Source organism: Cohnella boryungensis (assembly GCF_042651945.1).
GTDB lineage: Bacteria > Bacillota > Bacilli > Paenibacillales > Paenibacillaceae > Cohnella > Cohnella boryungensis.
This window is the reverse complement of record NZ_JBHSED010000003.1, coordinates 230,687-288,357: the sequence shown is the minus strand read 5'-3', so window position 1 is coordinate 288,357 and position 57,671 is coordinate 230,687. Positions and strand designations below refer to the sequence as shown.

Below are 57,671 nucleotides of genomic sequence, written 5' to 3'. Positions count from 1 at the left end.
TCGGCTACAGCCAACGGCAACCTGATCGGCATCCCAATGCTCACGGAGCAACAGATTCTCTACTACCGCAAGGATCTGCTGAAGGAAGCCGGAATCGAGGTTCCCAAGACGCTTGAAGAGCTGAAAGCCGCAGCCGAGAAGCTGAACAATCCGGACAAAGGCATCTATGGCTTCGTCGCTCGCGGACAGAAGGGCGCGCTGGTTACCCAGCTTTCCTCCTTCGTATTCTCCGAGGGCGGGGACTTCCAGAACGGCGACAAGGCGACCTTGAATACGCCTGAATTCATTAAAGCCTCGACACTGTACGTAGACTTGCTGAAAAACTACGGGCCTCCGGGCGTGCTCAACATGGGCTGGCCGCAAGCGATGGGCGTGTTCGCTCAAGGCAAGGCGGCGCTCTTCACGGATACGAGCACGGTTTATCCGAACGCGACCGATCCGGACAAGTCCACAATAGCCGATCAAGTCGGCTTCGCTCCATTCCCTGCCGGAACCGCAGGAGCCAAGCCTTACAACATTACGGCTTGGGCGCTCTCCATGAATTCGCAATCTCAGAACAAAGACGCGGCTTGGGCGTTCATCCAGTGGGTAACAGGCAAGGACATGGTCAAGAAGCTGCAGCTGCACGGCACGCCGGGCGCCCGCACCTCCGTATGGAACGATCCGGAAGGCGAAGCCGGCTTCCCTGAAGGCTACATTCCGGTCATTCAGGAATCCGTAAAAACCGCTATCGGCCATGACCGTCCGCAAGTCATTAAAGTCGGCGAAGCTCGCGATGTCATCAGCGAAATCATCATCAAGGGCCTCGTAGGCGAAGACATCGCCGCCGCTGCCGAGAAAGCAAACGCCGAGTTCCAAAAAATTATCGACAACGAAAAAGCGCAATAAGCACGTATGAAAGCACGGCAGCTCTCCTCTGTCGGCGCGGAAGGGCGGCAATTCGCCGCTCCTCTCCGCACCGGGGAGGAACGCTCGCCGGGATGAGCAGGAAAGGGTGACGTTGATGCGCACAGCTTGGCTAGACAAGAATATTAAATGGGTATTTACGTTGCCGGCCGTTTTATTCGTCGTCTTGATGATGGCGTTCCCCATTTTTTACACGGTGAGAATCAGCTTTTTCGAATGGAGCATGTCTGCGGTAACGCCTCCCAAGTGGGTAGGCTTGGACAATTACATTGAATTGCTTACAAGCGATCGATTCTGGCAATCCGTCAAAGCGACCATGTACTTCACCGTGCTGGCGCTCGTAGTGGAAACCGTACTGGGCGTCGCAATCGCCCTCGTCTTATTCCGGGATTACAAAGGCAAGAACGTCGCAAAAACGCTGTTCCTGCTGCCAATGGTATCTACGCCGGTCGCTATGGGTCTCGTCTGGCTGCTCATCTACGAGCCGACCATCGGCGCGGCGAACATGATGCTGAAGTGGTTCGGATTCAAGCCGCTGGAATGGCTTGGCAATGTCAATCAGGCGATTCCGTCTTTGGCCATTATCGATATTTGGCAGTGGACTCCCATGGTGTGCCTCATCGTCATGGCGGGACTGTCCACCTTGCCGAAAGACCCGTATGAATCCGCCGAGGTGGACGGAGCATCGGCCTGGCAGAAGCTGATCTACATTACGCTTCCGCTCGTGCGCCCGACCATTATCGTTGCCATGATGCTGCGGCTGATCGATGTGCTCAAGACGTTCGATATTATTTATGCAACGACGCAAGGCGGTCCGGGAAGCGCGTCCGAGACGCTCAACATCTACACGTACATGCTTGGCTTCCAGTTCTTCAAGCTGGGCTCGGCTTCCTCGCTGCTCGTTATCTTTTTCACCATTATCCTGATTTTCACTTTGCTGATGATCTGGGTTCGCAAGAGATTGGGGGCGTAAACCGTGACAACGCAAAAATCGAAAGCAGCGCTCCTGTCCGCTTCGGCATGGCTTATTATTCTTATTTTTTCCTTCCCGCTGCTGTGGATGGTGCTCGCATCCTTCAAGACGCAAGCCCAGATCATGTCCACGGACAATTTGCTCGTCTTCAAACCGACGCTCAAAAATTACAATGCGGTATTCGAGCAATACAACTTTATGAAATACATCGGCAACAGCGCAATTGTGGCGATCGGCTCCACGGTAGGCTCTCTGCTGCTCGGACTCCCCGCCGCCTATGCCATTGCCCGCTTCAGGCTGCAAGGCCTGGCCCTGACGATTCTTGTCGCGCGAATTATCCCGGCAATCACGTTCCTGATCCCTTGGTTCATTCTGTTCAGCGGGCTTAAGCTGGTCGATACGTTCACTGCGCTCATTCTGACGCACATGCTGGTCGGCCTGCCCTTTATCATCTGGATCATGATTCCGTTCTTCGAGTCCCTTCCGCATGAGATCGAAGAGGCGGCGCTGATCGACGGCTGCAGCAAGTTCAAGGTGTTCCTGCGCATCGTGCTTCCGATCTCGGGACCGGGCGTCATCACCTCCTCGCTCATGTCGATTATTTTCTCGTGGAACAACTTTCTGTTCTCGATCATCTTGTCCGGGGAAAAAACAAAAACGCTGCCCGTCGCGATCTTCAACTTTATCTCCTATTCCGAGGTAAACTGGGGCGGCATCATGGCGGCGGCGTGCATCATTACGCTTCCGATCATCCTGATCGCGCTCGTCGCCCAGCGCTACGTCGTCAGCGGCCTGGCAGCCGGCGCTCTGAAAGGTTAACGCTCACCCTATCATCCATGGAGAGGAACGATGGCATTGTCGAATCGGCCTAAAATTCTCGTTACATCCACGAATTATTCCATCTATTGCAGCGAAGCGAAGCAGTTGCTGGAGAGCAGCGGCTGCGAGATTATCGAAAACATGCGCGGACGCCCGCTCACCTTCGAGGAGTTGTCCGAGGTCGCTCACGATGTGAGCGGCGTCGTCGCAGGCGTAGATACCTGGAACGAAGAGGTGTTCAAGCTCGCGCCCAAGCTTAAGGTCATCGGCCGCTTCGGCGTAGGCGTGGACAATATCGACCTGGACAAAGCCCGCGAGTACGGCGTTCAGGTAACGAACGTGCCCGGCGGCAATGCCAACGCGGTAGCTGAATTCGCCGTCGGCTTGATTCTGAGCGCCCTGCGCAACATTCCGAACCTGTATCAATCCGCCCGCAGAGCTTATTGGGACCGCCACGTCGGGGAAGAGCTGCAAGGCAAGCGCGTCGGGCTGCTCGGCTTCGGCAACATCTCCAGGAAGCTGGCGCGCAAGCTCCAAGGCTTCGACGTCGAGCTCGTGGCCTTCGACAAATATCCGAACGAAGCGGCCGCCAAGGAATTAAACGTCAAGCTGGCCTCCTTCGAGGAAGTGCTTAGCACCAGCGACATTGTAAGCATGCATCTGCCGGCGCTTCCGGAGACCTACCATATCATGGGCGATAAGCAATTCGGAATGATGAAGCCCGGCAGCTATTTCATCAATACCGCTCGCGGCACGGTCGTCAACGAAGAAGCGCTGCGCAAGGCATTGACGGACGGACCGCTCGGCGGAGCCGCGATCGATGTATACGAGCACGAACCCGTCACGGCCGACAACCCGCTGCTGACTACGGATCGCATCGTTACGACGCCGCACACGGCGGCGGAGACGCTCGAGACTTATCGCCTGGTCGGATTAACGACGGCAAGAGCGATACTGGACGTGCTGGAAGGCCGCACGCCCAACAATCTGTTATAATTGCGACTGGATAGATTATCGGCATAAGCGACACGGAGGAGATCGACATGCAAATCATCGGGAGGATGAACACCTTCGGCAAGGTGATTACGCTCGTCATCGTGTTGCTTGTGCCGATTATTATTTTGTACGGGTATTCCCATCAGGTCAGCGTCAAGGTCGTCAGAGAAAACATCGAGAGCGAGAAGGCGCATCGCCTGTCCTTCTTCAACAGCCAGATCCAGTCGGCCGTGGATCAATTGACGAAGTTTTCCGTTATTGTCAGCCGCGATCCCGAGGTGAAGGAATACTTGGCCGAGTACGATACGCTTCCTCCGCTGGCCAAGCTGCAGAAGCAGCAGCGAATCGTCGACATGCTGAACCTCCAGGTGCTGACGAGCGTATGGAACAGCCAGATCATCCTGCATTTGCCCAAGCAGAAGGAAGTCATTACGACCGATTATTTCGTCCAATACGATGAGCGTTATCTGGAACGGGCGGTTCCGGGGCGATGGAGTTACTACACCAACGTCGTCAATGGCGCCAACGAAGCCTACTATTCCTTAATTCGAAGCTCCAGCAACCCCGATCTGTGGATCGAGGTTCGCTTTATCGACGCCAATATCCGAAATATGCTGAAGCATTTTAACCAAGGAGGGGACGGGGAACCGATCTTCTACTCGCCGGGCAAGCAAGCTATCGCGAATGAAACGTCCGACCCCGTTCTGATCGCCGCCCTGGTCCAGCAGCTCGACACGAGCGAGCTGGGAACGTCCGGTCATCTGGATATGACGGCCGGCGAGCGCAAATACACGATCAATTACGTCAAGTCCGATGCGCTAGGCTGGTATCTGGTCGACTACGTGCCGCTTCAGCAGATTCTTATGCCGATTACGACCAGCCGGAACCTGTTCTACATTTCCATCACGCTGCTGCTCGGCGTGAGCATTCTGGCCACGACGCTGCTGTACCGCAATGTCCAGCGGCCGATTCACATGTTGATCCGCAGCGTCAAAAAAATTCGCATGGGGCAGTACTCTACTCGGCTTCGCAAGCAGCCGAACAATGAATTCGATTTTCTGTTCGAGAGCTTCAACAAAATGGCTGAGCAAATTCAGGAACTGATCGAGAAGGTGCATGTCGAAAATCTGCGTTCGCGAGAGGCGACTCTTAAGCAGCTGCAATCGCAGATTAATCCGCACTTCTTGTACAATTGCCTATTCTATATTAAAAATATGGCCAATCTGGACGATAAGGAAGCCGTCGTCGCTATGGCGCTGAATCTCGGGGAATATTATCGTTACACGACACGGGTGAACAACGAGATCGCGACTGTGGAGGAAGAAATTCGGCTTGTCGTCAACTACCTGACGATTCAGAACTTGCGCATTCAACGCTTCCACTGCGACATCGAGATTCCCGACCGGATGAACGAACTTGCCATCCCGCGTCTCCTGCTTCAGCCCATTGTGGAAAATGCGATCATCCACGGAATCGAGAAGCAGGCCGGCTTTGGCCTGATACGGATCACCGGGGAGCAGGAAGGCTGTTTATGCAAAATCACCGTCGAGGACAACGGAGCCGGCATGAACCCGGAGGAGATCGCGGCGCTGCAGAAAAAGCTTGCGCTGCCGATGGAGGACGATATGGGCTGCGGCATGTGGAACGTCAATCAACGGCTTATCCATCTGTACAAGGGAAGATCCGGCTTGCGGCTATCCCGCTCCGAGCTGGGCGGGATGCGCATCGAGCTTGTCTGGGAGGAAGAGCCGCGGCCAATCGAATAACGAAGGAGGCGTTCCCATGTTCCAACTGCTTATCGTGGACGACGAAGCCAGCGTTGTCGACAGCTTGGCGGATACGCTGCCATGGTCGGATATCGGCATCACCGGCGTGTTCAAGGCTTATTCGGGCGCCGAAGCGCTGGGCATGATGCGGATGAACAGCATCGATATCGTCATCTCGGATATTCAGATGCCGGGAATGAGCGGAATCGAGCTGCTGGAGCGCATTCGCAAAAGCTGGCGCAAGACCAAATGCATCGTTCTCTCCGGCTTCGCCGAATTTTCCTATGCGCAGCAAGCCATTCGGCACAACTCCTACGATTATTTGCTGAAGCCGATCGGCGACAGCGAAATACTGGACAAGGTTCAGGCGGTCGTTCGCCTGCTGCAGGAGGAACGTCAGGAGGACCGCTCCTACCAGCAGGCGATGAAGGCCTTCCGGGAAAACCTGCCGAAAATTCGCGGCGAGCTGCTGAACGGACTCCTGCAAGGCAAGCGGTATTCCGAGCAGCGGCTGGCCGAGGAGCTGGAGATGGTCAGCGTGAACGTCCGCAAGGACGATTGCTTTGCGTTGATGCTGATGCGGCTTGAGCAAGGCTTCGCCGACATGGGGTTTCTAAGCCTCTCGCTAATGGAATACGCGATCGGCAACATCGCTGAGGAACTGTTCGAGGATAGGTTCCGTTTATGGATGTGCAAGGATGTGCACGGCTACTTGCTGTTTCTGGTCACCTTGAACGGCGAACGCTTCCCGGAGGAGAAAGATGTCCCTCCGTTGCGTTCGCCGGCGAAGGAAGACGCCGAGCTGTTTCAGCTTGCGGCATCGCAGCTGCAAAATAGCGTGAAGCAATATTTGAAGGGCTCCGTATCCGTCATTGTCAGCGGCTGGGGGCTCTTTCCGCAGGATGCGAACGGACTGTATCAGAGCTTGCTTGCCTCCCTTCGCACCATGCTTGGCGATCAGGACGATCTGTTCATCTCGGTGCCCGACGAGCAGGAGCCCTTGGTCGTCCCTTCGCTTCAGGCGCTGTATGAGCCGCCGATGCTCGTACATCTGCTGGAATCGGGGGACTGGCAAGCGATCGGAGTGAAGCTGGAGCATATTTTCGGAGAATTGCATGCCAAAGGAGCCGAATCGTCCGAGCATCTCGTAGAGGTCTTCTTCTTCATCTACTCGGCATTCAGTTCCTTCGCGCACAAGAACGGCCGGAGGGTGGAGGAAATGCTGGGCCCCGGGCTTTCAGACCTTCGCGAGCTGTCGGCTTGCCGCTCGGCGGACGCTTTGCGCAGCTGGGCTTCCCAGGCTCTCGACCACATGCAGCGGGATATGGAACGCGAGACGAGGAGCACGCGCGAAACGGTCGTCCGGAAAATCCAGGATTTCGTGCGGAAGCATCTCGGAGATGACGTCTCCCTCCTCGCGATCGCCGATTACATGTACATGCACCCGGTGCACGTATCGCGGATATACAAGCTTGTGGCGGGCGAGAATCTGAGCGATTACGTCTTGCGGCTGAAGATGGAGAAAGCTGTAGAGCTTCTTACGGGCAGCACGCTCAAAAATTATGAAATCGCCCTCCGGCTCGGCTATCAGAATCCGAATTATTTCATCAAGGTGTTCAAGAAGTATTACTCCGTCACGCCTCAGGAATACCGCCTTAAGCTGCCGGATTAGCCGATGGACGACAAGAACCGTTGAGGAAACAATCCCCTAACACTTTGTAACATGAACGTAATGTTTCTTTCATGTTCTCTTCATGTTCGCGGGTTAAGATAAATACAAGACCCCCCTTTGAAATATAAACTTTAGGCTTGCGGCCCGTTGCCGCAAGCCTCCTTTTTTTATCCTCGCTTGAATTCGGCCAATGAAGCCGCCGCGGCTCCGCAGCCCCAATCGAAAATCGTAAATTCGCCGAGACCGTCGACCGGCGTGCCGTCGTGATGATTGAAGTTTTCCATATGGAACCCGTAATCCAGCTCGTCGAAGTGCGGGTGAACGCGCTCGTAGATCGCCTTCACGCCAGCATTTTCCGGGCAGTACATCATGTAGAACGAGGCCTTCATCGCCCAGACGGCGCGGGCGCGGTAGCTCTCGTTGCCCGTCAGCCGATAGTATTCCAGATACGTCAAGGCAAACAGACTCTGGCGGGCATCGTTCCATTCGTCGTCGCTGCTCATGACGCCGAAGCCTCCGACCGTCGGCACCGGGAAGAAGGACGGCTGCCAGATTTGCTGATATAACGACGCTTCCGCCAGCACCTGCTCTCCCCGATCCAGCCAGTCCGCGTCGCCGCTAAGCGCATAGGCTTCCTTCATCGCTTCGGCCGTCCAATACATGCCGAAGTTGCATTGATTGTACAAGCCGCTGCGGGCATCCTTCTCGCCGAATTGCTTGCCTTCCCACTGGCGGGAGCAGGACCAGTACGTCTCGAAATCCTCCCAACGGCCCTCCGGCACGATTCGTTCCGTGACGTAGCAGGCCGCCCGGATCGCCGCCGAAGCGAATCTTTCATCCGGACGCAGCCGATGCAGCAACCCGAGCAGCATGACATGAATAGAGGTTTCGGGACTTTCCGTCAGGAACGGTGACGTCCCGGTGCCGTCCGCCCTGACCCAGGCCGGAAAAGCTCCGTCGTCTCTCTGAAGCGTCAGCAGCCTTTCTGCATAACGGGTGACATAAGGAAGAATGCGCTCGTCCGCCTTGATATCCCGATACCACTTCAGCAGCCACCAGCAAGTCCAGGAGGCATCGAGCAAATGAACGTGCTCGTCATGTCCGGCGGGACGACGCGGCCCCGACATGTACCATCTGCCCGACTCCCAACGATTGTCCTCGCCGGCCTGGTAGTAGCCGGGGAACAGCCCCCCCGTCTGCGGAGCGGACAACGCGAAGTTAAGCGCGAGCTCCGCTTTATGCTGCCAATCCGCATTTCCCTTTTCCTTTCCCCACAACGCATAGCCGTAAGCCGAGCGAAGTCCGCAGAACCAGGCCTGGTTCCATAGGCTTTTCGGTTCGCGCCACTCGTTCTCCCTCCCGAAGCCGGGCTTCTGTCTCGCGCAGACCAGGAAGACGACGCCTCCTGCCTCCGTACCGTCCTCCATCCGGAATTGCTGCCAGGAAACGTCGCTCCATCTGTCCAGCGCCCACTCGTAAGCGTAATCGGCGTAAGGCTCCAGCTTACCGGCAATATCCGCCTCCGACTCCTCGGACGATACCGGCATGCTGTCCCTGCCGAACCTCTCCCACAGGAAGCGTTCGACGGCTCTGAAATCGCGCTCCCGCTGCTTCTTCTCCTTGGCCCACTCTACGAGATACAGCCGGAAGGACAGCGTCTCCGTTACCTCCCTCTCTACAGGAGTCAATTCATGATAGACATGCCCGGTCTCCTCGTATTCGCACAGTCCGTAGGCGAGGATGCCGTCCTGAATCGTGTAATCCATCACATGCGGCACGATCCGGTCGCCGGCAAGCCGCGCCAGATCGGGCACGAGCGCCGTCATGACCGCGTTGTTCTCGAAGATGATCGCGGGAGAGCGGAAGGCCTTGTCTCCGACGGTCATTCCTTCTTGAGGCGCCAGATGCGGCTTCCACACGCATTCAAGCCCGACATCGTTCACGAAATACACTTGCAAGCCCGAGAACGTCATCGCATCGCCGTGCGCCGACGAAGCCGCGCCCACCTCAATTACGGCGACCGAAGCTTCGCCCGGCTTAATCGCTTTCGTTTCCCAGCTCAGCCTGATTTCGATTTTCGCGAATCCGGCGTTGGCCCTCCAGACCGCTTCGTTCTCCTCATACCGGGCGACATTCGGCGTAATCTCGCGCCACTGCCCGCCTTCGTGCCAGCGTATGCCGACCTTCTCGTTCAGCCATATCGGAAGCAATGCGCTCACCCTTTCACTCCGGACATTGTAATGCCTTGCACGTAATACCGTTGCAGGAACAGAAAGACAATCAAGATGGGAACCGAGCTAATCGAGGTCGCGGCCATAATTTTGCCCCACGAAATATTGCGCAGCGACTGGAACGAAGAAATCGCCACCTGAATGACCTGCTTCTTCTCCTCGTTAATGACGACCAGCGGCCAGAGAAACGAATCCCACTGATTCAGGAAGGTCATAATGCCGAGCGTAATGATCGCCGGAACGGCCGTAGGCAGCACGACCTTCCCGAAGATGCGCAGCCAGCTCGCTCCGTCCATCCTTGCGGCATCCAGAATGTCCCGCGGAATATCCGAGAAAAACTGGATGAGCATGAATATCCCGAACACCCACACGATCTGCGGCACGATCAGCGCCATGAACGAGTTGACCCAGTCCAGGTCGCGCATGAGCAAATATTGGGGAATCATGATCACCTCGTACGGAATGACCAGCGAGGACATGAACAGCGTCAGCAGCAGCTTCTTGAACGGGAATCTCAGCTTCGCAAAAGCAAAAGCGGCCATCGCGTTCACGATCAAGCCGAGCGAGGTCACCAGCACGGCCACGAACAATGTGTTCATCATATATCTCCCGAACGGCTTGCTCGGATCGAGGAAAATGTCCTTGTAGTTCTTCAGCGTCCACTCTACGGGCAGGAACAATTCGGGACTGAGCGTCGTATATTTGAAAATTTCCTCGTGCGAACGAAACGAGCTCATCACCATCCAATAGATGGGGAAGAGCGCGATGACCGCTACGGCGATCATGATCGCGATGCGCACGATGGCGATTAATGTTCGATTCATAGGTCCGTCTCCTTGCTTCTGAAGTTTCGTTCCATTCTTGCCTAATACTCGACGTCCGTACGGAAAATACGCAGCTGAACGATAGAGATCATCAGCACAAGGAAGAAGAACAGGAATGCGGCCGCGGCGGCATAGCCCATATTCATCTGCTTAAACGCCGTCTCGTAAATGAAATGAACGACGGTGCTGGTCGAGCCTGCGGGTCCCCCGCTCGTCGTGATATAGATCGGAATGAATATCTTCAAGGCATCCATCGTCGTGATGATGACCACGAAAGCCATTGTCCGCTTCAGCAGCGGCAGCGTGATGAGGAAGAAGCGTTGAGCGGGGCTGGCCCCGTCCACCTGCGCCGCCTCGTACAAGGAATCGGGGATATTGTTGAGCCCCGCCAGAAAGATCACCATGACGAAGCCCATGGCCTTCCAGATGCACAGCGCGATAATCCCCAGCATGGAGATGTCCGGGTTGGAGAGAAAATCCACTCCGGGAAGGCCGATGCCTTTCAATAGAACGTTCAGCATGCCGTAATCCTTGTTGTAGATCAGCTTGAATATCGTCGACGCGATGGCGAAGGACACGACAACGGGGATAAAATACACCGTTCGGAAAAACCCGACGCCGCGAAACTTCTTCTGCACAAGCAGAGCCAAGCCCAGCGATATGGCGGTCTGCACGGGCAGAACCACAAGCGTAAAATAAAACGAGTGCCAGAGGCTCGCCCCGAAATCGCCGTCGCTAAACAGCTTGCCGTAATTGGCGAAGCCTGCGAAGGACGATTGGGCCGAGATCAGATTGTAATTCTCGAAGCTGATGAGCAGCGCGCGGAACATCGGGTAGAAAATAAATACGGACAGCAGCAAAAATGCGGGAACGATAAAGAGGTACGCTGCCCTGGACTCCTGCTTGTCGTAGATGGCGGATCGATAAAATTTCAAGGTAATCCCTCCTCCTAGCCTTCCGAATACCGGTTTATGGAACGACAAAGGGAAGTAAGGATATTAGGCCTTCCCTACTCCCCCTGCCTGAACCTTCTCTAAGCTTTGTATCGCGTTTCTTTCCGGCGACGGTCGCCGTTACTTATGCATGGCCAAGCCGTCCTCGATCTTCTTGACCGCTTTGGCCAACGATTCGTCCACGTCTCCGTTCCCCAATCCGACGTCCTCGAACAGGAGGCGGATCGCTTCGCTGATCGCGGGGTACGCCGGCGTAACCGGCCGAGGATGACCGTATTTGGACAATTGCTCGGCGTAGATGTTCATTGGATATTCCTTGAGCTCGGCGTAAGCGTCGAACGTCGACTGACGGGCCGGGAGGTTTTTCGTTTCCTCGTACCAAACCTTGGAGCCCTCCACTCCGGTTACCCAGTTGACGAAAGCCCACGCTTCGTCGGGATGCTCGGACTTGGACGTGATCGCCATGCCCCAGCTGCCTGTCGTGCCGATCATGTTCTTGTCCTTCCACAGCGGCGCGATGTCGTAGTCTTCTCCGAGCTTGAAGTTCGGGAAGTTCTGCTCCTGGTTGGAGATCGCGAACGGCCCGTCTACGTGAATCGCGACCTTGCCGTTCCAGAACGCGTCCTGCGGCAGCTCCTTCGGAGACACCTTCTCCGTATTGAAAAGCGATTTCCAGAACGTCATCGCCTTTTTCGCTTCCGGGGAGTCCAGATAACCCTTGGCCGTCGTGCCGTCCGGGCTCAAAATTTCCGCTCCTGCCTGCCACAGGAAGGCCATCTCGGAGTATGGCGCGCCTTCATGGCCGGCGAAGCCCCATGGCGTCGGATTCCAGCCGTACACGCCCTTGGCCGGATCGTTCAGCTTGCGAGCCGCGTCCAGCACTTGGTCCCACGTCCAGGCTTCGTCTACGTTCTTGGATGGGAACGGGATGTTTTTCTCCGCGAACATTTTCTTGTTGTAGAACATAACGATCGTGCCTTCGTTGTTCGGAGCCGCATACAGCTTGCCGTTAAACGTCAGCCCTTCGATGACGGGCTTGAGCAGATCGTCCTTGTTGCCGTCCTTCGCGAAATAATCTTCAAGCGGAATGATCGCGCCCGAGTTGGCGTAAGAGGCCAGCGTCGGGGCGTCCAGCGCCATAATGTCGGGAGGATTGCCTCCCGCGAGCGCCGTGCGGATTTTCGTTTCGTACTGGTCGTTGGGAATCATCTGAAAGTCGATCTTGATGTTCGGATGCTTCTCCTCGAAGGAAGCGATCAGCTTCTTGAACGCTGCGGCTTCGGGCGCGTAATCGTGTCTCCAGAACGACAGCGTGACCGTCTCGCCTTCCGGCGCGGCCGAGCCGGCCGGCGAGCTTGAGGAGCCGGTGGCGGAATTCGAATTCGAGCCGGATGAGCACGCGGACATGCCGATGGCCATCACAATCGCGAGCAGAAGCGCTAAACTTTTTTTCATGGGACCCTCACCCTTCGGTTAATGTGATGCATCTACAGGCTAGCATCCAGGGGGGACTTCCTTGAATGCGTCCGCTTCGGTTGTTGGCATATAAAATCATCAGGCGGGCGGCGAAGGGGGATGGTTGCGGTATTCGTTCGGACTGACTCCGAAGTGCTTCTTGAATACGCTGCTCAGATAGCTGGCGTTGGCGAAGCCGACCAGCTCAGCGATGTCCGCAAGACGCATCTGCGGGTCGCGCAGAAGCTCCTCGGCCTTGCCGATCCGCACCTGAGTCAAATAGTCGCTGAAGGTTTTCCCTGTCTGCTTCTTGAACAGCTCGGACAAGTACGTCGGATTCAGGTGAAAGCGATCCGCCAGCATCGTCAGGCTGAGCTCGTTCATATAGGACTGCTCGATCGTCAGCCGAACCGCTTCGACGGCGGAAGCGCCGCCCGCCAGACGCGAGCGCCTCATCCCTTCTATAATCTGCGAGGCAAGCCCCTTCAAGTAGACCAGCGCGGAAGCGCCCGATCGATGCTTGTCCATCAGATCGGGGAACATCCAATGCTGCGTCTCGGGAATCGACAGCCGATATTTGCTCGCAGTCTGATCAAGCAGAAGAATGACGCGCAGCACGAAAGCCGCGACGCTCTGCGTCGGGTAGCTGTCGGCTTGAACGACCGACTCCACCGCAGCCGAGAACGATTCGGAATCGAGGTTTTCCAGCGCGAGCTCCAGCCGTCTCTCCAGCTCGGAAAAGCTTTCGGCCCCGGCCTCCTGGCCGGGCTCCGGCGGGATCACCTGAGAGACGATGCCCGACTGGCTGCGGCTCCAGGCCATCAGCGCGGACAGAAAGCCTTGACGCAAGCCGGCCGGACCTTGGAAGGGCATGCCTACGCCGATCACCGCTTCGACCTTCAGATAGCCGCGCACGTTGGCTTGCAGCTGCTCGCATAGAGCCGCTGCGCGGCGTTCGCCTTCAGCCGGGTCCGGGGACGAGACGACGATATGCATCATCCGCGCATAGCTGCGGTGATAGAAGACCAGGGCGGAGCCGCCCCACTCCCGTTGCTGCAGCGTCTCGCGGCACAGCAGTTGGAAGGCGAGACGGAACAGGCCGCTGCTTTCCGCGTTGACGCGCTCGCCGAGCCGCCCCTCCGGCACGCGATATTCCAGGCTGATGACCTGCAGGCAGGAGCGATCGTCGAGCCAATCCGCCATCCCGAGCCGCTTGGCTTCGCTGCGCAGCGCGATAAGACGGTCGTCGCTCTCGTTGTCGATCCAGTCGAGGACGAGCTGCTCCTTGAGCACGGATTCGCTTTCCGTGATCCGCTGCCTTGCCGACTCGTCGGAGAAATGCGCTCTGCGCTCCGTTTCCAGCTCTCCGCTCACCTTGCCCAGGATCGCCGTCAGCTCGCTTCGCACGACCGGCTTGAGCAAGTAGTCCTTGGCTCCGCATTGCAGCGCGGCCTTCACGAAATGAAAGTCGTCGTAGCCCGACAGCACGATCACCTTCGTGCGCGGATAGTTCTCCGCGCACTGCTTCAGCAGCTCCAGGCCGCTCATGACGGGCATGCGGATATCCGTCAGAACGAGGTCGAACGGCTCCCGCTCCAATAACGCCAGCGCTTCTCTGCCGTCCTGCGCCTCCCCTTCGATGGCGTAGCCAAGCGCGGACCAATCGATCTTCAGCTTCAGACCGCTGCGGATTTCCAGCTCGTCGTCCACCAGCATTACGCGATACATCGCTATTCCTCCTTCGTCGGCAAGCTCAATACGATACGAGTGCCTTTCTGCGGAGCGGATTCGATCGTGACCGAGAAGCTTCTGCCGTAATGCAAGTAACATCTGGCAAGCACATTCCTGAGACCGATTCGTCTTCCGCTCGCGCTCAGAACGTCCGTCATCTTGCCGCGGGCAATCTCCTCCCGCAGCTCCGCGATCAATTCCTTGGACATGCCGATCCCGTTGTCCGACACTTCAATCTCCAGCGCGTCTCCCGCGCTGCGGGCGGCAATGGCCACATGCGCTCCGGCCGCATTTTCCTGGCTGAACTTGATCGCGTTCTCCACAAGCGGCTGAAGGATGAACTTGACGATAAGCGCATTGCCCGACTCGGGCGAATCCTGAATGTCCACGCGAATCCGATCCCCGAAACGGATCTTCATGATCGAGACATAATCGCGAATATATTGCATCTCGTCGCGCAGCTTCACAAGATCGCTGTCCGCGCGCAGGGAATAGCGCAGCATCTGGCCGAGCCATTCGGTCACGTCGATAACCTCGTCGCTGCGCTTCTGGGCCGACAGGCTGCCGATCGCCTCCAGCGTGTTATAGAGAAAATGCGGGTTGATCTGCATCAGCAGCGCCTTATATTCGGCGTCCTTGCGCCGCATATTGGCCTGGAATTCGGTCTCGATCAGGAAGCGAAGTCGCTTGACCATGTTGCGAAACACGTTGACGACATATCCGACCTCATTGCGCGGCAGCTGCATTCGTGCGAGAGACTCGTCCTCCTCGCGGCTGAAGTCTCCCCGCTCGACCAGCCTCATCGAGCTTGCAAGCCGGGTCAGCGGACGCGCGATGCCCGCGGCCAGCCAGAACGCGGCGACGATCGTCAGCAGCAGGAGCACCGCGCCGACGGCCAGCATCGTTTGCTGCACGCGTTTCATTTTCTCGAACAGCTCGGATTCCCGGATTTCCCCGACAAGCATCCAGTTGGCGCTTTTGATTTTGCGATAGAGCACCTTATGGTTTTCTCCGTTTTGCTTAACCGTCAGCTTGCCGCCGGAATGCTTGTCCTTGCCGATGGACGGCAGCTCCTGCAGAAACCCGGACATCCCTTCGTCGATCCGCTGCTCCAGCACCGGCTGGCCGTCCATATCGACCAGATAGACGCGTCCGGTTTCTCCGAACTTGATTTTGTCCAGCGAGGTTTGGATCTGGGAGGTTTTGACGTTCAGCTTCAAGACGCCGATCTTGCGAAACGAGCTGAGCTGCACGAGGTTGAAGAGAAGGCTGTTCATGCTGACGCTATTCAAATAGTTGGGTTGATAGGAATCAAGGTGGGCGGGCACCCAGCGGACATCCTCCTGCTTGAACGTCTCGAACCAGGAGCTGTTCAGGAAGGACGGGTCATCGTTAAACGCCTGATCGCGGATTCCCACTGCGGTTCCGTTCTCGTTAAACAGCGTAATGGATGAGATAGAGGAGTGATTCAAGGCGATGGAAGAGAGAAATTTGCGAATTTCCGCATCTACGGTAAGCCGCTTCTCCCGGGGCAGACTGGGGTCAAGCTGCGCGGTAATCCACTGCTGGGTCACCTCGTTGCTGAGCACCTGATTCGCGACATCCTCCACCTGGGTCGTGAGCGTGTTGACGAACGCGGCGTATTGGTCCATCGTCTGCGAGGTGGACTCTTCAATGGAATTTCCGATTACGGTGTTCGACACTTGCGTGAACACGGCGACCATCGTAATGAATGGGACGATAAACACGACGATAAATGCGGCGGATAATCGGGTTCTAAGCGAGTAGAACATCGGATGCCCCCTCCGAACAATGAACGCCCCCTACTCTCTAAGAGCGAGGGAGGCCGGTAAGAATCATTGTACTAGAACAAGTAAAGCAATCTTCACTTTATCAGGAAAAGCCCGCCTAGGGAATTCACTATTTTCGGATATCCGCCCCCATTAATTTCGGAATAAACGTCGATCCGCTTGGCCGCTTCCGATTTCATAATTGAAATTTCTCCCATTGTCATCATTTTATCCCCTTACGCCCCCCTCCGTTCTCCTTCACAATAAAAGTGCACCCCCGCTTATTGGCCGTCTGCTCCCTTGAGCTCTCCCCCATTCGATCCATTCTTTCTTCACCAACAACTCTCTCACTCAAATCCGGCATTCGGGCCAATTCGCATTGCCTTCATTTGTCGTTGGACTTCGCATCGCAAAGGAGGGATTCGCCGTAGATTGGGATTTTTAATTGAAAGCGGTTACAAAAAATCTTAAGGAGAGGTGGATTTACGACATGACCTTGCACGGAACAACGATTCGCAAAGGAAAGGTCCTTGCATTGATCGCCGCGATCCTGCTGTCAGCGTTGGCAACCTTGACTTACGAGACTGAGAAAGCCGAAGCCGCCGGAAGCTATAAGATTATCGGCTACTACCCCGCTTGGGGAGCCTACGGCAGAAACTACAACGTGACGGATATGGATGTCACGAAGGTAACCCATATCAATTATGCATTCGCGGACATTTGCTGGAACGGCATCCACGGCAACTCCGATCCGACCTCCCCGAATCCGGCCACCTGGAGCTGTCAGGACGAGGTCGGCACGATCAACGCGCCTAACGGAACGATCGTGCTGGGCGATCCTTGGATCGATGCTCAGAAATCGTTTCCCGGCGATACGTGGGATAAGCCGATTAAAGGGAATATCGGTCAGCTGATCAAGCAGAAGCAGGCGCATCCGAATCTGAAAACGATCATCTCGATAGGGGGATGGAGCTGGTCCAACCGATTCTCGGACGTGGCCGCCAGCGCGGCGACGCGGGAGACCTTCGCCAATTCCGCCGTCGACTTCCTGCGGAAGTACCAGTTCGACGGCGTCGATCTCGATTGGGAATATCCGGTCAGCGGCGGGCTTGCGGGCAACAGCGTGCGGGCGGCGGATAAGCAGAACTACACGCTGCTGCTTCAGAAGGTGCGCGAGAAGCTCAATGCGGCGGGAGCGGCCGACGGCAAAACCTATACGCTGACGATCGCCTCCGGAGCCGGACCGAACTTCGTGCAAAATACGGAGCTGAGCCAGATTGCCGCCATCGTCGACTGGATCAATATCATGACCTATGATTTCAACGGCGGCTGGCAGACGATCAGCGCCCACAACTCTCCGCTCTATTACGATCCCGCGGCGGCTGCGGCAGGCGTTCCGGATGCCGCGACCTTCAATGCCGCAGCGGGCGTGCAGGGGCATCTGAATGCCGGCGTGCCGGCGAGCAAACTCGTCCTGGGCATGCCGTTCTACGCTCGCGGCTGGAGCGGCTGCGCGGCGACGGGCAACGGACAATACGCCAGCTGTACCGGACCTTCGCCGGGAACCTGGGAACCCGGCGTACTGGACTTCAGCAATCTGGAGGCCCAGTATATCAACAAGAACGGCTACACGCGCTACTGGAACAACGTCGCCAAAGTTCCCTATCTGTACAATCCTTCCAATGGCGTGTTCATTTCCTACGACGACACGGAATCGTTCGGACACAAAACCTCGTACATCAAATCGACGGGACTCGGCGGAGCTATGTTCTGGGAATTCAGCGGCGATCGGAACAAGACGCTTCTTACGAAGCTCGCCAATGATCTCTCCGGTACGAGCGGCGGAGACACAACGCCGCCTTCCGTACCCGCCAACGTTCATATGACAAGCAAAACTTCCTCAAGCGTAAGCTTGGCGTGGAACGCCTCCACGGACAACATCGGCGTAACGGGCTACACCGTAACTTACGGAACGACGAGCATCAACGTGTCCGGCACGAGCGCCACGGTGAGCGGCTTGTCCGCCAATACGCCGTACACGTTCACCGTTAAAGCCTTCGACGCGGCCGGCAACGTCTCGAATGCCAGCGCTCCGGTTCAGGTTACGACCGATACGGGCAGCTCCTGCACGGTGGCGGCCTGGAATGCCGGGCAAGCGTATACGCAAGGCCAGCGCGCCTCCTATAACGGGATCACCTATGAGGCCAAATGGTGGACGCAAGGCGACCAGCCTGACCTCAGCGGAGAATGGGGGGTATGGAAGGTCATCGGTCCATGCGGAGGCGGAACCGATACGACCGCTCCGTCGATCCCGGCCAATCTGCAATCCACGGGCAAGACCTCGACCACGGTCAGCCTGTCCTGGAGCGCCTCTACGGACAACGTAGGCGTTACCGGATATATCGTGCTCTACGGGACGACTTCCGTGAATGTTACGGGAACGTCGGCTGTGCTGACCGGACTGAGCCCGAATACGACGTACGCCTTTACGGTCAAAGCCAGGGATGCGGCCGGCAATCTCTCGGGCGCTAGCGCCGCGCTGCAGGTCAAGACGGATGCCGCTTCGGGAGGCACCAGTTGGGCGCCCAATGTGAGCTATCAGGTGAACGATACCGTGACCTACGGCGGCGTGTCCTATACTTGCCTGCAGGCCCACACCTCTCTGACGGGCTGGGAGCCGCCGAACGTTCCGGCCTTATGGAAGACGCCATGACGCCATGACGCGATGATACCGCTTTCTCTTTTGTAACCGAACCGTAATCTGGCTTTCATCTTTTCTTCATGTTGCCCGGTTACAATACAAACATGACCCCCCTTTTCAATAATATATATCTTGAGGCTAGCGGCCCGATGCCGCTAGCCTACTTTTTTTGCAGCGCGTCATTGAAGAAGGCTTTCACCTTCGGCCAGAACGCGGGATCGCGTTCCGACGCGCTGTGGCCGTCGGTTTCTACGAACAGGTGCGGAAGCTCGGGCGTACGGTTCAATACGAGACTCAGCTCGCTGGAGGGAATGAAGCCGTCATTTCGCGAATGCACCAGCAGAGTCGGCGTTCCGCGGCCGCGGGCGTTGTCATGCAGAATTCGAACCGGATTGGCTGACTTGATCATCGACTGCGAGATGCCGCTGCGCCAAGTCATGATTCGAGGAACAAGCTGCGCTAACGGAAATTGGGGAAGCTTCCGTCGCTTCAGCTCCGCGCCGATCATCGTTGTCAAGCTCACCGGCATCGAATCGGTTACAAGCGCGGCGATGGGGGCATCTTCTTCGAGAGCCAGCACCGCTCCGAAGCCGCCAAGCGAATGTCCGAGGACCCCCACGCGGTTTATATCCGCCTCCGGCCGATTCGCCAGCCAGCTAAGAGCCGCCAGCAGATCGTCGCGGAATTGCAGTCCCGTCGGCGTCTTGTAATACTCGCTGTCTCCATGGCTGCGGGCATCGTACATGAGGATCGTATAGCCTTCATCATATAGCGGGAGGGCATAACGCAGCACCCTTGACCGGTTCGAGCCCCAGCCGTGGGCAATGATAATAACCGGTCCCGGCTTCGAAGCCTCGTCAACCGTTCGTTGGATCAGAAGCCAGCCTTTCACCGTCTTACCGCCGCTTTGCCATTCCGCCTCCTCGTAAGGCACCGGCGGAACCTGCTCGTTCGGAACATGACGCGGCCTCTGCGCCTTTACCGTCAACCCGTACAATGCCGCAGCCGCACTTCCCGTCAGCGCCCCCGCCCCTCCAACCAACCAAGCGATTACGGCGATACCCATTGCATTCCCCCTCCTTTGCCTTCCTTATCTTTCTATTTTAACCCATTTTCCGCGTAGGAACCAAGCTTGTCCCACCGCCCTTTTCCAGCCTCTACGCCTGTGTCTTACTCTCGTTGAAACTCCAGAATATCGGAGCATATTTCGTAACATTGTGTAATGCCTTCGAAAGAGGGCCGGCGCTATAATGTAAACGTTAACAGTGAGCGAATAAGGAGCGTAACCGATGTCCGAACTTACGAATAAAAAGACGATCTATCCCATTCTGTTCGCCATTAGCGCAGCCCATCTGATGAACGACGCGCTGCAAGCCGTCATTCCCGCTTCCTATCCGATCCTGCGCGAGGCATTGGGGCTAAGCTATACCCAGCTCGGCATCATCACCTTCGTGCTGTTCTTCTCCTCCTCCGTCATGCAGCCGTTCGTCGGCATGTATACGGATGCCAGACCCTCTCCGAAATTGCTTCCGATCGGGATGGGCATCGCGGGAGCAGGTATGCTTGGACTCGCCTTCTCGCCGCAATACGCGCTGGTTCTCCTGTCGGTGCTTATGGTCGGAATCGCCTCGGCGATGTATCACCCGGAGGGCGCGCGAATTGCCTTTCTTGCGGCGGGACCGCGGCGGGGCCTGGCGCAATCCATCTTCCAGGTAGGCGGAAACGCAGGCAGCGCCCTGGCTCCGCTAATGACCGCCTTTATTTTCTTCCCTTACGGCCAGAAGGGGGCCATCTGGTTTACGGGAGTCGCCGCTCTCGGCGTTGCCATTCAAGTGTGGGTCTCGCGATGGTATCGCGGCTATCTTGACCGTATGCCGCTGCGCAAGAAAGAGATTAAGGTTCGGGAGCTCGATCCCCGCAAGCGCAAGCAGATTCTGTTTGCCATTACGCTTGTCGTGTTGATTGTGTTTGCGCGCTCCTGGTATGGAGCGGGCTTATCCAACTACTTTGTCTTCTATTTGATCGAGCGATTCGACATTACGGTGCCCCAGTCTCAAATGTACATCTTCCTGTACATGGGCGCGGGAATTGCCGGAACCTTCTTCGGCGGCCCGCTGGCCGACCGTTTCGGCCGCAAAAACGTCATTCTCTTCTCCGTACTGGGCGCCGCCCCGTTCGCCATGCTGCTGCCGATCGCAAGCGAGGTATGGTGCTATATTCTGCTGTTCATTCTCGGACTTATTAACCACAGCAGCTTCTCCGTCACCGTCGTCTACGTGCAGGAGCTTGTTCCGGGAAAGGTCGGCACGGTATCCGGCCTCATCACCGGTCTGGCCTTCGGCATGGGCGCGCTTGGAGCGGTAGGACTGGGGGGACTTATCGACCTTACCGATCTGACCTTTGTCATCGTCGCCACCTCGTTCCTGCCTTTGCTCGGAATGATGGGCTTCCTGCTTCCGTCCGATCGCAAGGTGAAGACATTGACCGAGACCTCTTCTGTATGAATGAACGGCGGAACGCGCCCTCGACGACCGCCGCTCCGCACACAAACGGCTTGCGCTGTCCTTCTTGGACCGCGCAAGCCGTTTGTATTTACTTCTAATGGATCGTTCGCTTGTACTCGTTAATGTTGATCCCCGTCATTTCCTTAAACACCCGGCACAGGTAGGAGGAGCTTGTAAACCCGACTCTTTCCGCGATCTCGTAGACCTTCAGGTGAGAGCTCTCCAGCAGCTGCTTCGCCATTTCAATACGGAACTGCTTGATGTAATCGACGATCGTAATGCCCGTCTCTTGCTTAAACAAGCTGCACAGGTAATTCGGACTCAGGTACAGATGCTGGGACAGCTGCTGCAGCGTGATCGGCTGCCCGTAGTTCGCCTTGATGTAGTCCATCAATTGCTGCACCTCGCGATGCGTCGTCTCCTTGACCGGAATATCCAGTCCGTCCCTTTCTTCCGCCCCCGTCTGCGCCGCATCCGAACTATCCTTCAGGCGCTTCATCACGCCCGCAAGCTCGGAGGAATCCAGCTCATGCTTAAGCAGGTAATCCTGGGCCCCCGATTTCAAAGCCTGCTTGACGAAATGAAAATCATCATACGAGCTGAGCACGACGATCTGAATCAGCGGGTGCTTCTGGCGCAATTCGACGATCAGATCGATTCCGTTCATCTCGGGCATGTTGATATCCGTAAGGACGATATCCGGACGGCAATCCTGCAGCAGATCCAACGCATGCTTCCCGTTGATGGCCTCCCCGCAGATGCGAAAGCCCTCCTTCTCCCACTCCATGCTCGAACGTATCGCATAGCGGTACATCACATCATCCTCTACGATCATCACCTGCTGCATGCTTAGCCCCTCCTAGTCGAATGTCGAGCGGCAGAAGCGCGGTGGCCACCGTTCCCTTGCCCTCTGTCGAGGAGAAGCGGAGGCCGTAGTCTTCGCCGTAATACAGCTTGATCCGTTCGTTCACGTTTCGGACGCCAATGCTGTGCAGGCCCGGGTACAAGCTTTCGTTCTCCCGACGCAGCATTCGTTCAAGCTTTTCCTTGCTCATGCCCACGCCGTTGTCCTCCACCTCAAGCACGAGGCAGGAACCGGCCGTATAGGCTCGCAGAATCAGCAGACCGTTGCCCTTGGACATCTCGATACCATGCTGCAGGGCGTTCTCCACAAGCGGCTGCAAAATAAAATGAAGCATCATGCAATCGAGCAAAGTCGGCTCCACCTCCCGTACGACGCGGAAGCGGTTCTCGTAGCGAAAGGCCTGAATGCCGAGATAATGGTCGATATAATCGAATTCCTCGCGCACCGTGACGAACTCGCTCTTCCGCTTGACCGACGTATTGAGCAGGCCGATCAGGTTTTTGACCATTTGCTCAATGGTCGGATGCTTGTCCCTGTTGGCCAGCCAGAGAATGGAGCCGAGCGTGTTGTACAGAAAATGGGGATGGATCTGTGCCTTAAGCACTTGGAATTCCGCTTGCTGCTTGGCCAGTCGTTCGACATAAAGATTCTGAATCAGCTCGTTGATGCGAGCGACCATCACGTTAAATCTCTGGCCGAGCAGACCGATCTCGTCCCGGCTGGAAGACTTGACCTGTACGGAGAAATCGCCCTCCTCGACTCGCCTCATCGTCCTCTCCAGCTTCTGGATGCTGCGTGTAACGGAGCCCGATATCCATAGAGCGAGCATCGCCGTCACGACAAGGGAGACGGCGCACGTCAGCAGCAAGTAAGCCTTCAGCCGCTGGGAAGGCTGCAGCAGCTCCGATCTCGGAACGATATGGAGCGCTTCCCAGCTCGCATTCTCGGAAAACTGCCGAGTCAGATAGTAATCCTGGCCTTCAGCCGTGATCAAGGTTTGGGTCTCCAGCCGATGCTCGGTATCCCGCTGCCAAGCCTGAATAACCGGCCGGACATTGTTTTCCGCGTACAGCACCTCTCCGCGGCGATTGAGAATCGCCGTCGATCCCCCGTAAATCTGATTATGATTGCCGCTAACGGCGTCGAGGTACCCGCTGTCCAGATAAAAAATAATTCTGCCGTAGGAGCGCAGCGTATTCGCGTCAATAAGCTTGCGGGTATAGACGATTTCCCCTTCGTTCTTCGCCGGAAGCCACAGCGACTGCGGACTTCCCGCCGCCTCCAGGCGGCTATCCGCCCAGTTGTACAGCTCTCTGGCCTCCTTGCCGCTCATGCTGCCGCTCAGGCTCAGGTAGGAGCTTCGCTCATACCAGTACAGGTGGCCTTCCTCCGACTGCACCAGCACGGTTTTGATATCCCGGCTCAATCCGAAGAAGAGACTCAGAATCGACTCCACGTTCCGGCGATTATGGTACACTTGTTCCGTTGTGGCGAAAGCCATGCTTTCGGACACGAGCGCGAACAGCCGTTCATTATTCTGAATCGCGTAGGTGCTTTGCTCGAAGCTGTCGGCGCGCCCGGGCACCGAGAACGACAGCTGGTCCGTCAGCATCGCGGAGAAGGCCTTCGTGTTGCTGACAATCTCTTTCGTAGATATCCAATAGGTCAAGTAACCGATCATCGTCACCGTGAGCAAAATAACCGCCAAATAAGAGAAAAGCAGGCGAGTACGGATTCGGGGGCTTCTAAGGTTGCGTATCGTGGCGCTCCGCAGTGGAATCCTCATGTTGATCCTCTTTTCGATGCAGAGGCAGAGACAGAGGCTGCTGCCTACCGGATGTGGTTCTTCTCCCATTATACTTGATAGCGGTTACAGGGAAAGCTGCAAAACCATCCACATGAAAGCGCTTTCCATTCTGCGGAATATAAATATTATACGTGCTGACGGGAAGGCTATCATTAAACAAAACTACGAAAAATAGTACAATCTTCAGCCATTCCGGCATGTGCTTGAAGCCGGAACGCCCCGGTTCGCCACTCCCATAAGATCGTCCAATTTCTCGTAACATCGTGTAATGAAAACGCATTCAGAAGCTCCCTATAATAGCTTTAGGACGGCGGACCTCCCTTCGCCTCCCCACAACCTACAATTCGAGAGGGGCAACCGAAAAATGAAGAAGTGGATGGGCTTGACTTTAATTATCGCAATACTCGGGGTCATCATCGGATGCGGAGGCAACCAGAACGACAAGGCCTCGCCATCCGCAACGCCTGGAGCGGAAAGCGCTCAGGCCGGCAATCAGCCGAAGGTCAAGCTGACGATCGCGCATCTTATGGTCGAGGAGGGCGCGCGCGTGTGGGTTGCAGATATGATCTCGAACTTCACGGCGAAATATCCTAATGTGGAAGTCGAAGAAATCGCCGCCAATACGGACAAGTACAATACGATGCTGAAAACCAAAATCGCCAGCGACGACGCTCCGGACATTATGCTTCTGGTCAACCTGAACGATGCCAACCGCGATTTTCTTGACGGAGGGTTTGTCCTGGACCTGACGGATCAGCCGTTCATGAGCAACGTCAACTCGATCGAGCGCCAATACATCGACGGCAAGCTGTATGCGCTGCCGTTCGACATGAACGCCAACGGCGTTATCTATAACAAGGATGTGTTCGAGAAAGCCGGCATTACGGAGGTTCCGAGAACGTACAGCGCCTTCAAGGACACGCTGGAGAAGCTGAAGCAAGCGGGCTTCGCCGGCATGGCGGCCGGCTTCAAGGAAAACTATTACGTCAACGGAGACATCGGCGCGGACTGGCGGGCAGGCGCCCTGTCGGTCAATCCGGAGTGGATTACCCAGCTGCAGGACCGTACGCTGCGCTTCGCCGACGACGATCAAATGCGCGGCATTCTGGAGCGGCTGAACGACCGGTTCGCTTATGCGCAGACCGATCCGTTCGGCACGGACGCCAACTCGGCGCTGTCGCTGGTCGCTACGGGCAAGGCGGGCATCATTCAGCACGGCTCCTTCATGGTGGACGCCATCAAAAAAATCAACCCGGACGTGCGCCTCGGTTTCTTCCCGTTCCCTTGGTCCGAGGACAAGGCGCAGAACAACCTCCCGCTGGGCAGCGGAATCGGCGGACTCGCCGTATACAAGGATTCGCCGAACAAAGAGTGGGCGCTTAAATTCCTTGAGCAGGTCGCAACCAAGGAGATGGGCGAATCTCTGCAGAACAACAAGGGCGGCTTGTCCTTGATCAAGGATGTACCGCTTCCTCAAAATCCGACCTTCCAGGAAATTATCGCCTATCGGGACAGCGGGGAAGTATTCGACTACACCGGCATTCGCACCAACTTCTCTACGGAATACAGCAATGCGCTCGCTCAGAAAACAGTAGAATTCCTTATGGATTCCAAACGCGACGTCGATGCGGCGCTGAAGCGTCTGGACGCCGAATTCGACAGAATCGCCAAGACAAGCGGCAAATAAGACAGATGGACCGAGGAAGGGGGACCGCCCGTTAATCCGGGCGGAGCCTTCTATCCGGGAGGAGTGGAGATAAACCGATGACACGCATTCAATTCCGCAGGACGGCCGTCCAACTGTCCTTCCTGCTTCCGATCGCTCTCTTTTTTACCTTTGCCATGCTGACTCCGTTTTTCATGGGAATAGAGGTTTCTTTTACCGATTGGAACGGCTTGTCCAAAACGATGAACTATATCGGCTTCGATAATTACCGGAACATCTTCATCAGCCCAGACGTGCTGATTCCGTTAAAAAATACGCTGGCCTACGGCTTGATGTACGTCGTTGCCAACAACCTTCTCGCGCTGGGGCTTGCGCTTGCCCTGAACCGGACTTTTCGCGGCCGCAACGCCTCGCGTCTTATTTTCTTCATTCCCAACGCCTTGAGCCCGGTCCTGACCGCGTTCGTCTGGTCCTTCATCTACAAGGATCTGTTCAGAGAGCTGTTCAACATCCAGAGCTTGTTCAGCAGCACCGGCACGGCTTTACTCGGAATCGTCATTCTCGCCGTGTGGCATAACGTGGGCATCAGCATGCTGATTTACCTGGCATCGCTCAGCGGCGTTCCCAAGGAGCTCTATGAAGCCGCGACCGTGGACGGCGCAGGCGCATGGCAGCGCTTCATCCGCGTCACGGTTCCAATGATCGTCCCGGCGTTCACCGTATGCATTACCTTGTCGCTGACGAGCGGCTTGCGCGAGTTCGCCTTTCCCCTCGTCGCAACCGGCGGCGGCCCTGTTCGGGCGACCGAAACGCTGGCCATCTATATTTACAATTATTTGTTCGCCTATAACAAGGCCGGTTACGGACAAGCGCTTGCCTTCTTGTTCATGGCCTTCCTGCTTATCGTCGGCCTGACCGTATCCCGCTTGCTGCGCAGAAAGGAGATCGAAGCTTAATGACTTACAAAGCGGCCTCCCTCAAGCATTGGATGATCAATCTGCTCGTTCTGTTGCTTGCGGTCGTCTTCCTGACTCCTTTTTACCTGTCTGTCGCCACTTCCTTCAAGACCCCGCTGGAAATCGCGGAATCGGTTCTCGCCCTGCCTCAGAAGCTCGCCTTCGCCAATTATTCCAAGGCGATGGATACGATGAATATGGGCAGATCGTTCTTCAACAGCCTGATCGTCACGGCCGCCTCCACGACGCTGATCATTCTGTCCAGCGCGATGGGCGCCTACGTGATCGCCAGAAACTATGCCAAGAGAGGCTACAGGCTCGCCGAGGCGCTCCTGCTTGCGGCTCTGATGATTCCTTTTCAGATTATAATGATTCCGGTCTACAAGCTGCTCAAGACGACGATGCTGCTCAATTCGCTCACGGGAGCGGTGCTCATACTGGTCGGAACGAGCATTCCTTACTGCACCTTTCTATTGATCGGATTTATCAAGTCCGTTCCCAGAGAGCTGGAAGAGGCCGCGATAATCGACGGCTGCGGACCTTACCGGACGTTCTGGCAGATTGTGTTTCCGCTGCTGAAGCCGATTACCTCCTGCCTTGCCGTCCTCTACGTCCTATGGATGTGGAACGACTTTAACGTCGCGCTGATCGTGCTTCAGAAAGAAGCCGTCAAAACGTTAACCGTGCAGCAGTTTTATTTCTTCGGCGAGAATTCGACCGAATACGGGCTGGCTTTCGCAGCCGCCTGCCTGTCCATGATCCCGATCGTCGCCGTATTCCTGCTGGCTCAGAAATATATTATCGAAGGCTTGACCGCCGGCGCGTTGAAAGGCTGATCCCATTCTAGGAGAGTGTAACGATATGAAGAAATACGCAAGCGTGACGGGAGCGGACCGGGGCTTGGGCCTGGAGCTCTGCCGGCAGCTGTTAGCGAAAGGATATTCGGTGTTCGCGGGCAAGTACATCTCCGACGGAGAAGAACTGACGGCGCTGCAGGCCGAATATCCCGAACAGCTCTTCGCTGTTCCGTTGGATGTGGGAAACGATGACAGCGTCAAAGCCTTCGCCGCCGAGATCCGGAGCAAGACGGACAAGCTCGAGCTGCTGATCAACAACGCGGCGATCATCGGCAATGACCGAAAAAACAGCATCCTCGATGAGGAGCTCGATATCGATGACATGCTTCGCACGTTTAACGTAACCGGGCTCGGCTCCCTTCGCGTAACGAACGCGTTGATAGAGCCTCTGCTCGGCGGGGACGGCAAGCTTATCGTGAATGTATCCTCCGAGGCCGGAAGCATCAACCAGAGCTGGCGCACGGGCTTCTATGGCTATTGCATGGCCAAGACGGCCATGAACATGCATTCCACGATCACCTACAATCGAATCAAGGAGCTTGGCGGGCATGTGCTTGACCTGCACCCCGGATGGATGCAAGGAAAACTGAGCGGCAAGCTGGACACGACCGCCGATCTAACACCGGAATTTGCCGCGCAGAAGCTGATGGACATCATCGGGCGTTATCGCACTTATCAAACGAACCAGCCGGCGTTTCTCGATTATCTGGGCAGAAAGCTACCCTGGTAAGCCCGGCGACCAATAATCCGATTATCCATGGGGAGGATGAACAATATGAATCGTTATGCTTTGGTTACCGGAGCCGATCGGGGCTTGGGCCTGGAGCTCGCCAAGGGGCTTGTGCGCAACGGCTATACGGTGTTCGCCGGCCAATACGCGTCCGATTGGAGCGAGCTTGAGCATACGGAACGGGAGCATCCCGGCAGACTGATCCCGCTGCCGCTTGACGTCGGATCGGGCAACAGCGTCCGTCAGGCGAGGGAACAGGTCGGCTCCAGAACCGACAAGCTTGAGATTATCCTGAACAACGCCGCAATCGTAGACTCGGCCAACTCCGGCCGGACGATTACCGAAGCCATGGACTTCGACTCCATGCTTCGCACCTACAACGTGACCGCGCTTGGCGCGCTCCGGGTCACGCACGCGTTCATGCCGCTGCTCCTGAACGGAGCAGGGCGGCTGGTCGCCAACATCTCTTCGGAGGCGGGCAGCCTGAACCAAAGCTGGCGCACGAACGGCTATGCCTATTGCATGTCCAAAGCTTCCCTTAACATGCATTCTACGATCACATACAACAAGATTCGCGATTTGGGAGGCCATGTCTTGAACCTGCATCCGGGCTGGGTGCAGGGCCGTCTGGGAGGCAGCCTGAATACGAGCGCGGACCTGACGCCCGAATTTTCCGCAAGTCATTTGATTGAGATCATCCTGCGGTATCGCACCTATCAGACCAATAAGCCCGCATTTCTGAACTGGCTGGGACAGGATTTGGCCTACTAGAAGACACTAACTCGTATGCAGGAGGCACTTACATGAGCGACAAAGCCAAAGCCCTCGTCCTGGGGGATTACACGAACTTCAAATATCATCAGCTTCCGAACATGGATCTTCCGGTTACCGACCTGCTCCGCGATCATCTGGAGACAGTGTGCACGGAGGATTACGATCAGCTCCGCGCCGAGAACATCGGACAATATGCGCTTGTCATCTCCTACACGGATTGCTGGCGGCGCGAGCTGTCCGAGGAGCAGATTCAAGGCCTGCTCGGCTATGTGCGGAACGGGGGAGGCTTGCTCGTTATTCATAACGGCATCTCTCTTCAGACCAGCGAGGAATTGATGCGTATGATGGGGGCCAGACTGAACGGGCATCCGCCTTACGGCATTCTGGAAATCCGCGCAGCCGCGGACGATCACGACCTGGTACGGGGGATCGAGCCCTTCACGGTCACCGACGAGCCGTATCAGTTTGATTTTGTCGAAGGACTGGAAACGACCATCCTGCTGGATTACGAATATGACGGCAAGAAATGGCCTGCCGGATGGACGCATGCCTATGGCGAAGGACAAGTCGTTTACCTGATGAATGGACACGACGGCAGCCCCTTCTTCCATCCGACCTACCGCGAGATCATTCTTCGCTCGGCCGTTATGCTGAGCCGGACCGTCTAGGAGAAGGACATATAGCAAGGGCCTCCCGCTCATCGCTTGCGGGAGGCCCTTCGCATTATTGGGGAGAGCTCCAGCGGTCCGATGAACGCTCGCTTCCGCTTGCTTTCCGCCTATCGGCTATAGCCGCATTTCCCCGGTATTTGCCGCTCCTCCATCTGAGCCAGGCAAAGGTGCCTCTTGTGAACTCGTCCACCATCAGCGCGGCATATACGCCGATTAGCCCCAGCTCCATCCGAATGCCCAGCAGATAAGCTCCGCCCGCCCCGAGAAGCCACATCGACCCCATCCCGACGAAAGTCACGTACTTGTTGTCGCCTACCGCGTATAAAGACTGGGCAAACCCCATCGTCGTCATCTTGAGCGGCTGCAACACCAAGTAAAGGGCAAAAATCGCCATCGCCAGCGAGATCACCTCCGGGTCCTCCGTATAAAACCCAATAATTTCCTTTCGAAACCAGAACAGCGCCAGCGCTGCGGCCGACATAACCGCCCAACCAAGCCTAACAGCCGCATAGGCGCTCCGATGACTTTCCTCCACCCGTCCGGCTCCGTACCGCTGACCGATGCGTATCTGCACCGCAAGCCCGATAGCCGAGCCGATCAACGTCGGCAGCCCTTGAATCGTATTCATGTACGTAAAGGCGGCGAGCGGGACCGTTCCGAGCGAAGCGATCAAGGAAAATAAGACGGTCTGAACGTAATTATAGGAGCTGTTGCTGAGCGTAATCGGCCAGCCGACCCTGACAATATCGCGAAAGGTCGACAAGGTCGACCGGTTGAACCCGAGCCGACGGAAGATGCCGGGAAACGTTCTGTATAGCAGCCACAAAGAAAAGACGACTGCCAGCGACCGACTGAGCAGGGTTGAGATCGCCACGCCTTGCGTTCCCAGCCCGGGAAAGCCGCATGCTCCGTAAATAAGCACCACGTTCAGAATCAGATGAATCGCGTTCATGGCCAGCGCTACGTACATGGGACTTCGGGTGTCCCCGGAGCTTCGAAGGGAAGCGGCCGCAGAGGTATGCAGAGAAACCAGCACGGTTCCGGCTCCGACGACGCCCAGATACAGCCGGGCGTCCGGAAGCACCTCCGCCGGCACCTGCATGGCAGCCAGTATCGCTTCCTTGCCAAGCGCTAGCGCGATGCCAAGAAGCAAGCCGATCGCAAGGTTTAGCCGAAGCGCAAGCGCCGCGACCTGGCGAGCCTGTTCCATCCGGCCGGAGCCCCAGCGTACGGCCAGTACGATTCCGGCTCCCGCATTGACGAACAGGAACAGCATGTTAACGGCATGAAGCACTTGGTTGGACAAGCCGACCGCAGCTGCCGCTTGATCGGATATGGAGCTGATCATCAACGTATCCGCGGCGCCCATTACATATTGCAGCAGCAGCTCCAAAGCGATCGGCCACGCCAGCACCCATAAAGGCACGTCTTTGGGGTCCCGATTATTCAGTTTTCCACCTCCAGAAACCGCTTTCATTGAAGTCTACCTCATTATAGGCTCCCCTTCCCGCAGGTTCATTGCACGAACTTACGATTACTTACAATATTCTCTGCTTCTGTTGAATCCGGGCCTGAAGCTTGTTCTGTGGCACCTGCATCCGTGTGGGCGCATATCTTGCATTAACCGTCATACGCCCAGAGCAGAAGGAGGAAAGACTCGTGTCGAAATTACGCTCGTCCGGCGCCAAGCCTCTCTTGAGGAAGTCAGCCACCGATCCGAAAGCCAAGCTGTCCTCTCGTCCCTTGCAGCTATCTACCAAAAATACAACCGGCAAAACAGGCAAAAAGGAATCTCCCAAGGGCGAAGTCGTGCATCTGCATCAGAACGATGAACTAGCGCCGCCAATCGCTCGCCCCATTCCCTGGTGGGTATTTCCGCAGGAGCAGGAGCGCGGCTTGCTTGGAGGACTGCTGGGGCCCGGCGGGGCTGGCGGAGGCTTGTTTCCGGGCCCCGGTCCCGGACCTTTCCCGTCGCCGATGCCTGGTCCCGGTCCCGGACCAGGGCCTTTCCCGATGCCGATGCCCGGTCCTGGGCCCGGTCCCGGGCTAGGTCCTTTCCCGATGCCGATGCCCGGTCCAGGGCCCGGTCCCGGCCCTTTCCCGCCGCCAATGCCGCCTTTTCCCGGTCCCGGACCCGGACCAGGTCCTTTCCCGATGCCGATGCCGCCGATGATGCCCGGTCCTGGACCTGGACCCGGACCTTTCCCGATGCCGATGCCGCCTTTTCCCGGTCCCGGACCAGGTCCTTTTCCGCCGCCGCGACCTCCTTTTCCCGGACCCGGACCAGGTCCTTTTCCGCCGCCGCGACCTCCTTTTCCGGGTCCCGGACCATTCCCGATTCCAATTCCAATTCCCATCCCGATTCCCATCCCTGGACCTCAGCCCCTTCCTCCTGCATTCATTACAGTAAGAATAAATGGCGGGGCTTCATTCCCGAGAGTGAACTTTACGAACTTTATTCCGTTCTTTCCGGGAATTACGATTCGCCAGGCGCTGCTCTCGACCGGCTTGGTCGACTTCGGTCCTGCGGGCTTCATTCGCAATGTCGCGGGCATCCCGATAGGCGATGGCGTAGAAGTCCTTCTCCGGTATAACGGACGGGTTATTCCGCAGACGCTGCTGAACCTGCCCGCCGAGCCGGGCAGCATCATTGGCCTGGAGCTTTTCTACTCTTTGACAGGAGCCATTCCGGTGCCTCTCTGATTGTCGTTCCCGGGCTCCATCTCCCGCTCTACTTTGCGTCGAAGCAGAAGAGGGGCCGCAAGCGCAGCGGCGAATACGCAGGCAGCGACAGCAAAGTGCCGCCAGTCGCCCTTCGTGAGGCTGGACCCGAGAAAGTTGTAGGCAAACGTCCCCGGAAGCGTACCGATCAAGGTTGCGGGCAGAAATGCCCGCAGCCTTACGCTTGCCGCCCCGGCCGCATAGCTCACGAGATCGAAGGGCACGAAAGGGGCTAGTCGCAGCAGAAGCACCATCATAAAGCCTCGACGCTCCATCGCCCTTTCGATTTTGAGCAGCCGCTTATCTTGCTTGCCCTTGAACAAGCCTCTGCCGATTTTCCTTGCCGCGAGAAAAGACAGCACCGCTCCCGTAACGGCTCCGACAAGCGTATAAAGCATGCCGAGCCAGGTTCCGAACGCCAACCCTCCCGCCATCGAGAGGACGGACGCCGGAAACAGGATGAATGGCCTCGCGATATACATGCCGATATACAGGATCGGCGCAATCCAGCCAAAGGACAGCACCCACTGGCGAATGGACTCCGGATTGACCCGAATGACCTTGAAATCCAGCCATAGCAGCGCGGCGACGGCAGCCAGCATAGCCGCCAGCTTCCAGACAGTTGAACGACGCAAGAGCAATGCCCCTTCCTCTATTTACATGCTACGGTTTGCGGAATTCGAGACGAACAGTCCGGAAATCCGGACAAGCCGTCCCGATCTTCCGCTCGCGACGACAAAAAGTTAACAATTTAAGCTTCTCTAGCCCTCCCATTTCGACTACACTGAAGGAAGAATCGTTTATTCGTCGACCACAACCGTAGGAATTGGGTGAATTCTCGTATGCAACCGAACTTGCTACTCCTGCTCGGTTCGAATTTTCACAGGCTAAACGTATCGCTTCAAGAAGAAATTTACCGCGAGTTTTATCATTTCCTATACAAGCCGATCATGTATATGATTCACGATCATTCCGCTGCCGAGGATATCATTCAGGAGGCGTTTATGACGACGCTCGTCAAAAGCCCTTCCGTCGAGAACGAAGACCACATGAAGGCCTGGATTAAAGTCGTTGCCAAAAACCTGACGATTAATTACATACGCAAGCAAAAAAAGATACGAAACGAGATCAGTCTTGAGGTCGCTTGGGATGGAAGCCCCTATATGCAGGCCGCCGGAGGATCGGTCGAGCAGGAGGTCGTGGCCAAATCGCTCGAAGAGCACATTTCCCGTCATCTGAAAGGGATGAAGCCCGAGCAGCGCACGCTGATTGAGCTCAAGTGGAAGAAAGGCTTGTCCTACAAGGAGATTGCCGTCGAGATTCAAGAGACGGAGGTCGCGGTTAAACATAAATTGAACCGCGCGCGAAGCTATTTGAAGCGAAAACTATTCAAGGATTGGGGGAACCGAGATGAATAAAACGCAATTCGATCGGCTGTTCGATGCCGCCTTCGAAGCGTCTCATTCGGCCCAAGACTCTATGACCGTCGATCATCGCGCTTCCTGGGACGCCGTACGGCAACAGCTGAATGCGCGACACCGCAAGAGCGGCAGACGCTCAGCGTTGTCCAAGCTGGCCATCATCGCCGCATCCCTTGTTCTGGGAGCCTTCCTCTTCGGCAACGAACGGGCCGTCAAGGCATTCCAGCCGCTGTACGCCACGCTTAAGGAATATCCTTCGGGCATCATGGGCTTCTTCTTCGGGCGGGATGAGAGCTCTGAGCTTCCGAAAGCGAAGACGGCCCCTCCCCCTGCCCATCTGGAGGGGCTATCCTTTGAACAGATGAACGACTCGACGCTGCTCGCGTCCGTAACGGAAGCGAAAGCAGCCAAGCTGTTATCCTTCCAGGCTCCCGTGTTCGGGTATCTTCCTGCAGGATATTCGTTCGACCACGCCAGCCTGTACTTCTATGACGGACGGGACAAGGCGGATCAAGCGATCTATGCGTTCAAATCGGAAGACGGCTCGTTCATGACGATTCTTATACGTAAAAGCAACACCAACTCCCACCTCGGGTTCAAAAACACGCTTCAAGGCGTAAATGTTCAGCAGATTCCATTGGGGGACGGATTCGGCATCCTCACCTCGCTGGACGGAAACAACTCCCTGGAGGCCGCGGAGCACGATCTGTACATTACGCTAAGCGGCCGAACGAGCAGCGAGGACCTCGTTCGGATGTATGAAAATATGCGCACGGGAGACTAACGAACAGAGGCTGCAGCGACCGGTCGATTGACGACCTTACGCTGCAGCCTCTGTTTTCCTTATCGCGTCGTGAATCTCAGATGATAAGGGACTTCCATTCTCACATTGCGGATATTGGCAATTCTTCCCGTAAGAATGATTTCAATCGTATTGCGCGCGCCCAATTGCTCGAATTCATCCTTGGAATAGATGAACAGCGTTCTGGAATCCGATTCGTAGCGGAACAGAAATCGGCTGGATATGAGACGGCCACCGTTGTTGCCGTCCAGAATGAGGATGTTCCTCGTATTCAGCGTATTGCGGTTAATCTCTTGATGAAAGGTAATGGTAATCAGCGTATCCTCGGGAATGTCCGCAGCCTCCGGTTGAGGATGCGTTTCCTTAATCCACTCGTTCAAGACGCCCACTATATTCCCAGAACCGATCCGCTGATGACTTCGCCCTCTTCGTAGGTGCCGTTTTTAATTACCCAGTGCTTCGTTCTGGCCCGATAGTAATAGCCCGCCGTAACCGACTTGCTGAAGGTGGTGGAATAATAAGTAGCATTGTTCGTACCTACCGTGGAGCCTGAACCGACGATCTCCCAAGCGCTGCCGGACCATTTCTCAACATAGAACGTAATGCCGATCGAATCGACGACCACCAAGGCCGATGTCACGGCGTTGACGGTGACCTTGCCTGTGGTTGCCGTTATTGCATGGCTTCCATTGTCCAGATACAAATGGCTCGGATTGAATACGCTGAACAGCTCCACCGCCGGAGCTGCGGTCCGGGCGATCGGTTCGGAAGGCGCGCTGACAGCCGTCGGCTGCACTTCTTCGGCGTTGGCCACTTCGCTTGTTGGGCCAAATGCCGTACTCGCGACGAGAATTGCCGCCATCCATCCCAGTGCCGTTCTCTTCAACATTCTTTTTCTCATCGTCATCAACCTTCCTGTTCTCAATGTTGTTCACTATATACACAATCGAAAACGCAAAAGGTTGCAACAACTTTCGACATTTTTTTTAATTTTTTTGAATCTTTTGTCCATGAAAATAGGGAACCGCCCGTAAACCCGGGACAGCTCCCTATTTTGACACAGGACTATTTTAGCGGGCCGCTTCGTCCTTCAGCGCTTTCAGTCGCTTCATGACATCGTTGGCTCCGCGTCCGAAGTAATCGTGCAGCGTGCTGTATTCCTGATACAGCTTCTCGTATACCGCAACATTCTCGGCAATCGGCTTAAACGTCTCCTCGCGCACCCGCGCCATCGCCTTGGCCGCGTCCACGACGCTGTCGTAGCCGCCCCGGGCGCTTCCCGCAGCGACCGCGCCGAACATTGCGGCTCCGACCGCCGGCGTCTGCTTGGAATCGGCAACCTTGATCTCCCGATTGGTCACGTCCGCGTAGATCTGCATCAGCAGCGCATTGCGCTGCGGCAGACCGCCGCAGGCATAGACTTCCTCTACCGGGACCCCGTTGCCATGGAAGACGTCGATGATCTTGCGCGTGCCGTAGGCCGTAGCCTCCAGCAGCGTTCGGTACATCTCCTCCGGCTTCGTCAACAGGCTGTAGCCGACCACGACACCCGTCAGATTCGTATCTACGAGTACGGAGCGGTTGCCGTTCCACCAGTCCAGAGCAAGCAAGCCCGTCTCTCCCGGCTTGTAGGCCGACGCCCGCTCCGTCAGCCATTGATGGACGCCCACGCCTTCCTTCTCGGCCGCTTCCTTCACATAAGCGGGAACCGCTTCTTCCACGAACCATTCGAAAATATCGCCGACAGCCGATTGGCCCGCTTCATAACCGAGATAACCCGGAATAATTCCGTCTTCGACGACGCCGCACATGCCCTCTACTTCCACTTCCTCAGAGCCGAGCAGCATATGGCAGATCGATGTTCCCATCGCCATGACAAGCTTGCCCGGAGTCACTACGCCCACAGCCGGCACCGCGGCATGCGCGTCGACGTTGCCTACCGCGATGGCGGTTCCTGCGTTAAGCCCGGTCAGCTTCGCCATCTCCTCCGTCAGCTCGCCCGCCTTCGTGCCGAGCGGAGCGATCTCGCCGCGCAGCTTCGTGGCGGTCAGATTGGCCAGACGAGGATCGAGCGCCTGGAAGAAATCATCGCTCGGATAGCCGTCCTGCTTGTGCCAGATCGACTTGTAGCCCGCCGTACAGCTGTTGCGCACGAAGCTGCCGGTCAGCTGGGAGACGACCCAGTCGGTCGCTTCCGTGAACAAGTCCGTCGCCTCGTATACCTCCGGCGCCTCGTTGACGATCTGCCAGATCTTTGCGATCATCCATTCAGAGGAAATCTTGCCGCCGTAGCGAGGAAGGAACTTCTCGCCGCGCTCCGCTGCGATTGCATTCAGACGATCAGCCTCGTCCTGAGCGGCATGATGCTTCCACAGCTTCACCCAGCCATGGGGATTATCCTTCCACTCGGGCTTGAAGCACAGCGGCACGCCGCTTGCATCGACGGGCAGCATCGTGCAGGCCGTAAAATCGATGCCTAGGCCGATTACGTCCGACGGGGAGATGCCCGATTGCCGCAGCACCTCGGGAACCGAACGCCGCAGCACCTCCAAGTAATCGTCCGGATGCTGCAGGGCCCAATCGTGCTCCAGCGCGCGGCCGGATGTCGGCAGCGTCTCGTCGATGACGCCGTGGGGATAAGGAGTCACATGGTCCGCGATCTCATTGCCGTTCGATAGATCTACAAGAACCGCGCGTCCCGATTGCGTGCCGTAATCAACGCCGATTGCGAATTTTTGGCTCATAGTAAGCACTCCCTGTTCATGGTTAGGTTAAATGCTAATGCTTGGAATCGCCGGGCTGTCCGTAATAAGCGGCCGCGCCATGCTTGCGCAAATAATGCTTGTCGAGCAGCACCTGGTTCATGGAAGGCACGCCCGCATTAAGCTGTCTCGTGTGGTAGGCCATCTTGGCAACCTCCTCCAGTACGACCGCGTTATGCAGGGCGTCCATCGCATCCTTGCCCCAAGCGAACGGTGCGTGACTGTTGACCAATACGCCGGGAACCCGGTCCGGATCGATGCCTTGGAACGTTTCCACGATGACGTTGCCCGTCTCGGCCTCGTAAGCGCCCTGAATTTCCGCGTTCGTCATCGCCCGCGTGCAAGGAATTGTCCCGTAGAAATAATCGGCCTGCGTCGTGCCAAGCGCCGGAATGCCTTGCCCCGCCTGCGACCAGATCGTCGCCCAGGGAGAGTGGGTATGGACGATTCCTCCCACGTTGGGAAACGCGCGGTAGAGCACCAGGTGAGTCGGCGTATCCGAGGAAGGACGCATGCTTCCTTCGACGACCTTGCCCTCCAGATCCACGACAACCATATGCTCGGGCTTCAGCTCCTCATAGGGCACGCCGCTGGGCTTGATGACCATAAGTCCGGAGGCTCGATCAAAGCCGCTGACATTCCCCCAAGTAAACGTCACCAATCCGTATTTTGGCAGCTCGGCGTTGGCTCTGCATACGATTTCCTTAAGTTGATCTAACAAGTCAAAACACTCCCTTTCCTTGTTATTATCACATTATGGCTGCTATTCGAAATAACCTTCACAGGTCACATTATACACTTGTACGTACAGGTGTGTCGAGTTGTTCCGTCAACTCTTCTCCGCCGTCGATTGCCGGACAATCAGCTTGGGCGGATACAGCACCTCTTGCTTCGAGGGAACGATTCCTTTCTCCATCTGCGCGATGAGCAGATTCGCGGCACGCTCGCCTAGCCTGGACTTCGGATGCTCGATCGTCGTAAGCTTAATTTCCGTCGCCGTAGCCAGGAAGGAATCGTCGTAGCCGATGATAGACAGATCCTCCGGAATTCTCAGCCCCAGCTCCCTTACGGTATCCAGCAGCGAGACGGCAAGCTGGTCGTTGTAGCATACGATTGCGGTAGGGGGCTGCGCGGACATCAGCATTTCCTTCAGCATGCGCTGCGGACGCTCTCCCTTGTCCTCGGTCGAATAACGAACGATCGCCCCGGCCTCGGAGGACAGCTGATACTCCCGGCATGCGCGAATATATCCCTTCATTCTCCGAACTCCCTGCAGGTCGTCGGTTTTGAAAAAACCCGCGATGCGGCGGTGCCCCAGCTCAAGCACGTATTTGGCCGCCATCAGGCCGCCCGCGTCGTCATCCATCCTTACGCTGGCGCAATCCAGATCCGGATAGCTTTCGTTAATCATCAGTATGGGGATGCCATGGTCCTCTATCGCCATGTAATTGTCGAAATTCGGATTGCCCTCCGCGCTTTTGGTCGGCTCCACGATTAATGCGCAGACCGAGTGGCTCAGCATCATCTCCAGGCATTCGCGCTCTCTGTCCTTCCGGTGGTCGGTGCTGGACAGCAGCAAGCGGTAGCCCTTATCCTTCAAAGCCGCTTCGACCCCGCGAACGATGGAAGGAAAAATATAATCCGATATCGAGGTCGTAATAATGCCGACCGTACGATTGTTAGAGGAAGCGCGGCGCTCGGGCGACTGCCGGCTGACGAACGTTCCTTTCCCTTGCTCCCGGGCGAGCCAGCCCTCCTGGACAAGCTCTCCGATCGACTGGCGAACCGTCTGACGGCTCAGCGAGTATTGCTCGGCCAGCTCGTTCTCCGACGGCAGCTTGTCCCCGGGCCGGTAACGGCCCGATGCGATCCAGGATAGAAGCTCTTCTTTGAGCTGTATATATTTCGGCGATTGAGAAGTCATTCCGCACCCCCGCATCCAGCGGCCTTTCCGTATTCTTAGACTTATCGCCATTATAGCATACGAATCAACTTGTACGTACCTATTACGCTCGCTGTCGAACATGCCCTTTTCCCCGAAATTATGATATAGTTTGTGCTAGTATGAATACGGAGGTCGTTCCCTGTGGCAAATCGATTGCTATACTCCTCGGAGTCGTTAGATATCCACGCCGACAGCGAGAAAAAGCTGGTGCGCATCGAGCTGTCGAGTAGCGGATATCGGCCCAAATACGTGGCAATTGCAATTGAAGATCGCGACGAGCTGGAGCGCATCATTCAGGCCCTGCAAGAGGCGAGATCCTCCCTGGCTTAGCCGCTCTATCGAATATCAAGGAGGCAACGCGATTTGATCGACATTACTTATAAGTACAGCGAGCACATGACCCGGGCGATCAGAGACTATCACCACAATTCGATGAGATTCTGGGTTTCCAATGGAATCGGCTTGGCCATCGTCCTGCTGGAGCTCATCCTCTACATCCGCTCCTCCAATGCGTATATGCTCGGAATTGCCCTGTTCGTACTTGTGCTTCTTGGACTCTCCTATCTGCTGTCCGGCTATGTTCAACCGAGGAAGTTCGCCAGCGACAAGCGGTACGCCAAGCCCTTCACCCTGACGGCCGGGGAGACGGACATTCGCCTGAAATCCGAGGATCTGGATAAGCAGACGAAGTGGAGCGACATTCGCAAGGTTTGGGAAACGCCCAGGTATTATTTGCTGTTCCTCGACGAGACGCAATTCTGGATTGCGCCTAAGGAAGTGTTCGAGAGCCGCGAGCAGGAAGAGCAATTCCGGCAGATCGTCGGACGGCATCAGACGATACGCCGCGGCCTTATTCGGTAAATATAGAAGGAGCTGCGCCTGACGCGCAGCTCCTTCTTGCCGTACAGATCCCATGACAAGCTCGTCTTCCGTCAGCTTCGGCAAGGTGACGGGACGCCGGACAACCCGTTAGTCCTCCGACTCCTCCAACAGCGGCACAATCATCTGGCGACTAAGCTCCTTCCTGGGAAGCAAGGGCTCCATGTCCTCGACAGGACGCCCTACGCCAAGCTTCGGATTCACTGCAGACCCCGGCGAAATGCAAATTTCGAGCAGAACCGGCCCTCCGCCTTCGCCCCCGACGCCCGCATCGATCCATTCGTTGATATCCAGCCATGAGGAAGCGCGATATCCGGGTATACCGTAAGCTCGGGCAACCTTGTAGAATTCCGGGCAGCTGTAGCCTTCAACCGTTGAGGTTGTCCGTCCTTCAAAATACAGCTCCTGGAACTGTCGCACCATACCGAGAGAACGATTGTTCAGCACGAGGACGGTTATCGGAAGCCGCCAATGGACGAGCGTTTGCAGCTCCTGGATATTGACCTGCATCCCGCCGTCTCCGGCAATAAGCACAATCCCCTTGCCCGGCGCGGCGAAGGCCGCTCCGATCGCTGCCGGCAGTCCAAAGCCCATCGCTCCCATCCCTCCTGCGTTCAACAGCCTTCTCTCTCCGCCGACCGGCCACGATTGACTTGCCCACATCTGATGCTGACCGACGTCGAGACAGACGATCGTATCGCGTCCCGTCGCCGTGGCCAGCCTCCTCATGAGCCGATTAGGGTCGATGGTTTCCTCCGCATCCGCAGCGGCGTTTCCTGTCGGATATTTCAGCCGCCAGCGGTTAAGCCTGTCTTTCCATAGCTTCCAACGGGGCTTCTCCGGATCGTGTCCCCACGCGTCGGACATTCCCTCCAGAAATGGCTTCAGATGAGCGCGCACGGCCAGATCCGCGCCGACCTTCCTCCCCAGCTCCGCCGCATCAATCTCGACATGGATGACCTTCGCCCCGCGCGCGAACGTCTCCGGCCGGGTTCCGGTCTGCCTGGTGTCCAGCCGCGAGCCCAGCACAAGCAGGCAATCGCAATTCGCCAGCGCCAGATTGGCATACCGGTGCCCGTAGGCGCCGATCAAGCCCATGCTCCAGCGATAGTCCGACTCCACCGCGTCAAGTCCCATCAGCGAGCAAACGGCTGGAATCTTCGCGCGATCCAGCCATCTCCGCAGCGCAGTTACCGCTCCCGCCGATCGCACTCCGCCGCCGACCAGCACGATCGGCCTCATAGCCGACCGAAGCCGGCAAGAGACTTCCCGCATAACGCTCTCCAGCCCCTCGGAGCGGTCTGGCGCAGCGTCCTCCTGCTCCGTGCAGCCGGCCATCCGTTCAGGATCAACCTCCGCGCGCTGAACGTCCATGGGAATATCCAGCAGCACGGGGCCTGGCCGGCCGGACCGCGCGATGGCCCATGCCTTCTCCAGCTCGAAGCGGAGACGGTCCGCATCGGCAACCAGCGCCGCGTACTTCGTCAGCGGCTTGACGACGCTGACGATGTCCGTCTCCTGAAATCCGTTCTGCCGGACCGGATCGTCGAATTTGTATTCGTAGGTGTTCACCTGTCCCGTCAGAAACACGCAAGGTACCGAATCGAAGTAACAGCTGCCGATCCCTGTAATCAGATTCAACGCTCCGGGCCCGCTCGTCGCCAACGCCACGCCCACCCGCCCGCTCGTCCTCGCATAACCTTCGGCGGCGAATGCCGCCGCCTGCTCATGATGCATGGATACCGCTTCAATGTCTTCCCGTTCCTCTATGGCATCCAGCAGATGGGCGATCGCTCCCCCGGCCATTTCGAAGACATGCGTCACTCCGCGCCGGGTCAGAAAATCGACGATATACCTCGCGGCCTTCATGCCGGCCACACCTTCCAAGGCGCTTTCCCGGCTTTCCACATCGCTTCAAGCGATACCTTGTCCCGGAGCGTATCCATGGGATGCCAGAAGCCTTCGTGGCGATAGGCCATCAGCTGGCCGGCTCCCGCGATCGACTCCAGCGGCTCCTTCTCCAGCATCGTATCGTCGCCGCCCATATAGGGCAGAACCTCCGGCTGGAAAACGAAAAATCCGCCGTTCAGCCAACCGCCGTCGCCTTTCGGTTTTTCGCGAAAGCCTTGAACGCCCCCCTCTTCGCCGATCTGCAAAGCACCGAATCGTCCTCCCGGCTGAACGGCGGTAACCGTAGCCCATTTGCCATGCGAGCCATGAAAGCTGACCAGCTTCGAGAGATCGACATCGCTTAGTCCGTCTCCATAGGTGAGCATGAACGGGGCATCCGCAACATAAGAGCTAATGCGTCTGATCCGCCCGCCCGTAGAGGTGTCCCTTCCGGTATCCACCAGCGTAACCTTCCATGGGTCGGTCAATCGTTGATGGATCACCTTTTTCCCGCCGTCCGTAAAATCGAAAGTAACATCCGACTCGTGCAGATCATAATGCTCAAAGTATTCTTTAATAAGCATGCCCTTATATCCCAGAGGAATAATGAACTCATGGAAGCCGTAAAACGAATAATGCTTCATGATGTGCCATAGAATCGGTTTGTCTCCGATTTCAATCAGCGGCTTGGGTCTGACCGCCGTTTCTTCGCTGATGCGCGTGCCGTAGCCCCCGGCGAGAATGACGACCTTCAAGGGCAGTCTCCCCTTTTCCCGTCCCTGCGGACGTTGCTCGACGAATAATCGCTACTACTGCTTATGCCGGCAGTTCCCTGAGGGTGTGGACAATCGCAGACATTGTTCCCCAAGCGGAAAAAGAGAATCTGCGGAGGCGCACACGCCTCTCCTGCAGATTCCCTCCGTTGTACGTCGGATTATCTGGCCAGCCTTCTGGATTTCGTCCCCGACAAAGCCGGGAGCCACTGGCCTCCGCCGCCGGACGCATCCGCTCCCCCTTCCGCGGAATATACCGTTCTCCCTCTGCTCATCGTCAACGCTACCCTGCAGCGAATCAACCGCCCCTCATAAGCGCTCTGCCGATGCCGGTAAAGCAGGTGCTCCGGTCGGAGCACATAGGGCGCGTCGGGATGAACGAGCACAATGTCCGCGTCGGCCCCGGGAGCCAATCTGCCCTTGCGGGGGAACAGTCCGAAACGTCTGGCGGGGGCTTCCGACAGCACTCTGGACAGCAGCGGAAGCGGCAAGCCGCGTCGCAGGAAGCCTTCGTCGAAGATCAGCTCCAGCAGACTCTGTCCGCCTGCAATGCCCTCCCGCGCCGTAAAGCCGTCCCCTTCCTTCAGCGAAGGCGGGCAAGGCGAGTGCGCCGAGGCGACAAGATCGATCTTGCCCTCCGCCAGCCTGGCCCACAGGCCTTCCCTTTCACGGGCGCCGCGAATCGGCGGCGCGCACTTGGCCTTCGCTCCCAGCCTCGCGGCTTCCTCGTCCGTGAATAACAAATAGTGCGGGCAAGTCGCCACGGTGACATCGAGTCCGTTGCGCCTTGCTTCCCATGCCATGTCTACGGCTTGCGGGTTGCTCAGATGGGCAAGATGCAGCGGACAATCCGTCCTCTCGGCGAACAGCAGCGCCCGGCGAACCGCGTCCAGCTCCGCCGCCATCGGCCGCGCCGCCGCATAGTCCCGCAGTTCGGTTGCCCCTCGCCGCAACGATTTCTCCGTCAGAGCCGCGATAATCTCCTCGCTCTCGGCGTGGACAGCCAGCACCTTTTTCAGCTCGGCAATAAGCCTCATCCCTTCGTACAAGGCCACATCGTCCACCGCCCGGAAACTCTCCACGCCCGCAACTTCGGGAGAAGACATATACGCCTTAAAGCCGATCGCCCCCTGATCCGCCAATGCCGCCAGCTCGTCGAGATTGTCGGGAGTGAGCCCGGCCCAGAGTCCGTAATCCATGAGCGTTCCTGAAGCCCGGGCCGCCTCCAGCTTGCGGCTCATCGCCTCCGCATTCACCGTTGCGGGCATGCCGGGATACGTCATATCGAGGAAGGTCGTGCATCCGCCCGCAGCCAGTGCGGACGAATCGCTCTGAAATCCTTCCCCTTCCTCTCGTCCCGGCCCGTTCAGATGGACATGCGTATCCACGACGCCCGCCATCGCATAAAGTCCTTTGGCATCGATCGTATGCTTGGAAGACGCCTGTATGTCGGAGGCGATCTGGGTGATCAGGCCGCCCTTAATCGCAATGTCAGCCAATTGAACGCGGTCTCGCAGCACAACGCTTCCGCCCTTAATGATGCAATCCAACAGGCCTTCCTCTTGCATGCGACTCCCCTCCTTCAATAGCGTCACTATTATGTTATATAATATAACACAATTAAGTGAAACAATAAAAAAGGAGTGATTTTTCATGAAACAAGTTAGGATATCTAACAATTAGCGCACAGCAACCCGCTCCCTATTCAGGGTACGCTCCGTTGATCCCGACAGCTTCGCGCACTCGCGAAAGGCAAAATGCTTGCAGCCCGCGCATACCGACTTATCCAGACAGCCTAGAGCCTTCTCAATCGCTCCCCCTGTATGCTCATGGAAGTTCTCGCTCCCGATCTCCTCGGTCAGACCGGTGAGCGCCAGCATCTGTCGAGGCTGAGGCTGAATGCCCGATACGATGACGGTTCCGCCGCGTCGTCGGAAATCCTTCACAAGCTCCGCCAAATTCGCCTCTCCCGTCATATCCATCAGCGGTACGCCGCCCATGCGTATAAGCAGGACGCGCTGCGCCTGCCCCGCGATATCGCGCAGCGCCGCTCCGAACGCCTTCGTCGTGCCGAAGAACAATGCCCCCTCTATCGATGCGATCCGAATTTGCGGACAGTCTCTCGCGCTGGTCACCCGATGAGGCGCCACCTTCCCTTGTCTCGTCTCCGGATCGGGAAGCACCTTCACCACCTTGACCATACCGCCCATTCGCCTCATGAATAGCGCCGCAGCCAGCGCAAGACCCGCCGTTACGGCAATCGTAAGGTCCGTAAACACCGTCAGCAGGAAGGTCGCCGCCAGCACGAGCGAATCGCCCGTTCTGGTTCGCAGCACCTTGACAAACCCCCGGTATTCGCTCATCTTCCAAGCCACGACCATCAGAACCGGCGCCATACCGGCCAGCGGCACGCGGGAAGCCAGAGGAGCGAACAGCAGCACCACCGCCAGGACTACGACGCCATGCACGACGCCCGATACGGGACTGGCCGCCCCCGACTTGATGTTGGCTGCCGTTCTCGCGATGGCGCCCGTCGCCGGGATTCCTCCGAACAGAGGAGCCACGATGTTCGCGATGCCTTGTCCGATCAATTCCTTGTTGCTATTATGCCGAGTGCCGGTCATCTCGTCCGCGACGACGGCCGAAAGCAGCGATTCTATTCCGCCCAGCATCGCGATGATAACTGCGGGATAGAGCAATTGCGTCATGCGCTCGAGAGAGATTTCCGGCAGCCTGAACTCCGGGAGCCCATCCGGTATGGCGCCATAAGCCGAGCCGATCGTAGCGACCTGCCCGTCGAAGAACAAAGTCGCCGCAATAGTAGCCGCCGCAAGTCCCAGCAGGAGAGCAGGGAGCCTCGGGGCGAATCTGTTCACGAGCAGGATGACCGCCAGACTGATGGCCGCCGTTGCCATGCCGTAGGCGTCCGCCATGGACAGATGCTCGACGATCTCCCGCATATTCGGCAGGAAGCGTTCATGCTTGCTCAGCCCCTCGATGCCCAGGAAGCCGGGAATCTGACCGGCAAAGATAAGGACTGCGATTCCCGAGGTAAAGCCCAGCGTCACAGGGCGGGGAATGTAGCGAATCAACGCCCCCAGACGGAAGAGGCCCATAAGCAGGAGCAGCACGCCCGCCATCAGGCCTGCGAGCAGAAGGTTCTCGTAGCCATAGCTCAATACAATCGCCAGCAGCACCGGGACGAACGCCCCCGTCGGGCCTCCGATCTGAAACTTCGTGCCCCCGAATAACGAGATCAGAACCCCGGCCGTTATCGTCGTATACAGCCCGTATTGCGGACTTACGCCGGAAGCGATAGCGAACGCCATGCCCAGCGGAATCGCGATAATCCCCACAATCAAGCCGGACATCAGATCCTTGCGCAACGAAACGATGCCGAAACCGGAAAACCTCCCCAGCCTGCGCTCCATCCCTTATCCCTTCTATCTCTAAATATTTGATTATTTGAATATATAAAATATAAGATGATTATGCACCGATCGTCAAAACGGATATTTCCCCTTTTCCCGTCATCCAGCCTCGTGCACGCGCAAAAAAACGGGGCCATAAGCGCCTCTCGGCGATTTGGCCCCGTTTCCGTTCATTATTCGTTGCGAATCGTCTCCAGCAAGGAGATCGCGTCTACCAGATGGTTATCGAAAATTCTCCTCGCGACCTCCAGCAGCTCTCGAATCTGAGGATCGCGCAAGGAATAGATCACGGAGGTGCCGTCCTTCGTGCCGCTGACGACGTTCTTCGCCCGAAGCACCGCCAGCTGCTGCGAAACGGCCGATCCCTCCAGTCCGAGCAGCGCCTGAATTTCATTGACATTCCGATCCCCTTCGCTCAGCACCTCCAGAATGCGGATGCGAAGCGGATGGGCAAGCGCCTTGAAAAACTCCGCCTTAAACTGCTGCAACTCGCGGCTCACGGCCATCCTCCCCCTTTAATCGAACCAGCCCTTGCGCTTGAACCAAGCATACATCCCCAGTCCCAGCGCCGCCATGATGCCGATAACGATGTAATATCCCGCATGCCATTCCAGCTCGGGCATGTTCACGAAGTTCATCCCGTATACCCCTGCGATAAAGGTCAACGGCATAAATATAGTCGTCATGACCGTCAGCGTCTTCATAATCGAGTTCATCCGGTTTGAACGCAGCGAATCGTAGCTGTCCCGAAGATCCGCCGTCATCTCTCGGTTGGACTCGATCATCTCCGTCAATTTCAGCAGATGGTCGTAGATGTCGGTGAAATACGCATGCTGGTCCTTCACTCCCGGAATCTTGTCCGAATTCAGCAGCCGATAGAGCAAATCCCTCATCGGAATAACCGTGCGTCTAATCCGCAGCAGATCCGCCCGGATGTCGTAAATCTGCTCCGTCATCTCCTGCAAATCCGGCCGATTCTCGCCTTGGTCCTCGATCTCGTTCAGCTGGTCCTCGATCATGTACAGCGTAGGAAAATAGTTGTCCACCAGCTTGTCCACGATCAAATAAGCGACGTAATTATGATCCTTGCCCGACCGGATGGCCGGATCAAGCATCCTTCTCCAGACCTCGTCAACCTCCTGCGACGCCGCCAGATGGAACGTCACGATGCCTCTGGGCCCCAGGAAGAAATCCACTTCCTCCGCCTTAAGCGTTTCCGGGTGAAGGGCGTGCAGTACAAAAAAGTGCGTATCGTCGTAATGATCTACCTTCGGCCGCTGGAGCAGATGCAGACAATCCTCGATGGCAAGCGGATGAAATTGAAAATAGCTGTCCAGAAGCTCAATTTCCGCCTCCTTCGGGCAATCGAAATCCACCCAGAACCACTCGACATTAAGATCCGTCAGGTGGCTTAACGAAATATCCGTCAGCAGCTCCCCTTCGTCCGTTACCGCCATTATCCGCAGCACTCGTCTCACCTCTATCGTTCATTATGCCCCGATGCGGCAAGACTTGGCAACATGCAGCAGCAACGCTCCGCCAGTATCACGCCGGCACGGGCAGCCCGCTAAGGGTTCGGATCGTGAACAAAAAGCGCATGGCGAGAAATTTACGCCATGCGCTTCTATCTTGACGCTCCGAGTTGCCGCCCGATATACGGAACAACCCGTTCGACGTCGCCATTATTTTCAATACGGATTTCGCCGGACGTTCAGCACGTCCGCGAGAAACGCCAGCGTCAGCCCTTGGCCCCAGCCCTGGATTCGTTTGTCCGGCACGCCCTTGTAGCCGTCGGCATTCTGCATGACCGCCGTTCCGGCGGAGACGCCGGTCACCGTGCCATCCTCGGTGATACGGGCCAGAATTCCGTCGATGGAGCGCTGCGTATACTTGTTGTACAGCCTCCCCTTCGTGAGCAAGGCGGCCGCGATCCCCGCCGAGCCCGACGTTTCGAGCGGAGAGGTCGGATCGTCCACAATCGTGTGCCATAGACCGGATTCGTCCTGGAGACGAACCAGCGCGCTCAGCTGGTCGCGCAGCGAGCCTTCGATAATCATGAAATTCGGCAGATCGACGGGCACGAGCTCCAGCGCTCTCGCCATGGTGAGCGCCGCCCAGGAATTGCCACGGGCCCAATGAACGCCCGACATATGATGACCAGCAAGGTTGTCCCAGCCGTGATAATACAGATTGGTGCGCGCATCCTGCAGCACATTCTCATGCCCATGATATTGCCGCAGTCCGTCGCTGAAATAATCGTCTCTCCCCAGCAGCTTGCCGATCCGAAGAAGGAAATAGCCCGCCATGAACATCGTATCGACCCAGGCTTGCTCAGGGAAATTATACGTCTCCGAATTTACCGTGTGCTGGAATATACCGTCGCCGAAACGAACCGCATCATGCGTCAGGTATTCCGCCATCTCCTTGGCCGTCTCGATATAGCGTTCATCCTGCGTCACCTCGTACAGCGTCAGCAGCGAGTGACCGACTGATACCCCGTTAACCGACAGCTTCGGCAAGCCGTCCTCCATATTTTCATCCACCCAGGCCTTAAGCCGCTCCAGATACTCCGCCTTGCCCGTGGCCTGATAAGCCTCGCATACCCCGTAGAAAGCTACGCCGCCGGGCCAATCCCAGCTGAAATCCATCCGGAAAGTCCGGTCTACCACCCGGTCGATCGCCCCGATAATTTCCTTATCGTCAAATCGCAATGCAGGCATGTCGTCTGCTCCTTCCAATGTAAGCTACCCCTTTAAGCCGCTAGTGCTGATGCCCTCGACAATGTACTTCTGGAATGCGAAAAATATGATGAAGACGGGAACGAGCGACAACGTAGACATGGCGAACATACCGCCCCAATTGTTCAGCGATTCCCCGTCCAGGAACAGCTTAAGCGCCAGCGATACCGGATACAGCTCCGGCTGGTTCAAATACAGCAACGGGTGAATGAAATCCTCCCACGTCCAATAGAAGGAGAAGATAGCCGACGTCATCATAGCCGGTACGATAAGCGGCAGAATGATTTTGAAGAAAATCCCGTATTTGCTGCAGCCGTCGATCTTCGCGGCCTCGTCGAGATCGACCGGAACCGTCCGGATAAACTGCATGATCAGAAAGATGAAGAACGGAATGCCCAGAAACTGCGGCACGATGATCGGCTTGAACGACTGCAGCCAGCCGATCTCCGAGAACAGAATATACTGCGGAATGATCGTCACGTCGCGAGGCAGCATCAACGTCAGCATCATGCAGCCGAACCAGATCCCTCTTCCGAAGAACGGAATACGGGAGAACGCATACGCCACCAGGGCCGAGCTGCAGACCGCTCCGATTGTGGATAGAATGACGATGATAAACGAGTTCTTGAAGAACGTTCCGAAGGAATTGCCCGCGAAGCCCGCCCAGCCGCTCGTATAATTCTCCCAGGCGAAGCGGCTCGGGATTAAGCTGTACGCCGTCGTGAAGATTTCGTCGTTCGGCTTGAGCGAGCTGACGATCAGCCACAGAATCGGATAGAACATGCAGAGCGCCAGCCCGCCGATTAACAGATGATAGGACAACGCCCTCCATCTTTTGCTTGAGATCGCCATATTATTTGTCCCCCTTAGACTCGTAGTGGACCCAGTAGCGCGAGGACTGGAAGATAAGCAAGGTGACGATGCCGATGGCAATCAGCGCCACCCAGGCCATCGCCGAAGCGTAGCCCATCTCGTAGAAGACGAATGCCCGCTTGTACAGGTACAGAGAGTAGAGCAGCGTCTCGTCCAGCGGCCCCCCTTCCCCTCGCGAGATGATATACGCCGGGGTAAAGGTCATGAAGGCCGAAATCGTCTGCATGATCAGGTTAAACAGAATGATCGGACTGAGCAGCGGCAGCGTAATCTTGAAGAACTGGCGCACCTTGTTCGCTCCGTCCACGCCCGCAGCCTCGTAGTAGTCCTTCGGGATGTTCTTGAGGCCCGCCAGGAAAATCAGCATCGAGGAGCCGAACTGCCAGACGGACAAGGCGATCAGCGTCCATAGCGCCGTTCCGGGATTCCCGATCCACGACGTATTCGACTCTACGCCGATCAACCCGAGCGCGGAATTCACCAACCCTTGATCACCGAACACCTGCGACCATAGAATCGATACGGCGACGCTGCCTCCGATCAGAGACGGAAGGTAATAGGCCGACCGATACAGCCCGATGCCCGCAATCGCTTTGTTAAGCAGCATCGCGACGCCGAGGGCGAAGGCCAGCCGAAGCGGCACGCTGGCGAACACGTAATTGAAGGTGACGGAGATCGATTTGATGTACTTCTCGTCGTCCGTAAACATTTCCTTATAGTTATCGAATCCGATCCAGTTGGGCGCCTCCAGCAGATTGTAATCCGTGAACGAATAGTACAGCGAGGAGAACACCGGGTACACGATGAACACCAGAAAACCCAGAATAAACGGAGCGGCGAACGTATAGCCGACCAGATGGTTATTTTCGCGTAGTTTCATGTCTTCAGCTCCTTGGGCTTGTTCGGTAGATCCGACAGCTATGCCTATCGGAAAGTAAGCGTTTCCTTATAGGTTTATTATGCCGTGCGGGAACGAACATCTGAAGGCAAAAAACCGTTGTTTTTGTTCAATTAGCCGACATGGTACGAGAGGGAATTCTCCTTGCGACTCACGGCTCATCCCCTCGATAGCTCTCGCCAAGACGACTCTGCGGCCTCGTTATCCCCTTGGCTCAGAAGCTCCCCGCTCCCAATCCACGCAGCCTTTCTCATGAGCCGCCTTCCACCCTTGGGGTACCTGAAGGATAGGGTTGCCGCCAAGACTGTCCTGTGCACCGAATTGCCACTTTGGCATGGGCGTCATGAGGGGGATATCCCTTTCGCTCAGAACTCTATTCAGGCTGGGTGCGAAGGATATTAGTTGTAAAACATACAGCTAAATTCTCCATTCTGCCATCTATTCCCCGACTAGTTGCACTATGTACATCTAAACGGCGCATTCTCCGATCCATTAAACCCATTCGTGAAAAAATACATGTAGGAAATACAACTAGTACGCCGAATTCGCCAGCTATGCTCAGATTTAATTGCACAAAATACAGCTACTTCTACGCAACACAGAGCCTGAGCGAAGGGGATAGCACACATAGACGCGGTTGCGCACATAGACGCGGTTGCGCACATAGACGCGGTAGCACACATAGACGAAATTACGACTCTACGCGTTAAAGCGGGATACAACGCACACGCCGCTGCGAACGCAGCAAAAAACCGGGCTCGCTTATCGACGCGAGCCCGGTTGATCCGCTTTATTTGTTTTTGGATAAAATCTTGTTGGCTTCCTCGCGGAACTTGGCCGCGCCTTGCTCCACGGTCAGCTTCTTATAGAGGATTTGCTCGGCCGTATCCTTCAGCAGCTTGTCGACCTCGACCGCTCCCACCGGGTTCGGAGGATCCATCTGGCTGCTGTTCTGCTCCGCCCAGGCAACGTAGTCGAATACCTTCGCCTGCTCCGGAGTCAGGCTCGGCTTCAAGGCTTCCTTCACCTTGGAGGATACCGGAACGCCGCGCTCGCCCATAATGATTTTGTTCGCTTCGATATCGTTGATCCAGAAATCGATGAATTTCGCGGCCTCTTCCTTGACCTTCGAGTTTTTGGAGATCGAGAAGTACATGCTCGGCTTCAGGAACAGCGCCTTGTTTTCATTCCAGCCCGGTACCGGCAAGATTTCGAACGGACGCTTCGCCACCGTGGACGACAGGATGTACTGGTTGGACCAGCCCCACGTGCTGACGGCGTTGCCCAATTCCAACTCTCCGTCCTCCGGAGTCCCTTTTTTCTGCGCCAGCTTGTCGAGCGACAGCAGGTTGCCATTGTTATACCAGGTCTGATACATCGTATAGAAATCAGTGAACAGCTGGTCGTCCGTATAGCCCAAGCCTTTGCCGTCCGCCGCGTACATATGCTGTCCCTTGCTTCTCAGATAGAACGGGAAGAACACGTCATGCCGAAGATCCTGCATCAGAATTTTGCCCTGCGACTTCATGATCGGACCGAGCTTCGTAAAGTCGTCCCACGTCCAATCCTGGCTCGGCATCGCGCCTCCCGCCTTCTCGAGCATATCCTTGTCGATTACGGCGAGCAGCGCATTGGAGCCCAGGTTCATCGCGAACAATTGATCGCCGAGCTTCCCGCCGGAGATGGAGGCTTCGCTGATGGAGCTGGTATCGATCGTGCCGTTCTGCGTATACGGCGTCAGATCCTCCAGTTGTCCGCGACCGCCGTATTGCGAAAGATAGGAGATATCCATCTGAATGACATCGGGGAGATTGCCGGCTGCCGCGTTCGGAGCGAGCTTCTTCCAGTGATCGTCGAAGGAAGCGTACTCGGGCTCTATCGTCACATGAGGATTCAACGACTGGTACAGCTCGATGACCTTCAGCGTGTAATCGTGGCGGGCTTGCCCGCCCCACCAGGCTACGCGAAGCTTCACCGGATCTTTTTTATCTCCCGAGGAAGCTGTCGGAGAGCCTTCCGGAGCGCTCGATGCCGACGAGGACGCGGGCGCGGAGCTGCTCCCCTCCTTGTCCTTGCTGGAGCCGCATCCGATAAGACTAATCATTAAAGCAAGCATGACGATACCCGTTAATGCTTTTTTCATTGCGAAGTCCTCCCCTGTTCGAATCGGTTGTGTTGATAGCACTTACATTTCCTATTATCAGCGGGATAGACCGAAATCGTAATTCAAAAAACCGTGCTGTTTGTTCAAAAAGCAGAGTTGTCCGTCTGCTTGGCATATTCGGAGGGGGTGCAGCCCATCTGTTTTTTGAACACCTGGCTGAAATATTGGGGATTATCGCCGAATCCGAGCAATTCCGCCATCTCGAAAATTTTAATTTCGGGATTGTCCGACCACAGCTCCGTCGCCTTTTTGACCCGGGCCTTCACGACGTAGTTGGAAAACTTCTCCCCCGTCTCCTTCTTGAACAGCTTGCCCAAATAGTCCGCGTTCATATAAAGCATCTCGCTGGCTACCAGATTAAGCGACAGCTCCGAGTTTCCGAGCTGGGCCTCGACAATGTCGATGACCTTGCGAACGATCGACGTAATCTTAACTACGTTGCGATCGTAATGATATTGCGCCAGCTCCCTTACCGTCTCCTCCAACGCCGCCTGCATCGCCTGCAGCGTGTCCATGCCGGCCAGCTCCGACATTTGGCGATAATAGCGATTCATCTGCTGCGGGTCGCCCAGACGAATCAGAGAGACGAACTGCTGAATGACGTAGGTTTTGGTCCTGTCGATGTCCAGTTGAGCCCGCTTGAGCCCTTGGATCAGGGAAGCCAACGCTTCCTCCGCTTCCTCCCGATGCCCGGATTGCACCGGCATCGTCAGCGCCTCGGTATCGAAGGAAAGCGCGTCCATCGCCTCCCCCTCCTGCTCGCCCGTGTCCTTGCGGGTAATGAGGCCGCCCTCGCCCAGATAGAACCGGTGGCTCAGACATCGCAGCGTTTCCTGATACAGCGCCCGCGCCTCCGTAATCCGGTTCGCTTCGCTCAAGGCGATCGTCGTATCTCTTTTGTAATAATGCCGGAAGGTGGCCCGGATTTCCCGAATCACACGGAACAGCTCCTCCGGCTCCAACGCATCCTCGATCAGAACGAGAACGTGGTCCCCGATCGTCGTGCTCAGCAGGGTCGTGGCCAGCAAGTCCTCGGCGATATTTTTGACCGCGAACAGATGCTCGAACTCTGCCGCCGTTCCTTCCAGCTGGAACAGCAGCAGTCGAACCGGACGCTCGAATTCGAATCCGAACAGCTTCCGGTAATAGTCCCAGTCCCGGCTGCCGTAGGTTTTGTTCGTCACGAACTCCTTGAGCACCTGATCTTTGACATGCGGCATGACCTTGGACAGTTCCTGCTTCATCTCGCCGACGAAACGCTCCCGGGCAATGTCCGAATCGAGCTCCGCTATTATCTCCGACAGCGCTTCTGATATTTTGAGCTCGTTGGTCGGCTTCAGCAAATAATGCTTAACCCCGTATTGCATCGCTTTGCTCGCATAATCAAACTCCCCGAAGCCCGATAACAGCGCAAAGCGAACGCCGGGAAAGTCCCGGCTGACGGCCGCGACCAGATCGAGCCCGTCCATCCCCGGCATCCGAATGTCGCTGATCACGATATCCGGAGCCAACTCCTTGATCCGTTCGTAAGCATCGACGCCATTAGCCGCCGTGCCGACCAGCTCCGTGCCGAGCGAGCGCCAATCGATCATCTGCGAGATTCCGTCCAGAATGATTTTTTCGTCGTCCACGAGCAATACCTTGTACATCCCTTATTCCTCCTCTTCCGGCGGCAGTTCGACGATGACCCGGGTTCCCTTACCCGGAGCGCTGTCGATCCGCAGACCGTATTGCTCGCCGAACGCCAGCTTGATGCGATCGTCGATATTCAGCATGCCGATGCCCGTGCCTCTCGTCTTCAGCTCGCCGCTCCTCAGTCTCTCCAGCACGTCGGGGGGCATGCCCGGGCCGTCGTCCTCCACGGAAATGCACAGCCGGTCGGCGGTTAGCTCCGCCCGAACGACAATGCGGCTCCTCCCGATCGTCGGTTCAAGCGCATAGTGAATCGCGTTTTCCAGGAGCGGCTGCAGCGTCAGCTTCGGCAGCCTGCGGCTCAGCAAGCCGCTCGGCGCCTCAAGCTCGAAGTCCAGGCGTTCGTCGAAACGAATCTTCTGAATGGTTACGTAGCTTACGACGACCTCCAGCTCCTCCGCCAGCGTCAGAATCTCTTCCTTCATGCTGATGGAGTTGCGCAGCAGGAACGCCAGCGACTCCACCATGTTCGAGATTTTTTCCTGCTTGTTCACCTTCGCCAGCCAGTTGATCGACTCAAGCGTGTTGTACAAAAAGTGGGGATTTATCTGCGCCTGAAGCGCTTTGAATTCCGTTTCCTTGATCAGCAGCCGATTGGCGTAATTTTCGGTAATCAGCGTATTGATCCGCTCGACCATCAGACGGAACGTCCGATGCAGCAGCCCCATCTCGTCCATCGACATCGGCGTATCGTCCGGCGTTTGCAGATGAGCTTCCGCGAAGTTTCCCTTCTCGGCCAGCTTCATGCGCGCAATTAGCTTGTCGATGGGACGGGTCAGACTTCGCGAGAAGCGGATGCCCGCCGGAATAACCAGCAGGAAGATGCCGATAAACACGATGACGACCAGTTCCTTGATGAAAATAACCCGCTCGAAAATTTGATTGAACGGCGTAATGTTCAAATAGGTCCAACCGGTGTTCGAGGAGCCGATATAAGATATAAAATACGTATGGCTGGAGATGCTTTGCGTGAAATAGCCCTTGGAGGCGCGAAGCGAGCCGGCAACCTCACCAGGACTAAACAGCGGCTCCTGCGGGTAGATGACGCCTTCCCCGGAGAACAGGATCAGGTCCCCTTCGCCGGTCGAAAACTGCTGAACGATCTTCCCGATGTTCACCCGAATCAGCAGCGTCCCAAGATAATCCAGGTCGAAATTCGTGTTGTTGAACGAACGGATTTCCCTTGCCGAGATCAGCGCCGGATCCTCCGCATCCGGGTAAAACCAGCGCATGTCGCCTTCCGCTTCTCTCGCAAGCCGCTGAATGCGCTCGCTCTTCGCGGGCTGAACCGCCGTAACGTTGCCCGCTCCGTTCTCCTTGCCCCGCGAATCGAACAATTGAATCGAATAGATGGAGGGCTCCGAGCCTGCGTAAGTGAGCAGCCTGTCGATGACCTTCTGGCGCAAAATATGCAGATCGTACTCGGACTCCGCTTTATTAATGGCCTGAAGCTGGTTCTGAAGCTGAATGTCCGCGATAATGTCGTAGGACATCTGCTCGATCCGCCCCAGCTTCGTCTCGATGGCGGCGGACGACAGATTCAGCACTTGCGATGACTTATCGTACAGTTGCTGATCATAGATCGAGAAGGCGTACTGCTGGACAAGAAAAGTAAACGTGAACGTAACCGCAATTATGCTCGCGAACAGGATGGACAGCTTGTTCTTGATCTTCATATGCCGAAAAAAACGGAACCCTCTCTGCATCTCCATCGCCAGCCCCTCCGTCATAAAAATGAAGTGTAGAAATTATGACACTCGCGAGGGTTCATGTAAAGCGGTTTCATTCCGTCCGGACAGACTCAGCGCAAGTACATCGACAGCGGCCACAGCCCCGCCTCGCGTATGCCTTCCGTCACAAGCTCCGCAAGCCTTGCCGCACCCTCTTCCTGAAAGTGGGTATTATCCTCGATCCCCCCGGGAAAGTTCGCGAATTCGCCCGGGGCCCCGTGCATGAAGATCGCCTCGGTCCCCTGCGGTCCGACCCTCTCGAACAGCGCCTTGCTCTTCGCCCCCAGGTCGATGACCGGGACCCCTTGCTCGGCGCCCAACTGCCGAACCGCTTCCAGATACGCTCCGTGCGTATCCCGGATCGTGCCGTCCGCCTCATGGTAGCGTCGGTGAACCGAGGTAATCAATACCGGCTTGGCGCCCCTTGAACGGGCATCCTCGATATACCGCTTCAGATATTCGCGGTAAGTGCTGTCCGGGTCCGTATGACGCGCCTCGTCCGGCTTCTGATCATTATGGCCGAATTGAATAAAGACGTAATCGTCGGCCTTGACCCGGCGCAACGCGGCTTCCCAGCGGCCTTCGTCGATAAAGCTCTTCGAGCTTCTTCCCGAAGCCGCATGATTGTCCACGATCACGTCATGCTTGAGCAGATAAGGCAGCACCTGCCCCCAGCCCGCATAGGGATAGCCGTCCGCAGGCTGGTCCGCTACCGTTGAATCGCCCGCCAGATGCAGCGCGATAGCATTCGGAGCGGCGACAAGCTCCAGCGCGTTGATTCGCGGCGCAGGGCCCGAGAAGACAAGCTCCAGAAAGCCCTCGCTCACATGCGCGCCTAAGGTCACCCGCGCGAATTGACCCGCAGGCACGCTGTAACGGCGAAGCAGCAGACGGCCGGGAGCGGCCTTGACCGTCATGCAGGTCGGCAGAATCCAGTCTCCCATTAGCAGCGTCGCCGTATAGCTTCCGCTTGGCACATCCACGCGAAAAGCGGCGTCCGCGGGAATGCACAAATCCCGCTTCAGCTTGCCGGGCTCCAGCCGATCGCGGGCAGTGACCATTCCGCCCTCCGTAAAGCCGTAGCCCCGGCCGGGATCATATGCGCAATCGGCGGTTACTTTCACGTAGCCCGATTCGGCATCGCATAGGCCGAAATCGAATTTCCACTCCGTCCTTGTCACAGGCGAATCCCTCCCTTAAGATTATCCTTTCGCCGCAAGTAAAAACGGCTTCGCCGTCCTTGGGGACGGCGGCAAACGTTTTGTATCGAGCTATCGGACGGGATAAGAAGTCTAAATTTTATGC

Annotated in this window: 49 protein-coding genes (1 of these 49 cut by a window edge); 19 read left to right on the top strand and 30 right to left on the bottom strand. The window is 56.7% G+C overall.

Going from position 1 to position 57,671, the window contains the following annotated elements:
* The 6 genes from ACFO1S_RS02585 to ACFO1S_RS02560 form a co-directional block, all read left to right on the top strand.
* Positions 1 to 888, top strand: the 3' portion of a protein-coding gene (locus ACFO1S_RS02585; RefSeq protein ID WP_204600801.1) for an ABC transporter substrate-binding protein. It extends 450 nt beyond the left edge of the window; the window shows 888 of its 1,338 coding nt (coding positions 451–1,338); the start codon falls outside the window, past its left edge; the stop codon is at positions 886 to 888.
* Positions 889 to 1,003: 115 nt separating this feature from the next.
* Complete coding sequence (locus ACFO1S_RS02580) at positions 1,004 to 1,879, top strand: carbohydrate ABC transporter permease (RefSeq protein WP_204600802.1); 876 nt, start codon at positions 1,004 to 1,006, stop codon at positions 1,877 to 1,879.
* 3 nt (positions 1,880 to 1,882) lie between these two features.
* Positions 1,883 to 2,698, top strand: a complete 816-nt coding sequence (locus ACFO1S_RS02575; RefSeq protein ID WP_378126180.1) for a carbohydrate ABC transporter permease — start codon at positions 1,883 to 1,885, stop codon at positions 2,696 to 2,698.
* A gap of 30 nt (positions 2,699 to 2,728) precedes the next feature.
* The gene (locus ACFO1S_RS02570; RefSeq protein ID WP_204600803.1) at positions 2,729 to 3,694 is read left to right on the top strand and encodes a phosphoglycerate dehydrogenase; all 966 of its coding nucleotides are present in this window, start codon (positions 2,729 to 2,731) and stop codon (positions 3,692 to 3,694) included.
* A gap of 47 nt (positions 3,695 to 3,741) precedes the next feature.
* The gene (locus ACFO1S_RS02565; protein WP_204600804.1) at positions 3,742 to 5,460 is read left to right on the top strand and encodes a sensor histidine kinase; all 1,719 of its coding nucleotides are present in this window, start codon (positions 3,742 to 3,744) and stop codon (positions 5,458 to 5,460) included.
* A 16-nt stretch (positions 5,461 to 5,476) separates the two neighbouring features.
* On the top strand, positions 5,477 to 7,132 hold the full coding sequence (locus ACFO1S_RS02560; protein WP_204600805.1) for a response regulator: 1,656 nt from the start codon (positions 5,477 to 5,479) through the stop codon (positions 7,130 to 7,132).
* 167 nt (positions 7,133 to 7,299) lie between these two features.
* Here the strand turns inward: ACFO1S_RS02560 and ACFO1S_RS02555 are convergent, their stop codons facing one another.
* The 6 genes from ACFO1S_RS02555 to ACFO1S_RS02530 all read right to left on the bottom strand — a co-directional run bounded on the left by ACFO1S_RS02555 (position 7,300) and on the right by ACFO1S_RS02530 (position 16,119).
* Complete coding sequence (locus tag ACFO1S_RS02555; RefSeq protein ID WP_204600806.1) at positions 7,300 to 9,351, bottom strand: hypothetical protein; 2,052 nt, start codon at positions 9,349 to 9,351, stop codon at positions 7,300 to 7,302.
* A complete protein-coding gene (locus ACFO1S_RS02550) occupies positions 9,348 to 10,187 on the bottom strand; it encodes a carbohydrate ABC transporter permease (RefSeq protein ID WP_204600807.1) in 840 nt (279 codons plus the stop codon). The genes ACFO1S_RS02555 and ACFO1S_RS02550 overlap by 4 nt, the downstream gene beginning before the upstream one ends.
* 41 nt (positions 10,188 to 10,228) lie before the next feature.
* Positions 10,229 to 11,122 (bottom strand): carbohydrate ABC transporter permease, encoded by an 894-nt coding sequence (locus ACFO1S_RS02545; protein ID WP_378126179.1) that lies wholly within the window; start codon positions 11,120 to 11,122, stop codon positions 10,229 to 10,231.
* Positions 11,123 to 11,260: 138 nt separating this feature from the next.
* On the bottom strand, positions 11,261 to 12,595 hold the full coding sequence (locus ACFO1S_RS02540; protein WP_204600808.1) for an ABC transporter substrate-binding protein: 1,335 nt from the start codon (positions 12,593 to 12,595) through the stop codon (positions 11,261 to 11,263).
* Positions 12,596 to 12,694: 99 nt separating this feature from the next.
* The gene (locus tag ACFO1S_RS02535) at positions 12,695 to 14,323 is read right to left on the bottom strand and encodes a response regulator transcription factor (protein WP_204600809.1); all 1,629 of its coding nucleotides are present in this window, start codon (positions 14,321 to 14,323) and stop codon (positions 12,695 to 12,697) included.
* A 2-nt stretch (positions 14,324 to 14,325) separates the two neighbouring features.
* Entirely contained in the window at positions 14,326 to 16,119 is a 1,794-nt protein-coding gene (locus tag ACFO1S_RS02530) for a sensor histidine kinase (protein ID WP_204600810.1), read from the bottom strand.
* A 487-nt stretch (positions 16,120 to 16,606) separates the two neighbouring features.
* Here ACFO1S_RS02530 and ACFO1S_RS02525 point away from each other — a divergent pair, with 487 nt between their 5' ends.
* Complete coding sequence (locus ACFO1S_RS02525; protein WP_204601054.1) at positions 16,607 to 18,829, top strand: glycosyl hydrolase family 18 protein; 2,223 nt, start codon at positions 16,607 to 16,609, stop codon at positions 18,827 to 18,829.
* Positions 18,830 to 18,977: 148 nt separating this feature from the next.
* Here ACFO1S_RS02525 and ACFO1S_RS02520 read toward each other — a convergent pair whose 3' ends face one another.
* Positions 18,978 to 19,883, bottom strand: a complete 906-nt coding sequence (locus ACFO1S_RS02520; RefSeq protein ID WP_204600811.1) for an alpha/beta hydrolase — start codon at positions 19,881 to 19,883, stop codon at positions 18,978 to 18,980.
* Positions 19,884 to 20,106: 223 nt separating this feature from the next.
* On the opposite strand from ACFO1S_RS02520, the gene ACFO1S_RS02515 reads away from it, so the two are divergent.
* Positions 20,107 to 21,321 carry an MFS transporter gene (locus tag ACFO1S_RS02515; RefSeq protein ID WP_204600812.1) on the top strand — a complete coding sequence of 405 codons (1,215 nt, stop codon included), beginning with the start codon at positions 20,107 to 20,109 and terminating at the stop codon, positions 21,319 to 21,321.
* Positions 21,322 to 21,415: 94 nt separating this feature from the next.
* Here the strand turns inward: ACFO1S_RS02515 and ACFO1S_RS02510 are convergent, their stop codons facing one another.
* Together ACFO1S_RS02510 and ACFO1S_RS02505 are read right to left on the bottom strand one after the other, a co-directional pair.
* Complete coding sequence (locus ACFO1S_RS02510) at positions 21,416 to 22,168, bottom strand: response regulator transcription factor (RefSeq protein WP_204600813.1); 753 nt, start codon at positions 22,166 to 22,168, stop codon at positions 21,416 to 21,418.
* Positions 22,140 to 23,972, bottom strand: a complete 1,833-nt coding sequence (locus tag ACFO1S_RS02505; protein ID WP_204600814.1) for a sensor histidine kinase — start codon at positions 23,970 to 23,972, stop codon at positions 22,140 to 22,142. The genes ACFO1S_RS02510 and ACFO1S_RS02505 overlap by 29 nt, the downstream gene beginning before the upstream one ends.
* 385 nt (positions 23,973 to 24,357) lie before the next feature.
* Between ACFO1S_RS02505 and ACFO1S_RS02500 the strand changes: the two genes are divergently transcribed.
* The 6 genes from ACFO1S_RS02500 (at position 24,358) to ACFO1S_RS02475 (ending at position 29,644) form a co-directional block, all read left to right on the top strand.
* Positions 24,358 to 25,680, top strand: coding sequence for an ABC transporter substrate-binding protein (locus ACFO1S_RS02500; protein ID WP_204600815.1), 1,323 nt, complete (start codon positions 24,358 to 24,360; stop codon positions 25,678 to 25,680).
* 77 nt (positions 25,681 to 25,757) lie between these two features.
* On the top strand, positions 25,758 to 26,615 hold the full coding sequence (locus ACFO1S_RS02495; protein ID WP_204600816.1) for a carbohydrate ABC transporter permease: 858 nt from the start codon (positions 25,758 to 25,760) through the stop codon (positions 26,613 to 26,615).
* The gene (locus ACFO1S_RS02490; RefSeq protein WP_204600817.1) at positions 26,615 to 27,451 is read left to right on the top strand and encodes a carbohydrate ABC transporter permease; all 837 of its coding nucleotides are present in this window, start codon (positions 26,615 to 26,617) and stop codon (positions 27,449 to 27,451) included. The genes ACFO1S_RS02495 and ACFO1S_RS02490 overlap by 1 nt, the downstream gene beginning before the upstream one ends.
* Before the next feature lie 25 nt (positions 27,452 to 27,476).
* A complete protein-coding gene (locus ACFO1S_RS02485) occupies positions 27,477 to 28,202 on the top strand; it encodes an SDR family NAD(P)-dependent oxidoreductase (RefSeq protein ID WP_204600818.1) in 726 nt (241 codons plus the stop codon).
* A gap of 45 nt (positions 28,203 to 28,247) precedes the next feature.
* Positions 28,248 to 28,973, top strand: a complete 726-nt coding sequence (locus ACFO1S_RS02480; RefSeq protein ID WP_204600819.1) for an SDR family NAD(P)-dependent oxidoreductase — start codon at positions 28,248 to 28,250, stop codon at positions 28,971 to 28,973.
* A 32-nt stretch (positions 28,974 to 29,005) separates the two neighbouring features.
* Positions 29,006 to 29,644 (top strand): ThuA domain-containing protein, encoded by a 639-nt coding sequence (locus tag ACFO1S_RS02475; RefSeq protein WP_204600820.1) that lies wholly within the window; start codon positions 29,006 to 29,008, stop codon positions 29,642 to 29,644.
* 55 nt (positions 29,645 to 29,699) lie between these two features.
* Here the strand turns inward: ACFO1S_RS02475 and ACFO1S_RS02470 are convergent, their stop codons facing one another.
* Positions 29,700 to 31,124, bottom strand: coding sequence for an MATE family efflux transporter (locus ACFO1S_RS02470; RefSeq protein ID WP_204600821.1), 1,425 nt, complete (start codon positions 31,122 to 31,124; stop codon positions 29,700 to 29,702).
* A gap of 343 nt (positions 31,125 to 31,467) precedes the next feature.
* Positions 31,468 to 32,004, bottom strand: a complete 537-nt coding sequence (locus tag ACFO1S_RS02465) for a hypothetical protein (RefSeq protein WP_204600822.1) — start codon at positions 32,002 to 32,004, stop codon at positions 31,468 to 31,470.
* A gap of 82 nt (positions 32,005 to 32,086) precedes the next feature.
* On the opposite strand from ACFO1S_RS02465, the gene ACFO1S_RS02460 reads away from it, so the two are divergent.
* Positions 32,087 to 32,350 (top strand): hypothetical protein, encoded by a 264-nt coding sequence (locus ACFO1S_RS02460; protein WP_204600823.1) that lies wholly within the window; start codon positions 32,087 to 32,089, stop codon positions 32,348 to 32,350.
* Here the strand turns inward: ACFO1S_RS02460 and ACFO1S_RS02455 are convergent.
* Complete coding sequence (locus ACFO1S_RS02455; protein WP_204600824.1) at positions 32,314 to 33,003, bottom strand: TVP38/TMEM64 family protein; 690 nt, start codon at positions 33,001 to 33,003, stop codon at positions 32,314 to 32,316. The two genes, ACFO1S_RS02460 and ACFO1S_RS02455, sit on opposite strands and share 37 nt — an antisense overlap.
* Before the next feature lie 207 nt (positions 33,004 to 33,210).
* Here ACFO1S_RS02455 and ACFO1S_RS02450 point away from each other — a divergent pair, with 207 nt between their 5' ends.
* On the top strand, positions 33,211 to 33,786 hold the full coding sequence (locus tag ACFO1S_RS02450) for an RNA polymerase sigma factor (RefSeq protein ID WP_204600825.1): 576 nt from the start codon (positions 33,211 to 33,213) through the stop codon (positions 33,784 to 33,786).
* Positions 33,779 to 34,573, top strand: coding sequence for a DUF4367 domain-containing protein (locus ACFO1S_RS02445; protein ID WP_204600826.1), 795 nt, complete (start codon positions 33,779 to 33,781; stop codon positions 34,571 to 34,573). Before ACFO1S_RS02450 ends, ACFO1S_RS02445 begins: the two co-directional genes overlap by 8 nt.
* Before the next feature lie 59 nt (positions 34,574 to 34,632).
* Here ACFO1S_RS02445 and ACFO1S_RS02440 read toward each other — a convergent pair whose 3' ends face one another.
* The 5 genes from ACFO1S_RS02440 to ACFO1S_RS02420 form a co-directional block, all read right to left on the bottom strand.
* Positions 34,633 to 34,971, bottom strand: coding sequence for an Ig-like domain-containing protein (locus ACFO1S_RS02440; protein ID WP_204600827.1), 339 nt, complete (start codon positions 34,969 to 34,971; stop codon positions 34,633 to 34,635).
* Positions 34,972 to 34,979: 8 nt separating this feature from the next.
* A complete protein-coding gene (locus ACFO1S_RS02435; RefSeq protein ID WP_204600828.1) occupies positions 34,980 to 35,492 on the bottom strand; it encodes a hypothetical protein in 513 nt (170 codons plus the stop codon).
* 169 nt (positions 35,493 to 35,661) lie between these two features.
* Positions 35,662 to 37,335, bottom strand: a complete 1,674-nt coding sequence (locus ACFO1S_RS02430; RefSeq protein ID WP_204600829.1) for a ribulokinase — start codon at positions 37,333 to 37,335, stop codon at positions 35,662 to 35,664.
* A gap of 34 nt (positions 37,336 to 37,369) precedes the next feature.
* The gene (araD, locus tag ACFO1S_RS02425; RefSeq protein WP_204600830.1) at positions 37,370 to 38,074 is read right to left on the bottom strand and encodes an L-ribulose-5-phosphate 4-epimerase; all 705 of its coding nucleotides are present in this window, start codon (positions 38,072 to 38,074) and stop codon (positions 37,370 to 37,372) included.
* A 108-nt stretch (positions 38,075 to 38,182) separates the two neighbouring features.
* Positions 38,183 to 39,277 (bottom strand): GntR family transcriptional regulator, encoded by a 1,095-nt coding sequence (locus tag ACFO1S_RS02420; protein ID WP_204600831.1) that lies wholly within the window; start codon positions 39,275 to 39,277, stop codon positions 38,183 to 38,185.
* A 162-nt stretch (positions 39,278 to 39,439) separates the two neighbouring features.
* Here ACFO1S_RS02420 and ACFO1S_RS02415 point away from each other — a divergent pair, with 162 nt between their 5' ends.
* Entirely contained in the window at positions 39,440 to 39,628 is a 189-nt protein-coding gene (locus tag ACFO1S_RS02415) for a hypothetical protein (RefSeq protein WP_204600832.1), read from the top strand.
* Between the two features lie 33 nt (positions 39,629 to 39,661).
* Entirely contained in the window at positions 39,662 to 40,159 is a 498-nt protein-coding gene (locus ACFO1S_RS02410) for a YcxB family protein (RefSeq protein ID WP_204600833.1), read from the top strand.
* Between the two features lie 108 nt (positions 40,160 to 40,267).
* Here ACFO1S_RS02410 and ACFO1S_RS02405 read toward each other — a convergent pair whose 3' ends face one another.
* The 13 genes from ACFO1S_RS02405 to ACFO1S_RS02345 form a co-directional block, all read right to left on the bottom strand.
* Positions 40,268 to 42,046 (bottom strand): thiamine pyrophosphate-binding protein, encoded by a 1,779-nt coding sequence (locus tag ACFO1S_RS02405; protein ID WP_204601055.1) that lies wholly within the window; start codon positions 42,044 to 42,046, stop codon positions 40,268 to 40,270.
* Positions 42,043 to 42,822: a glucose-1-phosphate cytidylyltransferase gene (rfbF, locus tag ACFO1S_RS02400; protein ID WP_204600834.1), complete on the bottom strand. Its 780-nt coding sequence runs from the start codon at positions 42,820 to 42,822 to the stop codon at positions 42,043 to 42,045. Before rfbF ends, ACFO1S_RS02405 begins: the two co-directional genes overlap by 4 nt.
* 179 nt (positions 42,823 to 43,001) lie before the next feature.
* Positions 43,002 to 44,408, bottom strand: coding sequence for an allantoinase AllB (gene allB, locus ACFO1S_RS02395; RefSeq protein WP_204600835.1), 1,407 nt, complete (start codon positions 44,406 to 44,408; stop codon positions 43,002 to 43,004).
* Between the two features lie 111 nt (positions 44,409 to 44,519).
* Positions 44,520 to 46,271: a SulP family inorganic anion transporter gene (locus ACFO1S_RS02390; protein WP_204600836.1), complete on the bottom strand. Its 1,752-nt coding sequence runs from the start codon at positions 46,269 to 46,271 to the stop codon at positions 44,520 to 44,522.
* Between the two features lie 173 nt (positions 46,272 to 46,444).
* Complete coding sequence (locus ACFO1S_RS02385) at positions 46,445 to 46,777, bottom strand: ArsR/SmtB family transcription factor (RefSeq protein ID WP_378126170.1); 333 nt, start codon at positions 46,775 to 46,777, stop codon at positions 46,445 to 46,447.
* Positions 46,778 to 46,786: 9 nt separating this feature from the next.
* Positions 46,787 to 47,740 carry a magnesium/cobalt transporter CorA gene (gene corA, locus ACFO1S_RS02380; RefSeq protein WP_204600838.1) on the bottom strand — a complete coding sequence of 318 codons (954 nt, stop codon included), beginning with the start codon at positions 47,738 to 47,740 and terminating at the stop codon, positions 46,787 to 46,789.
* A 219-nt stretch (positions 47,741 to 47,959) separates the two neighbouring features.
* Positions 47,960 to 48,991: a glycoside hydrolase family 88/105 protein gene (locus ACFO1S_RS02375; protein ID WP_204600839.1), complete on the bottom strand. Its 1,032-nt coding sequence runs from the start codon at positions 48,989 to 48,991 to the stop codon at positions 47,960 to 47,962.
* 24 nt (positions 48,992 to 49,015) lie between these two features.
* Complete coding sequence (locus tag ACFO1S_RS02370) at positions 49,016 to 49,792, bottom strand: carbohydrate ABC transporter permease (RefSeq protein ID WP_378126282.1); 777 nt, start codon at positions 49,790 to 49,792, stop codon at positions 49,016 to 49,018.
* Between the two features lie 70 nt (positions 49,793 to 49,862).
* On the bottom strand, positions 49,863 to 50,762 hold the full coding sequence (locus ACFO1S_RS02365) for a carbohydrate ABC transporter permease (protein ID WP_204600841.1): 900 nt from the start codon (positions 50,760 to 50,762) through the stop codon (positions 49,863 to 49,865).
* A gap of 808 nt (positions 50,763 to 51,570) precedes the next feature.
* Positions 51,571 to 52,923 carry an ABC transporter substrate-binding protein gene (locus ACFO1S_RS02360; RefSeq protein ID WP_204600842.1) on the bottom strand — a complete coding sequence of 451 codons (1,353 nt, stop codon included), beginning with the start codon at positions 52,921 to 52,923 and terminating at the stop codon, positions 51,571 to 51,573.
* 104 nt (positions 52,924 to 53,027) lie between these two features.
* Positions 53,028 to 54,593, bottom strand: a complete 1,566-nt coding sequence (locus tag ACFO1S_RS02355) for a response regulator transcription factor (protein ID WP_204600843.1) — start codon at positions 54,591 to 54,593, stop codon at positions 53,028 to 53,030.
* 3 nt (positions 54,594 to 54,596) lie between these two features.
* Complete coding sequence (locus ACFO1S_RS02350; protein ID WP_378126167.1) at positions 54,597 to 56,348, bottom strand: cache domain-containing sensor histidine kinase; 1,752 nt, start codon at positions 56,346 to 56,348, stop codon at positions 54,597 to 54,599.
* Positions 56,349 to 56,437: 89 nt separating this feature from the next.
* Positions 56,438 to 57,547 carry a rhamnogalacturonan acetylesterase gene (locus ACFO1S_RS02345; RefSeq protein WP_204600844.1) on the bottom strand — a complete coding sequence of 370 codons (1,110 nt, stop codon included), beginning with the start codon at positions 57,545 to 57,547 and terminating at the stop codon, positions 56,438 to 56,440.
* Positions 57,548 to 57,671: the final 124 nt, after the last annotated feature.

Bases quoted from the DNA above. Each gene is read 5' to 3' on its own strand.
- ACFO1S_RS02580 (WP_204600802.1), top strand. From the start codon at position 1,004: ATGCGCACAGCTTGGCTAGACAAGAATATTAAATGGGTATTTACGTTG.
- ACFO1S_RS02570 (WP_204600803.1), top strand. From the start codon at position 2,729: ATGGCATTGTCGAATCGGCCTAAAATTCTCGTTACATCCACGAATTAT.
- ACFO1S_RS02565 (WP_204600804.1), top strand. From the start codon at position 3,742: ATGCAAATCATCGGGAGGATGAACACCTTCGGCAAGGTGATTACGCTC.
- ACFO1S_RS02560 (WP_204600805.1), top strand. From the start codon at position 5,477: ATGTTCCAACTGCTTATCGTGGACGACGAAGCCAGCGTTGTCGACAGC.
- ACFO1S_RS02550 (WP_204600807.1), bottom strand. From the start codon at position 10,187: ATGAATCGAACATTAATCGCCATCGTGCGCATCGCGATCATGATCGCC.
- ACFO1S_RS02540 (WP_204600808.1), bottom strand. From the start codon at position 12,595: ATGAAAAAAAGTTTAGCGCTTCTGCTCGCGATTGTGATGGCCATCGGC.
- ACFO1S_RS02535 (WP_204600809.1), bottom strand. From the start codon at position 14,323: ATGTATCGCGTAATGCTGGTGGACGACGAGCTGGAAATCCGCAGCGGT.
- ACFO1S_RS02530 (WP_204600810.1), bottom strand. From the start codon at position 16,119: ATGTTCTACTCGCTTAGAACCCGATTATCCGCCGCATTTATCGTCGTG.
- ACFO1S_RS02525 (WP_204601054.1), top strand. From the start codon at position 16,607: ATGACCTTGCACGGAACAACGATTCGCAAAGGAAAGGTCCTTGCATTG.
- ACFO1S_RS02520 (WP_204600811.1), bottom strand. From the start codon at position 19,883: ATGGGTATCGCCGTAATCGCTTGGTTGGTTGGAGGGGCGGGGGCGCTG.
- ACFO1S_RS02515 (WP_204600812.1), top strand. From the start codon at position 20,107: ATGTCCGAACTTACGAATAAAAAGACGATCTATCCCATTCTGTTCGCC.
- ACFO1S_RS02510 (WP_204600813.1), bottom strand. From the start codon at position 22,168: ATGCAGCAGGTGATGATCGTAGAGGATGATGTGATGTACCGCTATGCG.
- ACFO1S_RS02505 (WP_204600814.1), bottom strand. From the start codon at position 23,972: ATGAGGATTCCACTGCGGAGCGCCACGATACGCAACCTTAGAAGCCCC.
- ACFO1S_RS02500 (WP_204600815.1), top strand. From the start codon at position 24,358: ATGAAGAAGTGGATGGGCTTGACTTTAATTATCGCAATACTCGGGGTC.
- ACFO1S_RS02495 (WP_204600816.1), top strand. From the start codon at position 25,758: ATGACACGCATTCAATTCCGCAGGACGGCCGTCCAACTGTCCTTCCTG.
- ACFO1S_RS02490 (WP_204600817.1), top strand. From the start codon at position 26,615: ATGACTTACAAAGCGGCCTCCCTCAAGCATTGGATGATCAATCTGCTC.
- ACFO1S_RS02485 (WP_204600818.1), top strand. From the start codon at position 27,477: ATGAAGAAATACGCAAGCGTGACGGGAGCGGACCGGGGCTTGGGCCTG.
- ACFO1S_RS02480 (WP_204600819.1), top strand. From the start codon at position 28,248: ATGAATCGTTATGCTTTGGTTACCGGAGCCGATCGGGGCTTGGGCCTG.
- ACFO1S_RS02475 (WP_204600820.1), top strand. From the start codon at position 29,006: ATGAGCGACAAAGCCAAAGCCCTCGTCCTGGGGGATTACACGAACTTC.
- ACFO1S_RS02470 (WP_204600821.1), bottom strand. From the start codon at position 31,124: ATGAAAGCGGTTTCTGGAGGTGGAAAACTGAATAATCGGGACCCCAAA.
- ACFO1S_RS02465 (WP_204600822.1), bottom strand. From the start codon at position 32,004: ATGGGAATTGGAATTGGAATCGGGAATGGTCCGGGACCCGGAAAAGGA.
- ACFO1S_RS02450 (WP_204600825.1), top strand. From the start codon at position 33,211: ATGCAACCGAACTTGCTACTCCTGCTCGGTTCGAATTTTCACAGGCTA.
- ACFO1S_RS02445 (WP_204600826.1), top strand. From the start codon at position 33,779: ATGAATAAAACGCAATTCGATCGGCTGTTCGATGCCGCCTTCGAAGCG.
- ACFO1S_RS02435 (WP_204600828.1), bottom strand. From the start codon at position 35,492: ATGAGAAAAAGAATGTTGAAGAGAACGGCACTGGGATGGATGGCGGCA.
- ACFO1S_RS02430 (WP_204600829.1), bottom strand. From the start codon at position 37,335: ATGAGCCAAAAATTCGCAATCGGCGTTGATTACGGCACGCAATCGGGA.
- ACFO1S_RS02420 (WP_204600831.1), bottom strand. From the start codon at position 39,277: ATGACTTCTCAATCGCCGAAATATATACAGCTCAAAGAAGAGCTTCTA.
- ACFO1S_RS02405 (WP_204601055.1), bottom strand. From the start codon at position 42,046: ATGAAGGCCGCGAGGTATATCGTCGATTTTCTGACCCGGCGCGGAGTG.
- allB (WP_204600835.1), bottom strand. From the start codon at position 44,408: ATGCAAGAGGAAGGCCTGTTGGATTGCATCATTAAGGGCGGAAGCGTT.
- ACFO1S_RS02390 (WP_204600836.1), bottom strand. From the start codon at position 46,271: ATGGAGCGCAGGCTGGGGAGGTTTTCCGGTTTCGGCATCGTTTCGTTG.
- ACFO1S_RS02385 (WP_378126170.1), bottom strand. From the start codon at position 46,777: ATGGCCGTGAGCCGCGAGTTGCAGCAGTTTAAGGCGGAGTTTTTCAAG.
- ACFO1S_RS02375 (WP_204600839.1), bottom strand. From the start codon at position 48,991: ATGCCTGCATTGCGATTTGACGATAAGGAAATTATCGGGGCGATCGAC.
- ACFO1S_RS02370 (WP_378126282.1), bottom strand. From the start codon at position 49,792: ATGTTCTATCCGATTCTGTGGCTGATCGTCAGCTCGCTCAAGCCGAAC.
- ACFO1S_RS02365 (WP_204600841.1), bottom strand. From the start codon at position 50,762: ATGAAACTACGCGAAAATAACCATCTGGTCGGCTATACGTTCGCCGCT.
- ACFO1S_RS02360 (WP_204600842.1), bottom strand. From the start codon at position 52,923: ATGAAAAAAGCATTAACGGGTATCGTCATGCTTGCTTTAATGATTAGT.
- ACFO1S_RS02355 (WP_204600843.1), bottom strand. From the start codon at position 54,593: ATGTACAAGGTATTGCTCGTGGACGACGAAAAAATCATTCTGGACGGA.
- ACFO1S_RS02350 (WP_378126167.1), bottom strand. From the start codon at position 56,348: ATGGAGATGCAGAGAGGGTTCCGTTTTTTTCGGCATATGAAGATCAAG.